The organism is Microbacterium sp. CFBP9034, assembly GCF_034045255.1.
Classification (GTDB): Bacteria; Actinomycetota; Actinomycetes; order Actinomycetales; family Microbacteriaceae; genus Microbacterium.
Genome location: NZ_JAXCWC010000001.1, coordinates 1,906,533 through 1,963,071, shown reverse-complemented (window position 1 = coordinate 1,963,071; position 56,539 = coordinate 1,906,533). Strand labels below are relative to the sequence as shown.

At 70.0% G+C, this 56,539-nt stretch carries 51 protein-coding genes and 2 tRNA genes (2 of these 53 only partly in view); 17 read left to right on the top strand and 36 right to left on the bottom strand.

The window, feature by feature from the left end; translation table 11 throughout:
- The 4 genes in view from ndk to ileS are tightly spaced (at most 1 nt apart) and all read right to left on the bottom strand, a layout consistent with a single transcriptional unit that may run on beyond the window.
- A protein-coding gene (gene ndk, locus SOM19_RS08980; protein ID WP_320486178.1) for a nucleoside-diphosphate kinase crosses the window boundary here: on the bottom strand, nt 1–332 show its 5' portion. Its footprint begins 85 nt before the window's first position; 332 of the gene's 417 nt are visible here — the first part of the coding sequence; its start codon is at nt 330–332; its stop codon lies beyond the left edge, outside the window.
- Nucleotide 333: 1 nt separating this feature from the next.
- Nucleotides 334–759, bottom strand: a complete 426-nt coding sequence (locus SOM19_RS08975) for a DUF4233 domain-containing protein (RefSeq protein ID WP_320486177.1) — start codon at nt 757–759, stop codon at nt 334–336.
- Nucleotides 756–2,114, bottom strand: coding sequence for a bifunctional folylpolyglutamate synthase/dihydrofolate synthase (locus SOM19_RS08970; protein WP_320486176.1), 1,359 nt, complete (start codon nt 2,112–2,114; stop codon nt 756–758). Before SOM19_RS08970 ends, SOM19_RS08975 begins: the two co-directional genes overlap by 4 nt.
- Entirely contained in the window at nt 2,111–5,497 is a 3,387-nt protein-coding gene (gene ileS / locus SOM19_RS08965; RefSeq protein WP_320486175.1) for an isoleucine--tRNA ligase, read from the bottom strand. The genes SOM19_RS08970 and ileS overlap by 4 nt, the downstream gene beginning before the upstream one ends.
- Nucleotides 5,498–5,763: 266 nt before the next feature.
- Between ileS and SOM19_RS08960 the strand changes: the two genes are divergently transcribed.
- The gene (locus tag SOM19_RS08960; protein WP_320486174.1) at nt 5,764–6,423 is read left to right on the top strand and encodes a pentapeptide repeat-containing protein; all 660 of its coding nucleotides are present in this window, start codon (nt 5,764–5,766) and stop codon (nt 6,421–6,423) included.
- On the opposite strand, the gene SOM19_RS08955 is transcribed toward SOM19_RS08960, so the two are convergent.
- Genes SOM19_RS08955 through SOM19_RS08940 form a run of 4 tightly spaced genes read right to left on the bottom strand, consistent with a single transcriptional unit; the run spans nt 6,413 to nt 11,388 of the window.
- Nucleotides 6,413–7,963 (bottom strand): ABC transporter ATP-binding protein, encoded by a 1,551-nt coding sequence (locus SOM19_RS08955; protein ID WP_320486173.1) that lies wholly within the window; start codon nt 7,961–7,963, stop codon nt 6,413–6,415. The genes SOM19_RS08960 and SOM19_RS08955 overlap by 11 nt on opposite strands.
- Entirely contained in the window at nt 7,960–8,772 is an 813-nt protein-coding gene (locus tag SOM19_RS08950) for an ABC transporter permease (RefSeq protein ID WP_320486172.1), read from the bottom strand. Before SOM19_RS08950 ends, SOM19_RS08955 begins: the two co-directional genes overlap by 4 nt.
- Nucleotides 8,769–9,752: an ABC transporter permease gene (locus SOM19_RS08945; RefSeq protein ID WP_320486171.1), complete on the bottom strand. Its 984-nt coding sequence runs from the start codon at nt 9,750–9,752 to the stop codon at nt 8,769–8,771. The genes SOM19_RS08950 and SOM19_RS08945 overlap by 4 nt, the downstream gene beginning before the upstream one ends.
- A 25-nt stretch (nt 9,753–9,777) precedes the next feature.
- Nucleotides 9,778–11,388, bottom strand: coding sequence for an ABC transporter substrate-binding protein (locus SOM19_RS08940; protein WP_320486170.1), 1,611 nt, complete (start codon nt 11,386–11,388; stop codon nt 9,778–9,780).
- A 175-nt stretch (nt 11,389–11,563) separates the two neighbouring features.
- Between SOM19_RS08940 and valS the strand changes: the two genes are divergently transcribed.
- Nucleotides 11,564–14,146, top strand: coding sequence for a valine--tRNA ligase (valS, locus tag SOM19_RS08935; protein ID WP_320486169.1), 2,583 nt, complete (start codon nt 11,564–11,566; stop codon nt 14,144–14,146).
- A 1-nt stretch (nt 14,147) separates the two neighbouring features.
- Complete coding sequence (locus SOM19_RS08930; protein WP_320486168.1) at nt 14,148–14,396, top strand: hypothetical protein; 249 nt, start codon at nt 14,148–14,150, stop codon at nt 14,394–14,396.
- On the opposite strand, the gene SOM19_RS08925 is transcribed toward SOM19_RS08930, so the two are convergent.
- From SOM19_RS08925 to SOM19_RS08910, 4 genes are all read right to left on the bottom strand, one after another.
- Entirely contained in the window at nt 14,393–15,169 is a 777-nt protein-coding gene (locus SOM19_RS08925) for a hypothetical protein (protein WP_320486167.1), read from the bottom strand. The two genes, SOM19_RS08930 and SOM19_RS08925, sit on opposite strands and share 4 nt — an antisense overlap.
- 94 nt (nt 15,170–15,263) lie before the next feature.
- Nucleotides 15,264–16,640, bottom strand: coding sequence for an MFS transporter (locus SOM19_RS08920; protein WP_320486166.1), 1,377 nt, complete (start codon nt 16,638–16,640; stop codon nt 15,264–15,266).
- Nucleotides 16,637–16,846, bottom strand: coding sequence for a hypothetical protein (locus SOM19_RS08915; protein ID WP_320486165.1), 210 nt, complete (start codon nt 16,844–16,846; stop codon nt 16,637–16,639). The genes SOM19_RS08920 and SOM19_RS08915 overlap by 4 nt, the downstream gene beginning before the upstream one ends.
- Entirely contained in the window at nt 16,843–17,481 is a 639-nt protein-coding gene (locus SOM19_RS08910; protein ID WP_320486164.1) for an ArsR/SmtB family transcription factor, read from the bottom strand. The genes SOM19_RS08915 and SOM19_RS08910 overlap by 4 nt, the downstream gene beginning before the upstream one ends.
- A gap of 120 nt (nt 17,482–17,601) precedes the next feature.
- Here SOM19_RS08910 and SOM19_RS08905 point away from each other — a divergent pair, with 120 nt between their 5' ends.
- On the top strand, nt 17,602–19,653 hold the full coding sequence (locus tag SOM19_RS08905) for a M3 family metallopeptidase (protein ID WP_320486163.1): 2,052 nt from the start codon (nt 17,602–17,604) through the stop codon (nt 19,651–19,653).
- A 21-nt stretch (nt 19,654–19,674) separates the two neighbouring features.
- Here SOM19_RS08905 and SOM19_RS08900 read toward each other — a convergent pair whose 3' ends face one another.
- The 7 genes from SOM19_RS08900 to SOM19_RS08870 form a co-directional block, all read right to left on the bottom strand.
- A complete protein-coding gene (locus SOM19_RS08900) occupies nt 19,675–20,790 on the bottom strand; it encodes an epoxide hydrolase family protein (protein WP_320486162.1) in 1,116 nt (371 codons plus the stop codon).
- Nucleotides 20,791–20,829: 39 nt separating this feature from the next.
- Nucleotides 20,830–22,098: an ATP-dependent Clp protease ATP-binding subunit ClpX gene (gene clpX, locus SOM19_RS08895; RefSeq protein ID WP_320486161.1), complete on the bottom strand. Its 1,269-nt coding sequence runs from the start codon at nt 22,096–22,098 to the stop codon at nt 20,830–20,832.
- 175 nt (nt 22,099–22,273) lie between these two features.
- Complete coding sequence (locus SOM19_RS08890) at nt 22,274–22,945, bottom strand: ATP-dependent Clp protease proteolytic subunit (RefSeq protein ID WP_320486160.1); 672 nt, start codon at nt 22,943–22,945, stop codon at nt 22,274–22,276.
- Between the two features lie 32 nt (nt 22,946–22,977).
- Nucleotides 22,978–23,562, bottom strand: coding sequence for an ATP-dependent Clp protease proteolytic subunit (locus tag SOM19_RS08885; RefSeq protein WP_320486159.1), 585 nt, complete (start codon nt 23,560–23,562; stop codon nt 22,978–22,980).
- A 79-nt stretch (nt 23,563–23,641) separates the two neighbouring features.
- Nucleotides 23,642–24,133: a tetratricopeptide repeat protein gene (locus SOM19_RS08880; RefSeq protein WP_320486158.1), complete on the bottom strand. Its 492-nt coding sequence runs from the start codon at nt 24,131–24,133 to the stop codon at nt 23,642–23,644.
- Between the two features lie 70 nt (nt 24,134–24,203).
- Nucleotides 24,204–25,637 carry a trigger factor gene (tig, locus tag SOM19_RS08875; RefSeq protein WP_320486157.1) on the bottom strand — a complete coding sequence of 478 codons (1,434 nt, stop codon included), beginning with the start codon at nt 25,635–25,637 and terminating at the stop codon, nt 24,204–24,206.
- 80 nt (nt 25,638–25,717) lie between these two features.
- A tRNA-Pro gene (locus SOM19_RS08870) sits at nt 25,718–25,791 on the bottom strand.
- Between the two features lie 215 nt (nt 25,792–26,006).
- On the opposite strand from SOM19_RS08870, the gene SOM19_RS08865 reads away from it, so the two are divergent.
- Nucleotides 26,007–26,077: transfer RNA gene (locus tag SOM19_RS08865), tRNA-Gly, on the top strand.
- A gap of 330 nt (nt 26,078–26,407) precedes the next feature.
- On the opposite strand, the gene SOM19_RS08860 is transcribed toward SOM19_RS08865, so the two are convergent.
- Together SOM19_RS08860 and SOM19_RS08855 are read right to left on the bottom strand one after the other, a co-directional pair.
- Nucleotides 26,408–27,055, bottom strand: a complete 648-nt coding sequence (locus SOM19_RS08860; RefSeq protein ID WP_320486156.1) for a DUF4145 domain-containing protein — start codon at nt 27,053–27,055, stop codon at nt 26,408–26,410.
- Between the two features lie 824 nt (nt 27,056–27,879).
- Entirely contained in the window at nt 27,880–28,404 is a 525-nt protein-coding gene (locus SOM19_RS08855; RefSeq protein WP_320486155.1) for a PH domain-containing protein, read from the bottom strand.
- Between the two features lie 282 nt (nt 28,405–28,686).
- Between SOM19_RS08855 and SOM19_RS08850 the strand changes: the two genes are divergently transcribed.
- On the top strand, nt 28,687–28,977 hold the full coding sequence (locus SOM19_RS08850) for a hypothetical protein (protein ID WP_320486154.1): 291 nt from the start codon (nt 28,687–28,689) through the stop codon (nt 28,975–28,977).
- A 255-nt stretch (nt 28,978–29,232) separates the two neighbouring features.
- Nucleotides 29,233–30,150, top strand: coding sequence for an alpha/beta fold hydrolase (locus tag SOM19_RS08845; RefSeq protein WP_320486153.1), 918 nt, complete (start codon nt 29,233–29,235; stop codon nt 30,148–30,150).
- Between the two features lies 1 nt (nt 30,151).
- Here SOM19_RS08845 and SOM19_RS08840 read toward each other — a convergent pair whose 3' ends face one another.
- From SOM19_RS08840 to SOM19_RS08830, 3 genes are read right to left on the bottom strand one after another with little or no spacing between them, the layout of a single operon-like run.
- Nucleotides 30,152–30,520, bottom strand: a complete 369-nt coding sequence (locus SOM19_RS08840) for an A1S_2505 family phage non-structural protein (RefSeq protein WP_320486152.1) — start codon at nt 30,518–30,520, stop codon at nt 30,152–30,154.
- 14 nt (nt 30,521–30,534) lie between these two features.
- Nucleotides 30,535–31,077, bottom strand: a complete 543-nt coding sequence (locus tag SOM19_RS08835) for a gamma carbonic anhydrase family protein (RefSeq protein ID WP_320486151.1) — start codon at nt 31,075–31,077, stop codon at nt 30,535–30,537.
- 22 nt (nt 31,078–31,099) lie between these two features.
- Entirely contained in the window at nt 31,100–33,244 is a 2,145-nt protein-coding gene (locus SOM19_RS08830; protein ID WP_320486150.1) for an acyltransferase family protein, read from the bottom strand.
- 173 nt (nt 33,245–33,417) lie between these two features.
- Between SOM19_RS08830 and SOM19_RS08825 the strand changes: the two genes are divergently transcribed.
- Nucleotides 33,418–33,900, top strand: a complete 483-nt coding sequence (locus tag SOM19_RS08825; RefSeq protein ID WP_320486149.1) for a Dps family protein — start codon at nt 33,418–33,420, stop codon at nt 33,898–33,900.
- 54 nt (nt 33,901–33,954) lie between these two features.
- On the opposite strand, the gene SOM19_RS08820 is transcribed toward SOM19_RS08825, so the two are convergent.
- From SOM19_RS08820 to SOM19_RS08785, 8 genes are all read right to left on the bottom strand, one after another.
- Nucleotides 33,955–34,623, bottom strand: coding sequence for a response regulator transcription factor (locus SOM19_RS08820; RefSeq protein ID WP_320486148.1), 669 nt, complete (start codon nt 34,621–34,623; stop codon nt 33,955–33,957).
- A 20-nt stretch (nt 34,624–34,643) separates the two neighbouring features.
- Nucleotides 34,644–36,023: a sensor histidine kinase gene (locus SOM19_RS08815; protein WP_320486147.1), complete on the bottom strand. Its 1,380-nt coding sequence runs from the start codon at nt 36,021–36,023 to the stop codon at nt 34,644–34,646.
- Entirely contained in the window at nt 36,004–37,557 is a 1,554-nt protein-coding gene (locus SOM19_RS08810; RefSeq protein ID WP_320486146.1) for a multicopper oxidase family protein, read from the bottom strand. Before SOM19_RS08810 ends, SOM19_RS08815 begins: the two co-directional genes overlap by 20 nt.
- A 92-nt stretch (nt 37,558–37,649) precedes the next feature.
- Nucleotides 37,650–39,155, bottom strand: coding sequence for an amidohydrolase (locus SOM19_RS08805; protein WP_320486145.1), 1,506 nt, complete (start codon nt 39,153–39,155; stop codon nt 37,650–37,652).
- A complete protein-coding gene (locus tag SOM19_RS08800; RefSeq protein WP_320486144.1) occupies nt 39,152–39,793 on the bottom strand; it encodes an FMN-binding negative transcriptional regulator in 642 nt (213 codons plus the stop codon). The genes SOM19_RS08805 and SOM19_RS08800 overlap by 4 nt, the downstream gene beginning before the upstream one ends.
- Nucleotides 39,794–39,813: 20 nt before the next feature.
- Nucleotides 39,814–40,818, bottom strand: coding sequence for an Fpg/Nei family DNA glycosylase (locus SOM19_RS08795; RefSeq protein WP_320486143.1), 1,005 nt, complete (start codon nt 40,816–40,818; stop codon nt 39,814–39,816).
- A 7-nt stretch (nt 40,819–40,825) separates the two neighbouring features.
- A complete protein-coding gene (locus SOM19_RS08790) occupies nt 40,826–41,371 on the bottom strand; it encodes a ribose-5-phosphate isomerase (RefSeq protein WP_320486142.1) in 546 nt (181 codons plus the stop codon).
- 54 nt (nt 41,372–41,425) lie between these two features.
- Nucleotides 41,426–42,631: a ferrochelatase gene (locus SOM19_RS08785; RefSeq protein ID WP_320486701.1), complete on the bottom strand. Its 1,206-nt coding sequence runs from the start codon at nt 42,629–42,631 to the stop codon at nt 41,426–41,428.
- Nucleotides 42,632–42,808: 177 nt separating this feature from the next.
- On the opposite strand from SOM19_RS08785, the gene pepN reads away from it, so the two are divergent.
- From pepN to SOM19_RS08745, 8 genes are all read left to right on the top strand, one after another.
- Nucleotides 42,809–45,355, top strand: coding sequence for an aminopeptidase N (gene pepN, locus SOM19_RS08780; RefSeq protein ID WP_320486141.1), 2,547 nt, complete (start codon nt 42,809–42,811; stop codon nt 45,353–45,355).
- Nucleotides 45,356–45,436: 81 nt separating this feature from the next.
- Nucleotides 45,437–46,348 carry an ABC transporter ATP-binding protein gene (locus SOM19_RS08775; RefSeq protein WP_320486140.1) on the top strand — a complete coding sequence of 304 codons (912 nt, stop codon included), beginning with the start codon at nt 45,437–45,439 and terminating at the stop codon, nt 46,346–46,348.
- Complete coding sequence (locus SOM19_RS08770; protein WP_320486139.1) at nt 46,345–47,205, top strand: ABC-2 transporter permease; 861 nt, start codon at nt 46,345–46,347, stop codon at nt 47,203–47,205. The genes SOM19_RS08775 and SOM19_RS08770 overlap by 4 nt, the downstream gene beginning before the upstream one ends.
- Before the next feature lie 10 nt (nt 47,206–47,215).
- Nucleotides 47,216–48,475, top strand: a complete 1,260-nt coding sequence (locus SOM19_RS08765) for a sensor histidine kinase (RefSeq protein WP_320486138.1) — start codon at nt 47,216–47,218, stop codon at nt 48,473–48,475.
- Nucleotides 48,468–49,121, top strand: coding sequence for a response regulator transcription factor (locus SOM19_RS08760; RefSeq protein ID WP_320486137.1), 654 nt, complete (start codon nt 48,468–48,470; stop codon nt 49,119–49,121). Before SOM19_RS08765 ends, SOM19_RS08760 begins: the two co-directional genes overlap by 8 nt.
- A gap of 75 nt (nt 49,122–49,196) precedes the next feature.
- On the top strand, nt 49,197–50,282 hold the full coding sequence (locus tag SOM19_RS08755) for a mechanosensitive ion channel family protein (RefSeq protein ID WP_320486136.1): 1,086 nt from the start codon (nt 49,197–49,199) through the stop codon (nt 50,280–50,282).
- A complete protein-coding gene (locus SOM19_RS08750; protein ID WP_320486135.1) occupies nt 50,279–50,761 on the top strand; it encodes a globin in 483 nt (160 codons plus the stop codon). The genes SOM19_RS08755 and SOM19_RS08750 overlap by 4 nt, the downstream gene beginning before the upstream one ends.
- A gap of 31 nt (nt 50,762–50,792) precedes the next feature.
- A complete protein-coding gene (locus tag SOM19_RS08745; RefSeq protein ID WP_320486134.1) occupies nt 50,793–52,463 on the top strand; it encodes an FAD-binding dehydrogenase in 1,671 nt (556 codons plus the stop codon).
- Between the two features lie 38 nt (nt 52,464–52,501).
- Here SOM19_RS08745 and SOM19_RS08740 read toward each other — a convergent pair whose 3' ends face one another.
- Nucleotides 52,502–53,179, bottom strand: coding sequence for a DUF8185 domain-containing protein (locus SOM19_RS08740; protein ID WP_320486133.1), 678 nt, complete (start codon nt 53,177–53,179; stop codon nt 52,502–52,504).
- Nucleotides 53,180–53,282: 103 nt separating this feature from the next.
- On the opposite strand from SOM19_RS08740, the gene SOM19_RS08735 reads away from it, so the two are divergent.
- The gene (locus tag SOM19_RS08735; RefSeq protein ID WP_320486700.1) at nt 53,283–54,143 is read left to right on the top strand and encodes an acyl-CoA thioesterase; all 861 of its coding nucleotides are present in this window, start codon (nt 53,283–53,285) and stop codon (nt 54,141–54,143) included.
- Between the two features lie 6 nt (nt 54,144–54,149).
- Here the strand turns inward: SOM19_RS08735 and SOM19_RS08730 are convergent, their stop codons facing one another.
- From SOM19_RS08730 to SOM19_RS08720, 3 genes are all read right to left on the bottom strand, one after another.
- Nucleotides 54,150–54,665, bottom strand: a complete 516-nt coding sequence (locus SOM19_RS08730; protein ID WP_320486132.1) for an acyl-CoA thioesterase — start codon at nt 54,663–54,665, stop codon at nt 54,150–54,152.
- A complete protein-coding gene (gene ettA / locus SOM19_RS08725; protein WP_320486131.1) occupies nt 54,658–56,340 on the bottom strand; it encodes an energy-dependent translational throttle protein EttA in 1,683 nt (560 codons plus the stop codon). Before ettA ends, SOM19_RS08730 begins: the two co-directional genes overlap by 8 nt.
- 123 nt (nt 56,341–56,463) lie before the next feature.
- Nucleotides 56,464–56,539, bottom strand: the final stretch of a protein-coding gene (locus SOM19_RS08720; protein WP_414683634.1) for a DUF6993 domain-containing protein. It continues 470 nt past the right edge of the window; 76 of the gene's 546 nt are visible here — the last part of the coding sequence; its start codon lies off the right edge, out of view; it ends in the stop codon at nt 56,464–56,466.

Sequence of the window (56,539 nt, the reverse complement as noted above, 5' to 3'; positions counted from 1 at the left end):
CAGTCGCGGCCGAAGTCGCCGCGGATCGTGCCAGGCGCGGCCGTCGTGGGATCGGTCGTGCCGGCGAGCGAGCGGAAGCCCTCGATCACGCGGTTGCCCGCGAGGCGGATCGCCACCGACGGTCCCGACATCATGAACTCGAGGAGCGGCTCGTAGAACGGCTTGCCCTCGTGCTCGGCGTAGTGGCGCTCGAGGGTGCCGCGATCGGGCTCGACGAGCCGGATGTCGACGAGCGAGTATCCCTTCGCCTCGATGCGGGCGAGGATCGCGCCGGTCAGGCCGCGCGCCACTCCATCGGGCTTCACCAGGACGAGAGTCTCTTCGGTGGCCATATCAGTCTCCGTTCGCCGTTCCGGCTTGCTCGGGGGGATTCGCCGCGAGCTCGGCGTTGCGCCGATCGAGTGCGGCTCCCTTGATCGTCGCATATGCGTACATGCCACCGAAAATGAGCGCGACCAGTGCCAGGCCGGGAACGAGGATCGCGCCCAGCGCGACCACGACCTGGAGCGCCCATCCCAGCGCGATGCCCCAGGGGTAGCGCAGGAAGCGCGTCGTGACGATCATGAGTACGGCGACGACGGTTCCGGCGACGATCCCCCACCAGGGCGCCACGGACTCGGGGAACGGGCGGAGCCCGTAGATGACCAGGCCGCCCAGGAAGGCGATGATCGACTCGAACGCGAGCACGATCGAGGCGAGCGACTCGGCGGCCCCGCGGGGGCGCCGGGTCCGGGGCGCGGGGACCGGTGCGTCGGTCATGCGTCCCATCCGCTCTTCCATTCCTCGGCGTCGGCCAGGGTGAGGGCCTGCCCGGCGAGGATCACCGATCCGGCGATGACGACGGCGCGCCGATCCGACTCGGCGGCCCATGCCCGTGCCGCCTCGGCGGCCTGGCCGAGATCGTGGTGGACCGTGGCCGGCAGCGCGCTCGCCTCCGCCAGGTCGGCGATCCGGTCGGCGGTCTCTGCGCGATCGGACTCCGGCGAGGTCGCGAACACGTGCGCCGCGACAGGGGCCAGAGCATCGACGATCCCGGCGGCGTCCTTGTCGGCGAAGACGCCCAGCACGATCCCCCACTCGTCGAAGTCGAACGACTCCTGCAGCGCGGCGACCAGCGCCCGCGCTCCGTGCGGGTTGTGGGCGGCGTCCACGAGCACCGTCGGGGCGACCCCGACCAGCTGCAGACGACCGGGCGCGGTCGCCTGCGCGAGACCCTCGGTGAGCACGTCGCCCGCGATCCCCCGAGAGGCGCCGCCGATCAGCGCCTCGACCGCGGCGATCGCGAGGGCGGCGTTGAAGCCCTGATGACCGCCGTAGAGGGGCAGGTACTCGTCCTCGTACGTTCCGGCGAGCCCGCGGACGGTGATCAGCTGCCCGCCCACCGCGAGACTCTGCCGGGCGAGCGCGAAGTCCTGGCCCTCGAACGCGATGGTGGCTCCGCGCGCCGCAGCCGCCTCGCGCAGCACCGCCTCGGCCGAGGCATCCTGTCGCGCAGACACGACGGCGGCGCCGTCCTTGATGATCCCGGCCTTCACGGTGGCGATCTCGGCGATGGTGTCACCGAGGCGGTCTGCGTGGTCGATGTCGATGGGCGCGAACACTGCGACGTCGCCGTCCGCGGTGTTGGTCGAGTCCCACGAGCCGCCCATCCCGACCTCGAGCACGAGCACGTCGATCGGGGCATCCGCGAACGCCACGAACGCCAGCACGGTGAGCAGCTCGAAGAAGGTCAGCGGTGCGTCGCCGGCGGCGGCGAGCTCGGCGTCGACGAGTCCGACGAACGGCTCGATCTCCTCCCAGGCATCCGCGACGGCTGCGTCGGCGATCGGCTCGCCGTCCACCATGATGCGCTCGGTGAACCGCTCGAGATGCGGGCTCGTGAACAGGCCGGTGCGCAGGCCGTGCGCGCGCACAAGGCTCTCGATGATCCGGCTGGTCGAGGTCTTGCCGTTCGTCCCGGTCACGTGCACGACGCGGTAGGTCTTCTGCGGGTCGTCGAGGAGCTCGAGCACGCGGCGCGTGCGCTCCACCCGCGGCTGCACCCAGCGCTCACCCTGCCGCTCCAGGAGCGCCGCGTACACGGCGTCCGCGCGGGCGATGTCGCGATCGGTCATGCGGATGCCTCCACCTTCGTCACCGAGACGGTGAACGCACCGCGGTTGGCGTACGTTCCCGCCGCGAACTCCGCCGTGTGGTCGGCGCCGTCGCTCGAGAGACCTCGGACGATCGCCACCTCGTGCTCGACGGCGAGCGTCTCGCCCGCGATGTCGGCGACGGCGAAGGCCGACTCGACGGCCGCGCCATCCTGCGCATCGGCGAACGACAGTCCGAGCCGGATGCGGTCGCTCACGTCGAAGCCCGCCCCCTTGCGCGTGTCCTGCACGGCGCGGATGACGTCGCGCGCCAGACCCTCGGCCTCGAGCTCGGGCGTGGTGGCGGTGTCGAGCAGCACGAAGCCGCCATCCGAGAGCAGCGCGATCGCCGTGCTCTCGTCGACGCCGCCGGCCTCGAGCGTGAGCTCGTACTCGCCGTCCTGCAGCGCGATGCCGTCGACCACGACCACGCCGTCGACCTCTTCCCAGAGCCCGGCCTTCGCGCCGAGGATGACGTGCTGCACCTGCTTGCCCAGGCGCGGACCGGCCGCCCGGGCGTTGATCGTCAGGCGCTTGCTGACGCCGTAGCGCTCCGCGATGTCGCCGTCCAGCTCGACGAGTTCGACGGCCTTCACGTTGAGCTCGTCGCGCAGGATGCCGTCGAACTGCGCGAGGGACGCGGCATCCGGCATCACGACGGTCAGCAGGGCGAGCGGCAGGCGCACGCGCTTGCCCTCCTTCTTGCGGAGCGCGTTGGCGACGCTCGACACCTGACGCACGGCGTCCATCGCCGAGCGGATGTCGTCGGCGGCGGGGAACGCCGAGGCGTCCGGCCAGTCCTCGAGGTGGACGCTGCGACCGCCGGTCAGCCCCTGCCAGATGCGCTCGGACACGAGTGGGATCAGCGGCGCGGCGACCCGGGTCACCGTCTCGAGCACCGTGTACAGGGTGTCGAACGCCTCGCGGCTCTTCGGGTCGTCGGACACCCCGACCCAGAAGCGGTCCCGCGAGCGGCGGATGTACCAGTTCGTGAGGGCCTCGGCGAAGTCGCGCAGTCGCTCGGCCGCCGTCGTCGAGTCGAGACCGTCGAGGTCGCTCGCGACGCCGCGGACGAGGTCGCCCGTGAGCGCGAGGATGTAGCGGTCGAGCACGTCGGTCGAGTCGGTGCGCCAGGTCGCCTCGTACCCGGCCCGCTCTGGACCTCCGGCGGCGTTCGCGTAGGTCGAGAAGAAGTACCACGCGTTCCACAGCGGCAGCATGAACTCCCGCACGCCGGCGCGGATGCCCTCCTCCGTGACGACGAGGTTTCCGCCGCGCAGCACCGAGCTCGCCATGAGGAACCAGCGCATGGCGTCGGAGCCGTCGCGGTCGAAGACCTCGGAGACGTTCGGGTAGTTCCCCAGCGACTTCGACATCTTCTGCCCGTCGCTGCCGAGGACGGTGCCGTGGCACGACACCCCGATGAACGCCGGCCGGTCGAAGAGCGCGGTCGACAGCGCGTGCATCACGTAGAACCAGCCGCGGGTCTGGGGGATGTACTCGACGATGAAGTCGGCGGGCGAGTGCGACTCGAACCAGTCGTGGTTCTCGAACGGATAGTGCACCTGCGCGAACGGCATCGAGCCGGAGTCGAACCACACGTCCAGGACGTCCTCGATGCGGCGCATCGTGGAGCGTCCGGACGGGTCGTCGGGATTCGGGCGCGTCAGGTCGTCGATGTACGGCCGGTGCAGGTCGACCGCGCCCTCGGCGTTGCGGGGCAGGCGGCCGAAGTCGCGCTCCAGGTCCTCGAGCGATCCGTACACGTCGACGCGCGGGAAGTCGGGGTCGTCGCTCTTCCACACCGGGATCGGCGATCCCCAGTACCGGTTGCGGCTGATCGACCAGTCGCGCGCGCCCTCGACCCACTTGCCGAACTGGCCGTGCTTGACGTTCTCGGGCACCCATGTGATCTGCTCGTTGTTCGCGAGCATCCGGTCCTTGAACTCGGTCACGCGCACGAACCAGCTCGACACGGCCTTGTAGATCAGCGGGTTGCGGCAGCGCCAGCAGTGCGGGTAGGAGTGCTCGTAGCTCGCCAGGCGCAGCAGGCGCCCCTCCTGGCGGAGCAGTCGCACGAGCGGCGTGTTCGCGTCCATCCACAGCTCGCCGGCCACATCGCTCACCTGCGGCAGGAAGCGTCCGCCGTCATCGAGGCTCATGATGAGCGGGATGCCGGCGGCCTCGGTGACGCGCTGGTCGTCCTCGCCGTAGGCCGGGGCCTGGTGGACGATGCCGGTGCCGTCACCGGTCGTGACATAGCCGTCCACGAGGATCCGCCACGAGGTGCCGGTCCCCCAGGTCTCGGCATCGGCATAGTAGTCGAACAGGCGGTCGTACGTGACGTCCTCGAGCTCGGCGCCGAGCACCGTCTGGACGACCGCGGCGCGTGCCGCCTCGGCCGACTCGTAGCCGAGGTCCTTGGCGTAGCCGGCGAGAAGCTCCTCGGCCAGCAGGTACCGGTGCGACGAGGCCTCGATCGGGTCGTGGGCGTCGCCGACCGCGCCCGAGCGCGTCGTCGGGTCGTGGTGCACGTCGGCGGCGCCGGCAGGACCCGCCGGGAGCACGGCATAGCGGATGTCGGGGCCGACGGCGAGGGCGAAGTTGGTGGGAAGGGTCCACGGGGTCGTCGTCCACGCCAGGGCGCGCACCGCCGTGAGGCCGAGCGCCTCGGCCTTGGCGCCCGTCAGCGGGAAGGTCACGGTGACCGACGGGTCCTGACGCATCTTGTAGACGTCGTCGTCCATGCGCAGCTCGTGGCTCGACAGCGGCGTCTCGTCGCGCCAGCAGTACGGCAGCACCCGGTGGCCTTCGTACGCGAGCCCCTTGTCGTGCAGCGTCTTGAACGCCCACAGCACCGACTCCATGTACGACGTGTCGAGCGTCTTGTAGCCGCGCTCGAAGTCGACCCAGCGCGCCTGGCGGGTGACGTAGTCCTCCCACTCGTGCGTGTAGGCCAGCACCGACTCGCGCGCCTTCGCGTTGAAGGCGGCGACGCCCATCTGCTCGATCTGGGTCTTCTCTGTGATGCCGAGCTGCTTCATCGCCTCGAGCTCAGCCGGCAGGCCGTGGGTGTCCCACCCGAAGACGCGGTCGACCCGCTTGCCGCGCATCGTCTGGAAGCGCGGGAAGAGATCCTTCGCGTAGCCGGTGAGCAGGTGCCCGTAGTGCGGCAGCCCGTTCGCGAACGGGGGGCCGTCGTAGAAGACCCACTCCTCGGCGCCGTCGCGGTTCGCGATCGACGCGCGGAAGGTGTCGTCGGCCTCCCAGAACGCGAGCGTCTCGCGCTCGATCTCGGGAAAGCGCGGGCTCGGCACGACGGAATCGGCGGCGGGGCCGAAGGCGGAGGGTCGGGGGTAGGTCATCTCAACTCGCAGGTGCTCGTTCGAACGCGTCCTGCCGGGACGACCCTCGCGGACCGCGGTACCACCCTGCATTGCCTCCGCCGGCCTTGCGGCCGGGAGAGACCCCTCTCACTGCGGCTGTGACGGGCCTGCCCCGCTCGGTTCTAGTGAGGACCGGAATCCCGTTCTTCCGAGGACTCCCCGGTGATGGCCGGATCGACGTCTGTGGTCCCAGTCTACCCGGCGCGCGCCGGCGGGGTGTCGGAATCCCGCGCTAGCGTCGCCCTATGGCCCGCCGCCCCGTCCTTCCGCACGCCCCGCGCGTGGCACCGCCCGACCTTCCGAGACTGACCGACACGGTGAGCGGGCTGCGCGCGCAGGAGGAGTACTTCCAGGTGCGCGTCGAAGACCTGGAAGACGTGACGGATGCCGCGCACGCCGTGCTGACGGAGTGCAGCATCACCGGCGCCACCGTGAGTCGGCTCGACCTGGAGGGCGCGACCCTCGTCGACGTGGAGGTCGACGAGCTGCGCGCGGCCGCCGTGGCCGCCCGTGGATCGCGGCTGCGCCGAGTGCGCCTCGCCGGCGGCCGGATCGGCACGCTGGACCTCTCACTCGCCGAGGTCGACGAGGTCGAGCTGCGCGGCATCCGCATCGACTACCTGTCGCTCGCCGGAGGCGCCGTGCAAGACCTGCTGATCACGGACTGCGTCATCACGACGCTCGATCTTCCGCAGGCGAAGCTGTCCCGCGTCCGCTTCGACGCCGCGCGCGCCGACGAGGTCGACACCCGCGGCCTCCGCGCCGACAGCACGGACCTCCGCGGGCTCGAGGCCGGCTCGTACCTCGACGTCGGCTCCCTGCGCGGCGCGACCCTGACCCCGTGGCAGGTGGAGCAGCTCGCGCCGGCGTTCGCGGCCGCGCTCGGCATCGACGTCAGGGACTGAGCGGAGCGACCCCGGGAGCGGGGGCCGCGGGGCGCGCCGCAGCGAGCAGCTCACGGGTGAACGGATGCCGCGGCGCGGCGAACACGGCAGCCGTGGTCCCCTGCTCGACGGCGGCGCCCGCCTGCATCACCAGCACATCGTCGGCCACCGCGGCGACGACATCGAGGTCGTGCGACACGAACACCATGGTGAGGTCGCGATCGCGCTGCAGCCGCAGCAGGAGGGCGAGCACGCGCTCGCGGACGAGAGGATCCAAGGCGGAGACCGGCTCGTCGAGCACGAGCACCTCGGGCGCCGCGGCGAGGGCGCGCGCGATCGCGACGCGCTGCCGCTGCCCGCCGGAGAGCTCGGCCGGACGGCGCCTGCCCAGCGCCTGGTCGAGCTCCACCTCGGCGAGCAGGTCCCGCACGCGCGCCCCGCGCTCCGCTCGGGGAACCTCTCCGGCTTCGAGAGCTTCGCTCAGGGAGCGCTCGACGGTCCAGCGCGGGTCGAGCGCACCCAGCGGGTTCTGATGCACGAGCTGGATACGGCGCTGTGCCTCCGGCGTCGGGGGCGCGCCGTCGAGGAGCACCTCTCCTGCGTCGGGTCGCTCGACCCCGACGAGCATGCGCGCCACGGTCGTCTTGCCCGATCCCGACTCGCCGACGATCCCGAGCGTGCGCCCGCGTCTCACCTCGAAGGAGACATCGGTGACCGCCGGGCGATCGAACGTCTTCGACAGCCCGCGGACCGCCAGGCGCACGGTCTCGTCCGCGGCGATCGGCGGCCGCGGCGCGTGCCCGGTCGCCGCGACGAGCCGCTGCGCGTAGGGGTGCTGCGGGGAGCCGAAGACGGCGGCAACGGTGCCGGACTCGATGACGCGTCCGGACTGCATGACGAGGACGCGGTCGGCGATCCCGCGGACGGCGGCGAAGTCGTGGCTGATGAAGACGACCGCGACGCCCCGGTCGGCGATCTCGCGGAGGAGTCGGAGGATCCGCACCTGCACGGTGGCGTCGAGGGCGGTCGTCGCCTCGTCCGCGACCAGGATCGCGGGGTCGCCGGCCAGGGCCGAGGCGATGAGCGCCCGCTGCCTGAGCCCGCCGGACAGCTCGTGCGGATACTGGTCCGCACGGCGGCCCGGCTCGGGCATCGCAACCCCGGCCAGCAGCTCCTCGACCTTCTCCCGCAGGGCGGGACGCGTCATCCGGCGCCCATGAAGCCGCAGCGGCTCCGCCACCTCCGCGCCGACGCGGCGGAGCGGATCGAGCGACACGAGTGCGTCCTGCGAGACGAGGGCGATCCGCGATCCGCGCAGCGCACGCCATCCGCGGTCGCCCAGCGCTCGCGCGTCGACTCCGTCGACCGAGAGCTCCTCGGCGCGCACGGTCGCCCCGGCCGGGGCGAGGCCGAGCAGTGCGCGCGCCGTGAGCGACTTGCCGGCGCCCGACTCGCCCACGATCGCGACGCACTCGCCCGGAGCGACCTCGAGGTCGAGTCCGTCGACGGCCACCGTGCCGCCGAACGACACCGTCAGTCCTCGGACGCTCAGGCCGGTCATCGCGTTCGTCCGTCCGCGCGCGCCCGGAGCGACCGGCCCAGCACCGTGGCCGCGACGACGGTCAGGGTGATCGCAGCACCGGGGAACACCGAGATCCACCACGCCTGGCCGAGGACGTTGCGGCCGCCGGAGAGCATGAGCCCCCACTCGGGCGTCGGCTCGGTGGGCCCGAGGCCCAGGAAGCTGAGCCCGGCGGCGGCGAGGATGCTCGACCCGATGCCGATCGTCGCCAGCACGCTCAGCGCGCCGATCACCCCCGGCACGACGTGACGTGTGAAGGCGCGCGGCGCGGAGACGCCCAGGATGCGCGCCGCCTCGACATGCTCGGCGAGGCGCAGCGTCCGGGTCTGGGCACGCGCGAGCCGGATGTAGACCGGCACGGCCGCGATCGTCACGGCGATCGCGACGTTGACCGGCCCGGGCCCGAGCACGGCGACCACGACGAGCGCCACGAGGAACTCGGGGAACGCCATCAGGATGTCGGTCGCACGCATCGCGGCGGCATCGACCACTCGCGGCGCGACCCCGGAGAGTGCACCGACGCCCAGGCCGATCGCGAAGGCCAGCGCCGTCGCGAGCAGCCCGATCCCGACCGATCGGCCGGTGCCGTAGACGACGCGCGAGTAGACGTCCCGCCCGCTCTGGTCGGTGCCGAACAGGTGCTCGGGGCTCGGCGGCAGCAGCGCGGCGCGCACGTCGGTCTGCAGCGGGTCGGACGCGGTGAACAGCTGGGGAGCGAGCGCGAGGGCGGCGATGAGGGCGAGCACGGCGATCGCTGCGCCCAGGGCCACCCGCCGCGACGCCGTCACGCGGGGACCCTCTCGCGCACGGTCGCACCGGACGGAGCCCGGCGAAGCCGGGGATCGAGCAGGGGGTACGTCAGCTCCACGACGAGGTTCACGACCACGAACACGAGCGCGCTCAGCAGGATGATCCCCGTGATCACGGGCAGGTCCCGGTCGGTGATCGCCGTGAGGGTGACGCGCCCGAGTCCCGGGCGGGCGAACACCGTCTCGACGAGCACGGCTCCACCGAGGAGCGAGCCGACGAGGTACGCGGCGAGGGTCAGGGCGCCCGTCCCGCCGTGCCGGAGCGTGTGGTGCACGGTGAGCCACGTCGGGCCGGCACCACGCGCCCGGACGGTGGTCGCGAAGGGCTGGCGCTCGGCCGACTCGATGCCGTCGCGCAGCACCTGGCCGAGGAGCGCCGCGACGGGCAGCGCCAGGGTCACGGCGGGCAGCACCAGCGTCGCCGGATTGCGCGAGCCCGAGACGGGGAACCAGCCCAGCCCGAACGCGAAGACGCTCAGCAGCAGCAGCCCGATCCAGAAGACCGGCGACGAGAGGATGACGAGCTCGATGCCGGCGGCGATGGCGCGCGAGGTGCGCCCGCGCGCCAGGAGCGCGACCGAGAACGCGAGCACGACCGCGATCAGGAGAGCCGCCGCCGAGAGCTGCATCGTCGCTGCCAGCTGCCGCCCGATCACCTCGGTCACCGGCATCCGCAGCTGGTACGACTCCCCCAGGTCACCCTGGAGCAGCTGCGCGAGGTAGGCGACGTACTGCTCGAAAGGCGGGCGGTCCAGGCCGAGTTCGGCGCGGATGCCGTCCTTCACCGCCTCGCTGACCTGCGCCTGCGGACCGAGCATGACGTCGACGGGATCCCCGGGGATGATGCGCAGCGCGAGGAACGCCACGGTCGCCGCCCCCCAGAGGACGATGACGACGGATGCCGCGATCCCGGCGCTGCGCGCGAGGACGCGGCGCGTGCCCGCGCTCGGTGTCGTCATCGTCCCTCCACGGAGGGGCGCCGGATCAGCCGAGGCTGACGTCGTAGAACAGCGGGCGCCCGTACAGATCGTAGGTGAGGCCCGACACGTTCTCGCCGACGGCGGTGATCAGCGACGGGCTGTACAGCGGCACGATCGCGACGTGCTCGGCGTTCCACTGCTGGACGGCGGCGTAGATCTCGCCGCGCGCGTCGGCATCCGCGGTGGCAACGCCTTCCTCGAGCAGTTCGTCGAGGTGCGGGTCGCTCACCTGCGAGGCGTTCTGGAAGCCGTCGGTGTGCAGGTGGCTGCGCAGCAGGTCCGGGTCGACGCCGGAGAAGCCCCAGTCGGTGAGGTCGAACGTCTTCGGCCCGTACTGCTCGTTGTACGCACCGGGCTCGAGCACCTCGCGGACGAGGTCGAAGCCGACCGCCTTCAGGTCGGACTGGATGGCGTTGGCGAGAGCGGCTCGGTCATCGGGGACGGGCGTCCAGGCGATCCAGCGCGCCGAGAGGCGCTCGCCGTCCTTCGTGCGGAACCCGTCGGCATCGCGCTCGGTCCAGCCGGCCTCATCCAGGAGCGCATTCGCCTCGTCGGCGTCGAAGGCCCAGGTGCCCTCGAGGGAGTCGTCGTACGTCGGCGTGGTCGAGCCGAGGACCGACCACGCGCGCGGGAACTGGCCGAAGAAGATCTCCTCGACCGCCGAGTCGATGTCGATGGCGCGCGAGAACGCCTGACGGACGCGCTCATCGGCGAAGACGCCGTACTTCTCGTTCAGGTAGAGCGAGTACGGGAGCCCGGGGTACTCGTTCGAGTCGACCACGAGGGCGTCGTCGATGTCGGCGGCCAGGTTCGGCGGCAGCTGGCTGGCGAGGTCCGCCTCGCCGCTCTCGACCACGCCGACGCGGACGGACGCCTCGGGAAGGATGTCCACCCGGAGCGTCTCGAACTGCGCGGCACCGGAGTCGTGGGGCCCCCACGCGTAGTCGTCGTTGCGGGTGTAGACGATCTCCTGGTCGGGCGTGTAGTCGGTGAGCTCGAAGGGCCCGGTGCCGACCGTGATGTCGGGTCCGCCGGCCTTCAGCTGGTCGGCCGAGGACTCGAGCACCGCGGGCGAGTAGAAGCCCAGCAGCGACGTGCTCGCCGCCTGCAGGAAGGGCGAGTAGGGCTGCGTGAACGACACGCGCACCGTGTGCTCGTCGACGACCTCGGTACCGGCGTAGAACTCCCCGCCGAGCATGCTCGCGGCCTGGGCCGATGCCGTCTCGGGGTCGGCGATGCGGTCGAAGTTGGCCTTCACCGCGGCCGCGTCGAACGGCTCGCCGTCGTGGAAGGTGACGTCGTCGCGGAGCGTGAACACGTAGGCCGCGCCATCATCCTCGATCTCCCACTCCGAGGCGAGCCACGGCGTGAAGGTGCCGTCCGGCTCCTGGAAGACCAGGGAGTCGAGCACCGCGCGCTGCACCATGGCCGAGACGTCGAGCTGGCTCGTCTGGGGGTCCATGTGGCCGGCGGAGAGGTTGGCGCCCTCGATGGCCCAGACCACCTCGCCGTCCGATGACTGCGGGGTCGAGCCGCCGGCGCAGGCGCCGAGTGCGAGGGCCCCGACCGCGAGAGCGGCGACGGCGGCGAGACGGCGTACAGGACGAGCGGGCATGCGTGACCTCGGGAGATTCGGATGGGGGATCCAGACAAGCCTATTGGTTTCTGGACGCAGTCGATCAACGCGGGGCTCGGCCCGCCTATTCCCGAGACGCCCTCCGGTAGAATGGCGGGGATCCCACACTCAGGCACGCTCACACAGTGCCGTACATATCGCCTCAGGAGACCCCATGGCCGACGCGCAGATTCCCGACAAGCCCGCCCTCGAAGGTCTCGAGAGCAAGTGGGACACCGCCTGGACCGAGCAGGGAACGTATCTGTTCGACCGTATCCGGGCCGCCGAGGTCGGCCGTGCCGGGGTGTTCTCGATCGACACTCCCCCGCCCACCGCGTCGGGAAGTCTCCACATCGGGCACGTCTTCAGCTACACCCACACCGATGTGAAAGTGCGCTTCGAGCGCATGCGGGGCAAGACCGTCTTCTACCCGATGGGCTGGGACGACAACGGCCTGCCCACCGAGCGCCGGGTGCAGAACTACTACGGCGTTCGCTGCGACCCCACACTGCCCTACGACGCGGAGTTCACTCCCCCGTACGAGGGCGGTGACAACAAGTCGAGCCGTGCCGCCGATCAGGTGCCCGTGAGCCGTCGCAACTTCATCGAGCTCTGCGAGAAGCTCACCGTCGAGGACGAGAAGCACTTCGAGGCACTCTGGCGCGCGCTCGGACTCAGCGTCGACTGGACCCAGACCTACCGCACCATCTCCGACGAGACGATGCGCACGAGCCAGCTCGCCTTCCTCCGCAACCTCGACCGCGGCGAGGCCTACCAGGCCATGGCCCCGACGCTGTGGGACATCGACTTCCGCTCGGCCATCGCCCAGGCCGAGCTGGAGGACCGCGATCAGCCGGCGGCCTATCACCGCATCGCCTTCCACAAGACCGACGGCTCGGGCGATGTCCACATCGAGACGACGCGCCCCGAGCTCCTCCCGGCCTGCGTCGCCCTGGTCGCGCACCCCGACGACGAGCGCTACCAGCCGCTGTTCGGCTCCACCGTCCGCACACCGCTCTTCGACGTCGAGGTGCCGGTGCTGGCCCACCCGCTCGCCCAGAAGGACAAGGGCTCGGGCATCGCCATGATCTGCACCTTCGGCGATGTGACCGACATCATCTGGTGGCGCGAGCTCGACCTGCCCAATCGCACGATCCTCGGGCAGGACGGCCGCGTGCTCGCCGACGCCCCCGACGTGATCGTGACGGATGCCGCGACCGCGGCATACGCCGAGCTCGCGGGCAAGACCGTGTTCAGCGCCAAGAAGCGCGTGGTGGAGCTCCTGCAGGAGTCCGGCGAGCTGGAGGGCGAGCCGAAGCCGTTCACCCACGCGGTCAAGTTCTACGAGAAGGGCGACCGCCCGCTCGAGATCGTCTCCACCCGCCAGTGGTACATCGGCAACGGTGCCCGCGACGAGGCGCTGCGCGACAGGCTCATCGCGCTCGGCCGCGAGATGTCCTGGCACCCCGACTTCATGCGCGTGCGCTTCGAGAACTGGACGAACGGTCTGACGGGCGACTGGCTCGTCTCGCGTCAGCGCTACTTCGGCGTGCCCATCCCGGTCTGGTACGGCCTGGACGAGAACGGCGAACGCGACTACTCCCGCGTCCTCACCCCCGACCACGGCTCGCTGCCGGTCGATCCGACGACGGATGTGCCCGCGGGCTACACCGAGGACCAGCGGGGCGTTGCCGGCGGCTTCGACGGCGAGCAGGACATCTTCGACACCTGGGCCACTTCGTCGCTGACCCCGCAGCTCGCCGCCGGCTGGGAGCGCGATCCGGAGCTGTGGAACCTGGTCGCCCCGTTCGACGTGCGCCCGCAGGGCCAGGACATCATCCGCACCTGGCTGTTCTCGACGATGCTGCGCAGCGCGCTCGAGGACGGCCGCGCACCCTGGTCGGATGCCGCGATCTCAGGCTTCATCGTCGACCCCGACCGCAAGAAGATGTCGAAGTCCAAGGGTAACGTCGTCACGCCGGCCGACATCCTGGCGCAGCACGGCTCCGACGCCGTCCGCTACTGGGCGGCCTCGAGCCGCCTCGGAACCGACGCCGCCTTCGACCCGCAGAACCCGACGCAGATCAAGATCGGCCGCCGCCTCGCGATCAAGGTGCTCAACGCCGCGAAGTTCGTGCTGTCGTTCCCGGTGCCGGAGGGCGCTCAGGTGACGCACGCGCTGGACGCCTCGATGCTCACCACGCTCGACGGCGTGGTCCGCGAGGCGACCAAGGCGCTCGAGTCGTTCGATCACGCGCGAGCGCTCGAACTGACCGAGTCGTTCTTCTGGACCTTCTGCGACGACTACCTCGAGCTCGTCAAGGAGCGTGCCTACAACCAGACCGACGTCGGACAGGCCTCGGCCGCTCTCGCGCTGCGCACGGCCCTGTCGACCCTGCTGCGCCTGTTCGCCCCGGTGATCTCGTTCGCGACCGAGGAGTCGTGGTCGTGGTTCAACGAGGGCTCGGTGCACACCGCCCCCTGGCCCGAGCCACTGGGCATGGAGGGCGACCCGGCAGTCCTGACGGCCGCAAGCGCGGCTCTGATCGGTATCCGTCGCGCGAAGACCGAGGCCAAGGCCTCTCAGAAGACGGCCGTGACGTCGCTGACCCTCCGCGCGGACGACCCGACGATCGCGCGGCTCCGGCTGGCGGCGGGAGATCTCCAGGCCGTCGGCCGCATCGAGCGGCTCGAACTGCTCGACGGCTGGAACGAGCTCGTCATCGACAGCATCGAACTCGCCCCGCAGGAGGTCTGACATGCAGCTCGGAACACGCTGGACGTCGGGAGACGACGCGCCGAAGGCAGTCCCCGACGCGCTGCGGCGCGGCATCCGCTCCGTCGACGACGCGATGCCCGCCGACGAGCTCGGCCAGCCGCGTCCTCGCTGGACGCTGACCTGGCTCGAGGGCAAGCCCATCGCCGAGCTCGACACCGGCGTCATCGTCGAGCTCGACGCTGACGGCGAGGCCGTCGTCCGCCACGACCCGGAGGACGGGTTCGGCTAGGACTCCGGGGCAGGGCTGAGCTGCCGGGCGGGTACGAGACTCGCATCGAGCAGCGTGCGATCGCCGAGGGGTGCAGCCAGCTCGAGAGTGAACGGGGTCTGGGGATTTTCCTGGCAGGTGTGGGCACCGCCTCGGGGCTCCACCCCGAGGATGACCTCCACGGTCGTCCCGGTCTCGACGAGCCGGACCACCTCGATGCGGCCCGCAGCGTCTTCGCCCGAGTTGCACGCCTGCTCCGTGACGAGCAGGGCGACCTCCGTCGAGGCAGCGTCCGCCTCCGCGTCCGGATCGAGTTCGAGCTCTGCCACCCCCAGAGCCCCGATGTCCACACGCAGCGAGCAGGTCGAGCGCGCGATCACGTACCACCCCGGATCAAGATTCGTCGCGTCGCCGATGTAGCCGATCGTGAGCATCTCCCGATCACCGCTCGGATACGTCTCCCCGCCTGAGTCGGCCGGGTCGACGGCTCTCAGCAGGACGATCGTTTCCGCCTCCTCCGACCCTACGAACCACCCCTCGTCCTCGTCGATCTCGAGCGGGTCGATGCCCTCGAAGCTCGCCGAGGCGACCGCATCCTCGCCGGCGGCGCTCAGGCTGTCGAGCGATGGCTCGTTCGCGATGACGCTCGCGGCGATCGGCGTGCCCTGGCAGTCGTAGATCTCGTCCGGGACCGACGGACCGGCACCCGGGGCACCTGAAGTCGCACACGCGCTCAGCGCGGCGCCGAGCCCGACGGCAAGGACCAGCCCGGTCACGCGCATCGATCGTGGCATCGGCACTTCCTCTCGACAGCTCTCACCCGTGGAGTGTCGCGACAAGCCTCATGATCTCGCATCAGGCCGCCATCCGCGCGGACCTGACGCCGGCTCAGTACTCGGGGTCGTTGTGGTTCGAGGCGTCGAGCAGCAGCCGGCAGCCGACGAGAGCCGTCACGAGCGTCACGGCGCCCGCGATGACGAACGGCAGGCGCAGGTCGTAGCGCGCCACCCAGCCGCCGAGAAGCGTCGCGAACGGGAACAGCCCCCACGTGAAGGTGCGGATGATCCCGAGGACACGGCCGAACATGTGGCCCGGCACGATCGCCTGGCGCAGCGCCCCCCACGGCACGTTCCACACCGACACGGCGCACGCCATGAGGCTGTAGGCGAGGACGCCCGTGATCACCTCGGGTGCGGCCCAGACCGCCACGAGGGATGCGGCTGCCACGAAGTTGGCGCCGAGCATCACCGGTCCGCGACCGAAGCGGCTCACCAGCGTCGAGGCGACGAGGGATCCGGCGAGAGCGCCGAGGCCGATGCCCGCCGTCACGACGCCGATCGCCGCCGGCGCGACGGCGAGCTCGTCGAGGAAGTAGAGGATCGTCGGCGCCTGGGCGAAGGAGAACGCCGAGCCCACGATGGAGGTGAAGACCACCATCGAGCGCAGGAAGCGGTGGTTCCAGAGGTAGGAGACCGCTTCGCGTGCCGACGTCGAGCTCTGCGGCGTCGACGCGATCGCGGCGGACTCGGCAGCGGCTTCGGCAGGCGCCTCGCTCGCAGCGAGCGGCTCGCCCGCGGCGACGGCGGCCGCGGGGTCGGGAGCGTCGTGGCGTGGGGCGGCGGGGGCATCGCGCAGCGGGCGGGCCGCGGAGAGCGGGAGCATGATCGCGAGGGCGATGGGGATCAGATAGCCCGCGGCGCCGACCCACAACGGCAGCGCCAGCGACACGGCGAACAGCACCCCGCCGATCGGAGTGGCGATGAAGTTGTCGATCGTGATCTGGGCGGCCTGCAGGAAGCCGTTGGCGCGGTCGAGCGACGGGCGCTTCACGAGCGACGGGATGATCGCGTTCGTCGCGTTGTCGAACAGCGTCTCGCCGAGCCCGAAGACCAGGGTCGCGGCGAACAGCCACCAGATGTCGAGCGAGCCCGTGACGGTGAGCACCGCCAGGCCGACCGCGGCCAGTCCGCGCAGCCCGTTGGCGAACGCCATGATGTAGCGGCGGTCGTAGCGGTCGACGATCATTCCGGCCGGCAGTCCGAACACGAGCCACGGGACGAAGGCGAGCGCCCCCAGCGCGGCGATCGCGAGCGGATCGCGCGTGAGGGTGGTGGCGATCAGCGGCACCGCGACCCGGCCGACGCCGTCGGCGAGATTGCTGAAGGCCGCGGCGGTCCAGAGCTTTCCGAAGTCGCGGCCCAGAGGGGCCCGGCCCTTGCGCCCGGACTCCTCCGTCGCCTCGACGGCGTCGACTGTGTCGGTCATCGCGGGAGGATTCCGACCGAGCCGAGCGCGAGGGCATCGGTGCGGGCGTCGCCGGCCGCGGTGCGTGCACCGACGGCGCCGGATGCCGTGGACCGGCGCTCCAGGCGGGCGGCGACGAACCGGTCGATGCCGACGGCGGCGGTGAGCAGCATCCGCTCGAAGCCGGTGGTGCGGACGGCGGCGCGTGGGGCGGTGAGTGCGGTCATGACTGTCCTCCTAGCGTGGGAAGCGGGAAGACGTCGGCCCGGATGGTCACGGGACGAACGTTCTCGCCGGTCTGGTTGCGGTATTTGTCGACGGCCTCGTCGATCAGGGCCATGATCCCGAGGGTCAGCTCCTTGCTCTGCTCGGGGCTGAGTCGGGCGGTGGCTGTCGAGATGAGCGTGCCCTCCTGCCACATCGCCTCTTCGCCGTCGATGCCTCGGTTGACGAACTCCAGGAGCTGATCGTTGCGATTGCGCAGGAACTCGTTCATCACCACCTGGGTGGCGGCGCGGCCGGCCGGTGTCGCCATCGCCTCGGGGCTGGCGAACGAGACGCCTCCGACGGGCCGCTCCCACCAGCGCTCGCGCCCCGTGCCGCGATCGGCGGCCTCGCGGATCAGGTCGTGCTTGGCGAGAGCCCGCAGGTGGTAGCTGGTCGAGCCGCTCGACTCGTGGAGCCGCTCAGCGAGCGAGCTCGCGGTCTGCGGTCCGTACTGGCTGAGAATGTCGTAGATTCTCACTCGGAGCGGGTGCGCCAGGGCGCGGAGAGCACCCGAGTCGAGGACCCGGTCCTCGTTGTGGCGCTGCTCTGCGCGAGCCCGGGCATCCTGCTCTTCGTTCGCGATGTTCTCGGCCATGCCGTCAGACTAGTGATGCAAAGGTTTCTTTGCAAGTACTTCTTTGCAACGCATGTTTTGCAACGATGCGTTTGCAAAGACACCTCGGCATCGCGAGCGCCCGACACTAGGCTGATCGTCATGGCGAACGACAATCCCCTGCTGTCCCCGGCCCCTCACCCTTACGGGCTTCCCGACTACCCCTCGATCCGCCCGGAGCACTATCTGCCCGCGTTCCGGGAGGCTTTCGCCGAGCACTCGAGCGAGATCTCGAACATCACGCGCGTGCGCTCCATGCCCACGTTCGAGAACACGCTCGTGCCGCTCGAGGAGAGCGGCAAGCTGCTGGGCGACGTCGCCCGCACGTTCTACACGGTCTCGTCCGCCGACGCGACGCCCGAGATCCAGGCGATCGAAGAGGAGCTGGCGCCGCTGATGTCGGCGCATCAGGACTCGATCCAGCTGGACGCCCAGCTGTACTGGCGCATCAAGACGGTCCACGACCAGCTCGACGCATCGGAGCTCGATCCCGAGCAGCGCTACCTCGTCGAGCGCCACTACCGCGAGATGTCGCACGCCGGCGCAGGGCTCGACGACGCCGCGAAGGAGCAGCTCACCGCCCTCAACCAGCGTCTGTCGACGCTCACCACGGCGTTCGAGAAGAACCTCCTGGCGGACACGAACGACCTCGCGATCGTGTTCGACACGGTGGAAGAGCTCGACGGTCTGACCGAGGGCGAGCTCTCCGCCGCCGCGCAGGCCGCTGCAGACCGCGGCCTGGACGGGAAGTGGGTCGTCACGCTCACCCTGTTCACGGGGCATCCGTATCTCTCGTCGCTCACCGACCGGATGAGCCGCAAGCGGATCCTCGACGCCTCGCGCTCCCGTGGGTCGAGGGGCAACGAGCACGACAACCGGGAGGTGCTCCGCGAGATCGTGCGTCTCCGTGCCGAACGCGCTGCGCTCCTCGGCTACGACACCCACGCCGCCTACATCACGTCCGATGAGACGGCCGGCTCGCCCGAGGCCGTGCACGATCTGCTGCGGCGATTGGCCGTGCCCGCCGCCCGCAATGCGGAGCGCGAGCAGGCGGCGCTGCAGGCCATCGTCGATGCGCAGCCGCAGCTCTTCCCCCTCGAGGCGCACGACTGGGCGTTCTACACCGAGAAGGTGCGCGCGGCGGAGTACGACCTCGATCGCAGCGCCCTCCGACCGTGGTTCGAGGCTGAGCGCGTGCTGCAGGACGGCGTCTTCCGCGCCGCGACCGAGCTCTACGGCGTGACGTTCTCGGAGCGCACCGACATCCCGGCCTACCACCCCGACGCCCGCGTGTTCGAGCTGCATAACGCCGACGGATCCGAGCTCGGCCTCTTCATGCTCGACCTGTACACGCGCGACACCAAGCGCGGCGGCGCGTGGATGAACTCGATCGTCTCGCAGTCGGCGCTGCGTGGAACCAGGCCGATCGTGGTGAACAACCTCAACGTGCCCAAGCCCGCTCCCGGCAAGCCCACGCTCCTCACGCTGGACGAGGTGACGACCCTCTTCCACGAGTTCGGCCACGCCCTGCACGGACTGTTCGCGACCGTCACGTACCCCCACTTCGCCGGCACCAACGTGTTCCGCGACTTCGTGGAGTTCCCGAGCCAGGTCAATGAGATGTGGATCTACTGGCCCGAGGTGCTCGCCTCGTACGCCCGCCACGTCGACACCGATGAGCCCCTCCCCGCCGAGGTCGTCGAGAAGCTGCACGCCTCCGAGGCGTTCAATCAGGGGTTCGCGACGAGCGAGTACCTCGCCGCTGCGTGGCTCGACCAGGCCTGGCACTCCCTCACCGCCGAGGAGGCCGCGGCCGACATCGACGTGGCCGAGTTCGAGGCATCCGCTCTCTCGTCGATCGGCCTCGGCAACCCGGCGGTGCCGACCCGGTACTCGTCGACGTACTTCGCCCACGTCTTCTCGGGCGGCTACAGCGCCGGCTACTACTCCTACATCTGGAGCGAGGTGCTCGACGCCGACACCGTGGAGTGGTTCCGCGACAACGGCGGGCTCACGCGGGAGAACGGCGATCGCTTCCGCACGCGCCTCCTCGGCGTCGGAGGGTCGAAGGATCCGCTCGAGGCGTACCGTGACTTCCGTGGACGGGATGCCGACATCCGGCCGCTGCTCGAGCGTCGCGGGCTGCTCGCCTGACGTCCGTCCGCGGGCTGGGCGTCAGAGGACGCCCAGCTCGTGAGCGAACGCGCGGACGCGAGCCGCCATGGCCGCCGGCACCTCCGCCACCGCGAAGTGCCCGCCCTCGTCGAGTCGCTCGAAGGTGCGCAGATCGCGGTAGAACCCCCGCGCGAGCGACTCGGGGTAGTCGGCCTCGTGACGCTGGATGAAGACGACCGACGGCACCTCGACCGGCGGCATCGCGTCGGGCTGGTCGGCTCCCTCGTAGTAGGGGCGGAACGACGTCGCGATGCTCTGGGTGACCCAGTAGATCATCGCCTCGGTGAGGATGCGGTCACGCGAGATCCGCCGCTCGACGTCGCGCGGCTCGCCGGACGGGGTGTCGCTCCACTCGACCAGCTTCTCCGCGAGCCACGCCAGCAGCCCGGCCGGTGAGTCGTTGAGCGCGGCCGCAAGCGTGTCGGGGCGCGTCGCCTGCACGTGCCCGTAGGCGCCGGCCGTGCCGTGGTCGGCCGCGAGCCGTTGGAAGAAGGCGACCTCGTCGGGCGCTGTGAGTGCCTGTCGCTCCTCCTGGCTGGGGAAGTGCGCGTGGCTCACCACGATCCCGAGCACCTGATCGGGATGCTGCGACGCGATGAGATCGTTCACGTTCGCCGACACGTCTTCGCCGTAGGTCAGGTACTCGTCGTACCCGAGCACCTCGGTCATCAGCGCGTGGACGGTGTCGGCGAGGCGCTGCTCCGTCATCAGGCCGTCGGCGTACGGGCTCGAGAAGGCGAACCCGGGGAAGCTCGGCACGACCACGTGGAGGTCCGGCAGCAGGTCGGCGAACTCCAGCTGCAGGGCGAACGTGTGGGGCCAGCCGTGCATCACCACGAGGGCCGGGGCACCGGCCCGCTCGGAGCGGAGGTGGGCGAAGTGAATCGTCGCGTCGCCGATCTCGGCGGTGAACTGCGGGTGCGCGTTGAGCCATCGTTCGCGCTCGCGCCAGTCGAGTTCGCGCCAGGACGACACGAGGTCGGCGAGGTACGACGCGGTGAGGCCCGAGGCCGGTCGATTCGGCGAATCGGGCAGGAGCCTCGTGCGGGCGAGCCGGTCCCTCAGGTCGACCAGGACCTCATCGGCGACGCGGATCTCGAACGGGGTGGCAGCCATTCTCCGACGCTACGGCTGGGCTCGGACACCCGCTCGCGGTCAGGCGCTCTTGCGCTTCTCTCGCAGGACGAGGGTCGGCGTCGCACCTTCTTCGACGGCGGCACGGGTGATGACGACCTTGTCGACCTCGTCGGTCGACGGGATCTCGAACATGATCGGCCCGAGCACGTCTTCGAGGATGGCACGGAGGCCACGGGCGCCGGTCTTGCGCTCCACCGCCAGCTCGGCGATCGCCCCCAGCGCCTCGGTGTCGAACTCCAGCGACACGCCGTCGAGCTCGAACATGCGCTGATACTGCTTGACGAGCGCGTTCTTCGGCTCGGTCAGGATCTCCATCAGCGCCTCGCGGTCGAGCGGCGACACGGACGCGACGACGGGCAGGCGCCCGATGAACTCCGGGATCAGTCCGAACTTGTGGAGGTCCTCGGGCCGCACCTCGCTGAAGAGCGTGAGGTCGTCGCCCTTGTTGTGCAGCGGTGCGCCGAAACCGATGCCGTGCTTGCCGACACGCGACGAGATGATGTCTTCGAGCCCCGCGAAGGCGCCGGCCACGATGAACAGCACGTTCGTGGTGTCGATCTGGATGAACTCCTGGTGCGGGTGCTTGCGTCCGCCCTGGGGCGGCACCGACGCGACCGTGCCCTCGAGGATCTTGAGCAGCGCCTGCTGCACGCCCTCGCCCGACACATCGCGGGTGATCGACGGGTTCTCGGCCTTGCGGGCGATCTTGTCGACCTCGTCGATGTAGATGATGCCGGTCTCGGCGCGCTTCGTGTCGAAGTCGGCCGCCTGCAGGAGCTTGAGGAGGATGTTCTCGACGTCTTCGCCGACGTAGCCCGCCTCGGTCAGGGCCGTGGCGTCGGCCACCGCGAACGGCACGTTCAGCCGCTTGGCGAGGGTCTGAGCGAGGTAGGTCTTGCCGCAGCCGGTGGGGCCGAGGAGCAGGATGTTGCTCTTGGCGATCTCGATCTCGTCGGCGCGCTGCTCGGCGGACTGAATGGTGCCGTGGGCACGCACGCGCTTGTAGTGGTTGTAGACGGCCACCGACAGTGCGCGCTTGGCAGCCTGCTGGCCGACGACGTACTCCTCGAGGAAGCCGAAGATCTCACGAGGCTTGGGGAGGTCGAAGTCGGTCACGACGCCCGAGGTGGACTCGGCCATCCGCTCTTCGATGATCTCGTTGCACAGCTCGACGCACTCGTCGCAGATGTAGACCCCGGGACCGGCGATCAGCTGCTGCACCTGCTTCTGGCTCTTGCCGCAGAAGGAGCACTTGAACAGGTCGGCACTCTCACCGATGCGTGCCATGAGGCTCCTCCTCGTTGCGTCGGGGGGCAGCCCCCCGGCTGTTCTCCGAGCCTAATAGCTCGCGACGACATGCGGCGGGATTGCGACGCGCATTGTGGACGCGTGCCTTTCCGCCCACAGCGAAGCCCCGCCGCCCGGTGATCCGGACGGCGGGGCTTCGAGCGGCGGCGACGTGCTACTTGGTCAGCGCCGCCGGCGTGCGCTTGCGGGTCGTGAGGACCTGGTCGATGAGACCGTAGGTCAGCGACTCCGCCGCGGACAGGATCTTGTCGCGATCGATGTCCTTGTTCACCTCGGCCTGCGTCTTGTTCGAGTGCTTCGCCAGGGTCTCCTCGAGCCACGTGCGCATGCGCATGATCTCGGCGGCCTGGATCTCGATGTCGGACGCCTGACCGTGGCCGGCCTCGCCCACGGCGGGCTGGTGGATCAGGATGCGGGCGTTCGGCAGCGCGAGTCGCTTGCCGGGCGCGCCGGCCGCGAGGAGCACCGCCGCCGCCGATGCCGCCTGGCCGAGCACGACCGTCTGGATCTGCGGCGACACGTACTGCATCGTGTCGTAGATCGCCGTCATGGCCGTGAACGAGCCGCCGGGCGAGTTGATGTACATGATGATGTCGCGGTCGGGATCCTGGCTCTCGAGCACCAGGAGCTGGGCCATGACATCGTCTGCCGAGGCATCGTCGACCTGGACGCCCAGGAAGATGACGCGGTCCTCGAACAGCTTGTTGTACGGGTCCTGACGCTTGTAGCCGTAGGCGGTCCGCTCCTCGAACTGAGGAAGGATGTAGCGGCTGCCGGGCATCTGGAGCCCCTGAGGGGCGGACGGTCCGAAGGTGGGGGTGTGCATTCCGGGTTCTCTCTCTTTCGCCTTCGGTGCCGTCAGCTCGCGGTTCCGCCGCCGCCGACCACGTCGGTCGCGGACTCGCGGATGTGGTCGACGAAGCCGTACTCGAGAGCCTCCTTGGCGCTGAACCAGCGGTCACGGTCGCCGTCGGCGTTGATCTGCTCGACCGGCTTGCCGGTCTGGGCCGCCGTGATCTCGGCGAGACGGCGCTTCATGTCGAGGATGAGCTGGGCCTGCGTCTGGATGTCGCTCGCGGTGCCGCCGAAGCCGCCGTGCGGCTGGTGCAGCAGCACGCGGGCGTTCGGGGTGATGTAGCGCTTGCCCTTGGTGCCGCTGGTGAGCAGCAGCTGGCCCATCGACGCGGCCATGCCGATGCCGACGGTGACGATGTCGTTCGGCACGAACTGCATGGTGTCGTAGATCGCCATGCCGGCCGTGATCGAGCCGCCGGGCGAGTTGATGTAGAGGTAGATGTCCTTCTGCGTGTCCTCGGCGGCGAGAAGGAGGATCTTCGCGCAGATCTCGTTGGCGTTATCGTCGCGCACCTCCGACCCGAGCCAGATGATGCGATCCTTCAACAGCCTGTCGAAGACGCTCGTGGCGACAAGTGGTTCGGCCATGTGTACTCCTGATTCCGTGGTCGTGCATCGAATCTACCGGCGCGGCGCGGGCGACCCGCCCGTGTTCGCCCTGGGCAGATCAGGCCTCCGGATCGACGAGCTCCCGGGCGTATCCGGCGACCGATCGCGTGTACCGCGGCAGGTGCGGAGCGAGTGCCTCGAGAGCGATGGATGCCCCGCGCACCGCGTCGCCGGACGAGACCAGCGCCAGCGCGTAGAAGGCGGCGACGCCATCGTGCAGGGGCTCCGCGTGCCCGTGCTCGTATTCGGTGCGCAGCAGAGCGAGTGCTTCGTCGACCTTGCCGAGGTTGCGGACGGTGCTCGCGAGCTGGATCACCGCCTGCGTGCGCAGCTCGCCGTCGAGGCCGCCGTCGAGCGCAGCACGGTACAGCGGCTCGGCCTCTTCCTCGATCCCGGCGGAGTCGCGCGCGCCCGCGCGCTCGAACAGGGCGCGCGGGTCGTGCGCGGGCCGCTCGGCCGCGATCTCATCTATGGCGCGCACCCGTTCCAGATCGTCGAGGGCGTCGTCGGCCCACACGCGCGCGATGCGGGTGTCCCAGTCGTCGGTCATGCGTCCTCCTCGGACGAAGAAGGGGACGGATGCCGCGGCATCCGTCCCCCCGTCACTGCTGTGCAGCGACTTACTCCTTCTCGGCGGCCGCCTTCTTCTTGGCCGGTGCCTTCTTGGCGGGCTTCTTCGGGGCCTCTTCGGCCTCGATCACGGCGTCGGCGTCGGCCGCGGCATCCGCGATCTCCTGCGCCTCTTCGACGACCTCGTCCTCGGCGTCGGCCTCGTCCTCGACGGCGACGAAGCCGGTGAGGTCGACGGGCTTGCCGTTGGTGTCGACGACGGTGACCTGGCCGAGCACGACAGCGAGCGCCTTGTTGCGGGCGACCTCGCCGATCATGGCGGGGAGCTGGTTGCCCTCCTGCAGTGCGTTCACGAAGTCCTGGGGAGCCATGCCGTACTGGGCGGCGGACTGCACGAGGTACTGGGTGAGCTCGTCCTGCGAGACCTGCACGTTGACCTTCTCGGCGATCGCGTCGAGCAGCATCTGCGTCTTGAACTGCTTCTCGCTCGCCTCGGTCACCTCGGCGCGGTGCACGTCGTCCTCGAGGCGGTTCTCGCCCTCGAGGTGGTTGTGCACCTCGGACTCGATGAGCGCCGGCGGCACCGGGATGTCGACCTGCTCGAGCAGCTGCTCGATGAGCTTGTCGCGCGCGGCGGAGCCCTGGGTGAACACCGATTGCTCGCCGACGCGGTCCTTCAGGCTGTCGCGGAGCTCGGCGATGGTGTCGAACTCGCTGGCGATCTGCGCGAAGTCGTCGTCGGCGTCGGGAAGCTCGCGCTCCTTGACGGCCTTGACGACGACGGAGACCTCGGACTCCTCGCCGGCGTGGTCGCCGCCGACGAGCTTGGAGCGGAACGTGGTGTCCTCGCCGGCCGTGAGCGACTCGATCGCTTCGTCGATGCCCTCGAGCAGCTCGCCGGAGCCGACCTCGTACGACACGCCCTCGGCGCGGTCGATCTCGGCGCCGTCGATCGTGGCGACGAGGTCCAGTTCGACGAAGTCTCCGGTCGCCGCGGGGCGGTCGACGGTGACGAGCGTGCCGAAGCGGCCGCGGAGGCGGTCGAGTTCCTCGTCGATGGCGGACTCGTCGACCTCGATGGCGTCGACCTCGACGGTGGTGCCCTCGAACGCCGGAAGCTCGAACTCGGGGCGGACGTCGACCTCGACCTCGACCTGCAGGTCGCCCGAGAAGTCCTTCTCGTTCGGCCACTCGGTGACCTCGGCGGCGGGACGGCCCAGCACGCGCAGCTCGTTGGCCTCGACGGCCTGGCGGTAGAACGTGTCGAGACCCTCGCTGACGGCGTGCTCGAGCACGGCGCCACGCCCGATGCGCTGGTCGATGATCGGCGCGGGGACCTTGCCCTTGCGGAAGCCGGGGATCTGCACGTCCTGCGCGATGTGCTCGTACGCGTGAGCGATGCTCGGCTTGAGCTCGTCGGGCGTGACCGTGATGTGGAGCTTCACCCGGGTCGGGCTGAGCTTCTCGACGGTGCTGTTCACCATGCCTGTTCGTTCTCCTCTATCGCACCGCGCGCGAATGCGCGGCTGAAGGTCTGGGGTTGGAATTCTGTGAGGCCGTGATGTCGGGGCGACAGGATTTGAACCTGCGGCCTCCCGCTCCCAAAGCGGGCGCTCTACCAAGCTGAGCTACGCCCCGGGCGGGTTCGCACGCATGCGTGCGCCGATCGGCCCCTGGAAGTCTAGCCGACACACCGAGCCATCGCCTGCGCGGGTGCTCCGCGCTGATCCCGACATGAGAGGGGTGTGACGGGAAGGCCCGGAATGGTCCAGTAGACTTGTGGCTGTCGCGGCACGCCGCGGTGATGGACCACAACCGAATAGGCACATCCTGGCGGACACCCGCCGGATTCCGGGGCTGTAGCTTAGTGGTAAAGCCTTAGTCTTCCAAACTAATGATGCGGGTTCGATTCCCGTCAGCCCCTCTGAACAAGAAACCTTCGATAACTCGGGGTTTCTCTCGTTCTCGGCTGGCCAAGGCTCAAGCGCTGATTGCCTCGCTTGCCCGATACGAGCCCGTAGGGTCTGATGCTCCGTGTCGGTCGCACCGCTAAGCCGCACCCATCTGCCAGGTCCGGTGCGGTGCTGGCCCGTCGATACGAGTGCGACGGATGCGGCAGCGACTTCGATGCCCGCAAGTTCACCCTGCGACGAAAGCGGCACGCTCTACTGCGGCGTGCGGTTCCTGCCGGTGGTCATCGCTCGTGCTCGCTCAGCGGTCACGCATCGCCAGGGATCCTGACCGGCCTAGCCGTTTAGAACGGCGTGGCCGCGGCCGCGGCCTGTTCAGCCGCTTCGGCCGCTTTGGCTTCTTCCCGCTCTTGCTTTGCCTGTAGACGGCGCTCCTTCAGTTGAGCGATGCGCACCGGACCGATGAAGACCTCTTGCAGTACCTCATCCATGAATGCGAGCACGTCGGCGACATCTTGCGTGGTCGGTTCGTCAGCGATGTCACCGTGTGCCATGTCGTTGCCAAAGTCGCGAATCTCGTGCGCGGCTTCCTTGGTGTCGGCACGGATCAGGCCGCGCTCGGCCATGGTGTCGATCTTCTTGACGAGCCGACCTTGTGTCACGCCCTTACTCTTGGCGGTTGCCTCGACGACGGTGCGCGCCATCAACACCGCGGCCATTGGCGCACGATGCGCCGCACAGCGGTACGCCTCGCTCGCCGCCTTCGCGATGTGACTCGGTATCCCGTCGCCCGCGACGAATCGCACGTGCTTCGGATACCAGAAGAGGTCTTCGCTGAACTCGAACTGCTTCTTCGGATCGTCGTTGCCGCCCCAAACGTAGTACTCAAACGCGATCGAGGCTTGATAGCAGGCATCGCAGGTGGCTGTCCCCTGCAGAACCTTCTGTTGCGTGTCGGGTTCGATCGTGTATTCAGCCCACACGACTGTCATGTGCGATTTCTCTCCACAATGACCGCAGGTTGTCGATGCCATGGCCCCATGCTGGCAGGCTCGCCGGGTTACGTGATACCGAACTCGGCTGCCGATCCGGTACTACCGCCTCTTCGCCTTCGGCTCCGAGTTCGGTGGGACATAACTTGGTCGTTGTGGATGGGCACGAGGGGTCGAATAGCGTGGTGCCGCGACGTCGATCGGCGGGCCCACCCCGGGGGCTGAAAGTCGGACTTTCTGTGCCCGTTGTGTGCCCCTCCATGCCGCGAACCGAATCGGGCACGGTTCGCGGTCATCGGACGTGCCGAAACCCACGTGAAAACAGGGCTTGTAACGGCTAGCGGCTTAGACCGTAGGTCAGGTATGGAACGACGCCGGCCCGTTCGGCTATATCGACGCCGCCGTTGCCGAGCGCTGGGCACCAATCCTCGACGGGATCGAGTGGACGCCGTTGGTCAGGCTCCGTCGCCGTCACGAGGAAGGTGAAGGGGTGGTGCTCGTCGTCGGTCTTCCTGACCTCCGCGGCGGCGAGTGGCGCGCACGGATGCGATCCGTCGATCCAGAGCCGATCCACCGGCCGAGTAGCCGGATTCGATTCAAGGGGCGGTAGTCCTCAATCGCGACTCAGCGGTGCTCAGACTCCCCGAGCCGCGCTGACCTTCACAGGTCCAGCCCTGCTTTCTAGCGCGTTACCTCAGACCGGCGTCGCCGAGTTTCCGCAGCAAGTTGTGCGCCCAAAACTCGCCTACACAAGAGCTCGCCGACAAGTCAAGCAACACACCCTCGTGGGAGGTTGCGGCGACAGGGTGACGTGCCAGGGATCGCTAGATGCGTCCGAGCAACTCGGTCTTCTTCGCCTCGAACTCTTCGGATGAAACTATCCCTGCGTCACGCAACTCCCCGAGCTGCCTGAGTTGCACCATTACGTCTTGCCCCACGTACGCGCGCGCCTCGGGTTGCGGCGCCGGCGTTGCCTGCGGAGCCACGATGTGCTTGGCATTCATGGCCTCCTTCACGACCGCCAGGAATTCCGCGAAAGCCTCCGGAGGGGTGAGCCACTTGACTGAAACACGATTTCCTGAGGCGTGGAATGCGACATGATGCCCCATCATGGATTTTCCATGCTCGAAGCTCGAAATGTTACCGAACGGGAACGACTCGAGATCGAATCCTCCGAGCTTCTTCGCGTAGAACACCACCCGCCGGTCAGTGGCGATGAGCACTCCGTTCCGCACGGAGTCGTTCCCAAAGACTTTCGCTTCGTACGCACCCATAACGGCAGCCTTCACAAGCTCGCCTGGCTCAAGATGATCTCTAGCTTGCTCCAGCAGCTTGTCCGCCTTTGCCATTTCACTCCCCTATCCAAGTTGGGCGCTCTGACCGTGGGATCACAGTAACGCTCGCGGCATTTCTCTGTAAGTGCGTTCGCGTGAGCGTGCGCCCCGGTCGAAGGTGCTGCAGCTGGGCGGCGCGGCGCCCACAGCGTCGCTGTCACCGCCGTCCTTCGCCTTGCGGCAACGGAACAGGCGCCGCTCTCAGTTGTCATGCTCGCGTTGCGTGGCGACCTCCTCGAGCCAACCTCGAGTGATGCTGACGCCGAACGGTCTGGCGCCGCCCCTATACTCGCTGCCATGTCCGACGCCATCCCAGCCGCATCTCGTCCCCTCCCAGTGAAGAAGCCCGCGGCCGAGGAGCTGACCGCCCTCAACATCAGCGGTGCGCTGCTCCTCATTGCGGGTGTCATCACCATCGTGGTCGCGCAGACCATTGGCAGCGGCTTCCTCTCCGAGTTCGACATCGAAGACCTGGCGCAGAAGATCACTGCCACAGTCATCGGTGCTGGCCTGGCGGTGGCCGGAGCGATTGCGCTGATCGCCTCGCTGCTCCTGAGCGGAATTAGGTCCACGGTCCTGAGCCGCTAGGGCCCATCAGCCGATGCCAGCAATGACCTTCTGGCATGGATGCCGAGTGTACGCAAGGTTGACAAGTGCGGCAGCGTCGTAGACGCAAACACGCGAGGCTGTGCTTGCGCCGGGCGAGATCGTCCGTGTGCGAGAGCCGCCTGATGCCACCGTCTGCCGTATGACGGGGCGTGGCTCTTCCGGGTTATCGCCGCACACGGCAGACTGTCGCCGCGGGAGTCGTCCACGGCGGGCGACGCCGCAGAAGCGACCACCATGAGCAGTCCGACCTCGCCCAGCACCGGCGGCCCGCCCCGAAAGCTGCCCCGCCGCCCGGCGTCGGCGCTCGCCGAGAAGTGGACGCGGATCGACGACGTCGACGTGTTCTACCGCGAGTCCCCGCGGCCCGCGACCGATCCGCGCGTGATGGTCCACGTGCACGGGTTCGGGCTGTCGGGGCGCTATCTCCTGCCCACCGCCGAGCGGCTGGCCGATGAGTTCCACACCTATGTGCCGGACCTGCCGGGGTTCGGCAGAAGCGGCAGGCGCCGCGACATGCTCGACATCCCCGATCTCGCGCATGCCACGGCCGACTTCCTCGACGATCGGGGGGTGGAGAAGGCGACGCTCGTCGGCAACTCGATGGGATGCCCGGTGATCATCGAGTTCGCCCACCACTACCCCGAGCGGATCGACCGGGCCCTGCTGGTCTCGCCCGCCGGCGGCCTCTACAACCAGCCGCTGCGCCGCGCGGTCGGTCAGCTGTCGAAGGACGCCCCACGGGAGCCCACGCGCATGGCCCGTGTCGCCGTACCCGACTACGTGCGGTTCGGCGTTCCCAGCACGATGCGGCTCTTCCGGGCGCTGACGACCTATCCGTCTCTGCAGCGACTGCTCGAGATGCGCATCCCGACGCTCGTGGTCCTGGGCGAACGGGACCCGCTTCTCCCCCACGCCCACCGCGTCGACGAGATCGCCAGCCAGACCGACAGTCACGTCCTCGTCGTGCTGCTCGAGGGTGCCGCCCACGCGATCAACTTCAGCCACCCCGAGCAGCTCGCCCACGCCATCCGGCTTTTCATGGAGGACAAGCCCATCGAGAACGACCCGCAGTGGCCGGGCCACCTGCGCCTCTACGAGGTCCACCGCGGCAAGCACCACCCGCCGAAGAAGTCCGGCGACACCGCGGGCTGAGTCAGCCTCGCCCCGCGTCGATCACTCGCACGAACGAGTCGGGCAGGACCGCGTTCGCGGGGGCGCCGGCGAAGAAACCCGCGACCTGTGACGGCGTGTAGCCGGCGATGCCGCATCCGACCTCGGTCACCAGGAATCGCAGTTCGGGATGCTCTCCGGCAAACGCGAGGAAGCGACGCGCCTGCTCCTCGAAGACGGCGAGTCCCGACATCGTGTCGATCCCGTACGACTGCCCCTGCAGCCCCTCGGATTGTCCCCACACCGCGCCGAAGCGGTCGAGCGCGAACTTCGCCGCTCCCCCGCCGTGGGCGCCCGACCCGTTCGAGCCGAAGACGAACACTTCGTTCGGTGCCAGCGATTCGATGCGCATACGAACTCCTCCGGCTAGCGGTCCACCGGCGTCGCCGCCTCGTGCGAGCCGAGGTGGGCGCGGTACGTCTGAGCGTTGCGGAGGATGCCCTCGCGCTCCTCGTCGGTGAGCTCGCGGCGCACCTTCGCCGGCACACCGGCGACGAGCGAGCCCGGCGGCACGATCGTTCCCTCGAGCACGACGGCCCCGGCCGCGACCAGGCATCCGTCTCCGATCACGGCGCCCGACAGCACGACGCTGCCCATCCCGATCAGCGATCCGTCGCCGATCGTGCAGCCGTGCACCACGGCGTTGTGGCCGACCGAGACGTCGCATCCGATGACGACGGGGTGCGCGGCATCCACGTGGACCGACACGTTGTCCTGCAGGTTGCTGCCGGCGCCCACGGTGATGGTGTCGCTGTCGCCCCGGAGCACGGCGTTGTACCAGACGCTCGAGCCCTCGCTCAGCGTGACCGCGCCGATCACCCGGGCTCCCGACGCGACGAACGCGGTCGGATCGATGTCGGGCGCGCGGCCCGAGACGGCGAGGACGGCGGCGTCGTCGGAGATCGTCATGCCATGACCTTATGCGAGGCGGTTACTCCACGCGCGAGCCCAATCGCTCCTCGATCGCGGCGGTGTACCAGGGAGCCAGCGTGTCGGCGAAGGTCACCGTGAGGTGGTCCTGGTCTCGGTACACGTTCGCGCCGCCCACCACGGGCGCGCACGTCTCGGCGCCGCAGAAGACGTCGGTGAAGTCGAGGAGGGTCACGCTGTCGCGAGCGGATGCCGCGTCCCGCAGCGGGTCGTCGGCCACCAGCACGTCCGACCGCGGGCCGTCGCACTCGGCGGCGTCGCGCGTGCGCAGGCACTTGTTGGGGTCGGTCTCCCACACCGGGTTGTCGACGACCGTGATGACGGGGATGCCGCGGTCGAGGACCTCGTCCCACGCGTCGACGTATCCGGCGACCGCGGCATCGTGCGCCGAGTCGTAGCCGGCCGAGGAGTAGGGCGTATTCGCGATCGCCGCGGTGAAGACCGCGTCGAGGTCGGCATCCGCCAGAGCGGCCTCCACCCGGTCCCGCCACTGCGTGCACGCGTCGCCGAAGGCGCCCGGCGTCGCGAGCGGCGTGGTGTTCCAGGGGCACGCGCCCTTGAACCAGGTGACGAGCTGCCACCCTTCCTCGTCCGCGATCCGCTGGAATGTCGAAAGGAGCTGGTACGCGTGGCTGTCGCCGATGAGCGCGATGCGCGGCGCGTCGGGGTCGTCGGAGCCGAACGTGCAGGAAACCGGGCGCGCGTCGGTGAGCTGCACGAAGCACTGCTCGTCTTCAGGCCGGTCGATCCCCGCGAACCCGGGCGCGGGAAGGATCGTCTCGCCGAAGTCCGTGCCCTCGCACGCCGGATCCAGGACGGATGCGGCGCCGAAGCACGGCGGAGGGCTCTCCTGAAGTTCCTGGATCGCCCGCACTCCGTCGTTGTAGGTCGGTGCGTTGACGATCCACGCCGCGGAGGCGACCGCGGCCACCACCAGCATCGCGCCGAGCGAGGACCACAGCGTCACTCGCGCGGGTCGCGACGTGAGCACCTTCCACCCGCGGGCCGGGTCCTCGACGAAGCGCTTGGTCAGCCAGGCGAGCACGAAGCACAGCAGGAGCAGCGCCACCCGGTGGTAGATCGTGAGGCCCCAGAACGGCACGGACGGCGCGATGATGATCAGCGGCCAGTGCCACAGGTACAGCGAGTACGAGATGTCGCCGACGAACTGCGCGGGCCGGATCGCCAGGATCCGCGTCGGGTACCACCACCGCTCGGTGTTGGAGGCGGCGATGACCGCGGCGGCGCCGAGCGTGGGCAGCAGCGCCATGTACCCCGGGAAGGGCGTCTGGCCGTCGAACTGGAAGATGACGTACAGCAGCACGGCGATCCCGCCCCAGCCGAGCACGAAGCTCCCGATCGCGTGACGCACGCGCAGCATCGGCACGAGGGCGACCATCGCCCCGACCCCGAACTGCCACATGCGTCCGAAGGTCACGAAGTAGGCCGGCGCGGGGTTGGTGATGGTGAAGACGACGCAGAACACGAATGAGAGGACGGAGACGACTGCCAGGGTCGTGATGACCGCCCGGCGCGTCGCCCCGCGGAACCACTTCACGCCGATCCATGCCGCGAGCAGCATGAGCAGCGGCCACATCACGTAGAACTGCTCCTCGAGCGACAGCGACCAATAATGCTGGACCGTCGTCGGGTCGCCGGCGTGGTTGAGATAGTCGGCGGAGTTCAGCGCGAGGTACCAGTTCTCGACGTAGAACGTCGACGCCAGGATCTCGCGCACCTCGTTCGGCAGCGCCGAGGTCGGCGTGAGATACGGCGACATCGCGACCAGCGCGCAGAAGAGCAGGACGAGGAGGGATGCCGGCAGCAGGCGTCGCGCACGGCGGGCCCAGAACTGGCCGAGTCTCACCCCGCCGGTGGCGGTGAGCTCGCGCATGAGGTGCGCGGTGATCAGGAAGCCCGAGATCACGAAGAAGATGTCGACGCCGATGAAGCCGCCGGAGAACCGCGCCGGCCAGAAGTGGTACAGCACGACGGCGAGGACGGCGATGGCGCGCAGACCCTGCACGTGCGGAATGAACCGGGACGGCTCCGCGTGCTCGGGTGATCGATCGCGCGGTTCGCCCGTCACGGTGGTGGCGGGCTGGCGCAGATGCTGCGGTCCGAGGTCGTGATCGGCGGAGGGCACCCATCGACGTTAGCCGCTGCCGCCTGACAATCCGGCACTGACGGGGCCGCCCGGCGCAAGCCGGTTAGCGGAGCCTTGTCTTGCTTGCGGAATGCGCGTTGCTGAGTAGCGTTGCAATCACTGGAGGACGAGGCCCGAGCCGGGCCATCCTCCCGAAGATGGAGGCGAGAGACATGACGAAGACGAACACCACCCCCGCAACCGCTGCCGACCCCACCGTGGCCGCTGCCAGCGCACAGTTCCTCACCCCCGTTGTCCTGGGTCTGCAGGCCCTGGCCGTGAACGGCAAGCAGGCGCACTGGAACGTGCGCGGCGCCAACTTCATCGCGATCCACGAGCTGCTCGACTCGCTCGTCGCCAACGCTCAGGCGGGAGCCGACCAGGCCGCTGAGCGGATCGTCGCCCTCGGACTGCCTGTCGACGCCCGGGTGAGCACGGTTGCCGAGAAGACCTCGACGCTCGTGCCGGCCGGCTTCACGCAGTGGGAAGCGCTCATCCGTGCGGTGATCGCCGACATGGACACCGTGATCTCCGACACGCAGGCCGCGATCGACGGCCTCGACGAGTTCGACCTCACGAGCCAGGACGTCGCGATCAACATCAAGGAGACGCTCGAAAAGGACCGCTGGTTCCTCTTCGCGCACCTCGCCGAGTGACGACGAAGCGCTGAGTTCGACGATGCCCCCGGCTCCGCCGGGGGCATCGTCGTGTCAGGGGCGCTGAAGAAAGGTGAGCACGGCGAGCACCCGGCGGTGCTCGGTGCCGGACTCCTCGAGCCGCAGCTTGGCGAAGATCGCGCTGATGTTCTTCTCGACCGCGCCGACGCCGATGAAGAGGCGCTGGGCGATGTTCGCGTTGCTCCGGCCCTCGGCCATCAGCGTGAGGACGTCCCGTTCGCGGGGAGTGAGGCTCGAGAGCGGGTCGGGGCGGGACGCGAGCAGCTCCTGCACGACCAGCGGGTCGAGAACGGTGCCCCGCTCGCGGACGCGGCGCACGGCATCCGTGAACTCCTCCAAGGACGTGACGCGGTCCTTGAGCAGGTAGCCCACTCCCCCGTCGCCGCTCGCCAGGAGCTCCCGCGCGTACACGCCCTCCACATACTGGCTCAGCACGAGGATGCCGACCTGCGGCAGCGCCGCGCGGAGCGCCACGGCCGCGCGGATGCCCTCGTCCCGGAAGGCGGGCGGGAGGCGCACGTCGAGGATCGCGACATCCGCCTGCGCCCCGCGCACCCGGGCGACGATGTCGTCGGCATCGCCCCAGGCGCCGGCCGTGACGTAGCCGGCCTCGTCGAACAGCCTGACGAGTCCCTCGCGCAGCAGCACCGAGTCCTCGACGAGCACCACGCGCAGGGGCCGGGTGTCGGTCTCGGCTGCCATGCCCTCAGCATAGGGATCCGTCATGACCCGACCGCGGTCAGCGGGATGTGCGCCCCGACCGACGTGGGCCCGCCCGCCGGGCTCTCCACCACGAACATGCCCCGGAGACCGGCGACGCGCTCGCGGAGTCCGTCCAGACCGTGACCTGGCGAGAAGCCCGCCCCGCCGCGGCCGTTGTCGACGACCCACACGTCGAGCATCGTGGCGGCGCCCGGCTCCGACCAGCGCAGCGCCGCCTTGAGCGTCGCCGCCGAGGCGCCGGAGTGCTTCACGGCGTTGGTGAAGAGCTCGGCGACGACGAAGTACACGGTGCGGGCGACCTCGGGACTGACGGCCTGATCGATCGCCGGATCGATCTCGGTGTGCACCGTGAGCGGCGTCCCGGCCGCCACGGCCGCCAGCGCGGCAGCGAGCCCGCGATCCTGAAGCAGGGGCGGGGCGACTCCGCTCGAGAGCGCGCGCAGTTCGTCCAGCGCGGCCTTGGCGTGGCCACGCGCTTCGCGAGCCAGTTCGGCGGCGGCTGCGCCGTCGCCCGCCTCGGCCCTGCGCTCGAGGGCCGCGAGGTCGAGCTGCAGCCGCACGAGGCGCTGCTGCGGACCGTCGTGGATGTCTCGCTCGAGCCGGCGGAGCGAGGCGTCCTCGGCATGGACCGCAGCGCCGCGAGCGGCCGCTTCCGCCCGCACCTCGGCGGCCAGGTCGTCGGAGCTCCAGCGTCCGAGCATGCCCTTGTCCACGCTGTGGTGCGCGAGGGCCAGTCCGCCGAGGACCCACGGCATGGTGAAGGTGAACACGATGCCGGCGAGCAGGTAGAGCGTGACTTCCACGCCCCACGACGGTGTGGCGCCGAACAGCCACGGGAGCGCGTCGGACACGTACTGGCCCCACTCTCCCCCGTCGCCGCGCGGGATGAAGGCACCCCAGAACCAGTAGGTGAGACCGCCGAGCCCGACGCTGATCCACACCGTCGTGAGAGCGAACGAGATCGTGCTGATGATCGGGCTGACGATCATTCCGTGGACGAGATAGAGCCAGTAGTGCGCATTGCGGAGCGGCCGGGTGAGCGTCATCCAGAAGCCGCCGGTGCCCGGCTTGTCGCGGTTCCACTCCGGCTCCGCGATCGCCGGCAGTCCGGTGAGCCCCAGCAGTGCACGGTCGGCCACCCCGAACCCCCGGGCGACGAGCAGCGTGCCGACGACGATCGGAAGTCCCACGACGAGGACGAGCAGCCCGACGCCCGCCCAGAACAGCGAGGCCAGCACGCTGACCGAGACCATCGCGAGCACGAAGACGGCGATGAGATAGACCGCGCTCCCGGGCGTCCGGGCCCAGGCGCGGCCGTACGAGGACCAGAAGCCCGCGGGGGCCTCGGTCGCGACGGCCTCAGTGGTCATGGTTGTCATCGGTGTCTCCTTCGGGACGTCGCAGGTCGGGCTCTTGGCCCTGCTCGACGACCAGGAACTGTCCCATCATGCCCTGGTCCTCGTGCCACAGCAGATGGCAGTGATACATGTACGGAGTAGTCGGGTCGGCGTAGTCCTCGAAGCGCACGAGGATGCGGTAGTCGCGCTCTCCCTCGAGTGCGATCGTGTCCTTCCAGCCGGACAGCCGCGCCGGTGGAGCCTCGCCGTCGACGCTCAGCACGCGGAACTGCGTGTCGTGGACGTGGAAGGAGTGGGGCAGCGGATTCTCGTTGCGGACGGTCCACACCTCGCTCGTGTCCACCGTGGCGACGAAGTCGGCGCGTCCGAGGTCCATCTCCCGGTCGTTGATGTCGTGGCCCGACATGACGAACGAGCGCTCGGCCGCGGCATCCGATTCATCTGCGACAGGCAGATCCGCGAGCGCCGCGGGGATCACGGGCGATGGGACGAGGGATGCCGCGCCCCGCAGCTCGAGCACGTCGAAGGTCGCGCTCCCGGCGTGGAGGGCCGGGTCGGGCGCCTGCGACTGCAGGACGACCCGCTCCCCCGGGGCCATCGCCACGACGATCTCGGCGCGCTCGCCGGGCGAGAGCGGCACGCTCGTCACAGCCGCCGGTGCCCCGAGCAGTCCCCCGTCGGTGCCGATCAGCGCGAACTCCCGCCCGTCGGCGAACGTGAAGTCGTACATCCGCGCACTGGAGCCGTTGAGCAGCCGGAGCCGCACCAGTTCGGTGGTGACCTCGAAGTAGGGCGCGACGGTGCCGTTGACGAGGATGGTGTCGCCCAGGACGCCGTCGAACTGCATCCCGAGTCCGCCTGCGAACGCGCCGTCGGAGCTGAACGAGCGGTCCTGCACGATCACCGGCACGTCGTCGACGCCGTAGTCGCCCGGCAGTTCGAGGGCCGCGGACTCCTCGTCCTGCACCAGGAACAGCCCGGCCAGGCCCGCGTCGACCTGCTCCTGGGTGCGGCCGTGGAGGTGCGGGTGGTACCAGAGGGATGCCGCGGGCTGGTCGATCGTCCACTCCGGGTGCCAGGTCTGGCCGGCGGCGATCGGGGTGTGCGGGCCGCCGTCCATGGCGGCCGGAACGTGCATGCCATGCCAGTGGACCGTCGTGCTCTCGGGGAGGCCGTTGGTCACCTCGACCCGGACGCGCTCGCCACGGGCTGCCACGAGAGTCGGACCGAGATAGGACCCGTTGTACCCCAGCGTGGGCGTGTCACCCTGCGGAACGAACGACGTGGAGCCTTCTCGCGCGTCGAGCTCGAAGACGCGCACCCCGTCCTCCACACGAGAGGGCGCCAGTTCGGGGATGCGCAGCGCCTCGTCGAACGTGACGGCTCCGGCCGCGGGAGGCGTGGCCCGTCCCGCGTTGATGGTGAACCAGAGCCCGCCTCCTGCGACGGCGATCACGACGGGCACGGCGATGAGCGCCGCGACGAGTCCGCGATGCCGCCGCCGACGGGCGACAGGCGGCGGAGGAGGCGGGGGCGAGGGCACGGTGAAGACCATGCCTCCAGCCTCGCGATGGAGGCCGGTCAGGGGCATCCGACCGACACCCCAACCCGGACGGGGGCTGTCCCCCGCGGCGGGCGGTGGCCGCCCTACGCGATGTGCGTGAGTCGCCCCGCGACGATCGTCGCCGCTACCGTCATTCCCCGGAGCTCGGCCTCGGAGGCCGCCAGCGGATCGTGCGCGCACAGCGCGAGGTCGGCCCGCGCCCCCGGCTCGATGCGCGCGGCGTCCGCCGACCCGCCGTGCGTGGACGCCCCCAGGGCCGTCGCCGCATCGACGCTCTGGTGCTCCTGCCACGGCGTGCGACCGCCCCGCGTGCGGTAGACCGCCGCCGCCATCGCGGCCCACGGGTCGAGCGGCGACACCGGAGCGTCGGAGCCGAACAGCAGATTCGCGCCCGAGTCGGCGAGCGAGCGCAGCGGGTAGGGCTGCGCGGTCTGGTCCGCCCAGAGGGAGTCCGTCATGTCCCGGTCGTCGATCGCGTGCTCGGGCTGCACGCTGGCGCCGACCCCGAGCCGTCCGAAGCGTGGGATGTCGGCATGCGCCACGAGCTGAGCATGCTCGATGGTGCCCCACGCGCCGGTGGCGGCGAAGGCGTCGAGGGCGTAGGAGTTCGCCACATCGCCGATCGCGTGGATCGCGGACGCGAGGCCGGCGCCGGTCGCCCGGGTCATCAGGTCGACGAGCGTCGCCAGGTCGACTGTCAGCATCCCGTGGTTGTGCGGGTCGCCGGGGTAGGCGTGGGAGCATGCCGCCGTACGGGTGCCGAGCGAGCCGTCGGTGATGACCTTCAGCGCGCCCACGCGTGCGAGATCCGACCCGCCGCCGCGGGCGGGGTCGCCGGTCTGAAGCCCCTCCGCGATCGCGCGGTCGAGGAACTCGGGGTAGATGCCGAACTCCGCGCGCAGCGCGTCGAATCCGGCTGCGGCCCGCCGCGCCCACGCCTCCTCGTTCCACGCCATGTCGAGGTCGACGAGCCCGACGACGCCGCGGGCGGCGGCATCCTGCGCCATCTGCGCGACGAGCGGATCGGAGATGTCGGGAGCGACGGCGTTCAGCCGGCGCGAGACCTCGAATGCCGGGTCCTCGCGTAGGATTCCGACGCCGTCGGGCTCGAAGCCCTCGCGGCGGAGAGCGGCGGTGTTGAGCCACACGCTGTGCACGTCGGCGTTGATGAGGTACGTCGGCACCTCGCCCGTCGCCTCGTCGAGGATGTCCGAGGTCGGGGCATCCGGCCACAGCGCGTCGCGGAACCCGGTGCCGATGCGCCGGCCGTCGGGCAGCGGTGCCGTGTCGCGCATGATGGCGGCCGCATGAGCCGCCGAGCCGGCCTCACCCAGCGACTGCCGCTGCGCCGCCAGCGCCCACTGGACGACGTGCACGTGGTGGTCCCAGAGCCCCGGGATCAGCCAGGAGCCGTCGCCGTCGAGCACGAGCCCTCGGCGCGGAAGTGCTCGTGCCGGGGCGATGTCGACGATGAAGCCGTCGGCGACGTGCACGTCGACGAGGTCGCTGCCGAACGGATCGGTGCGCTCGGCGCCGGTCAGGCGCACGTCGGCGACGACCGAGGGCGACTCGCTGCGCGCCGGGCTCATCGGGCGGCCCGGCGTGCGTCGAGCGCTCGCTGCATCTCGCCCGCGAGCCGCGCATCGGCGTACGGGCTCGCCCCCGCGCCGAGCTCCGCGATGATCGTCTCGATCACCTCGTCGGGGCGGTTCTGGCTCAGCTTGCGCTTGGCGACGACCTTCGTCGGGGTGAGCCGGAAGCCGACCGTGCCGCGCTCGAGACGGGTGACGAAGTCGGGATCGTTCGGGCGCTCCCACATCAGCCGCGGCTGGGGCATCCCGCTCTCGAAGTGCGCGACGAGCTTGTCGAGCACCCGGAGGTTCTCCTCAGGGGAGAGCACCTCGGGGATGCCGCTCAGGTGCGCCGACACGAAGTTCCACGTCGGCACACTGGGCGTGTCGCCGTACCAGCCGGGCGAGATGTAGCCATGTGGTCCCTGCACGACCACGAGCAGCTCGCGCTCGCCGAGGCCGTGGATGTAGTCGTCCGGCTTGCCCACGTGGCCGACGATCGTCAGGTCGTCGCGTTCGTCGTCGAGGAGCACGGCATAGTGCGACGCGACGAGTCCGTCGTCGGCGGCGCTCACCAGGGTGACCCACGGATTCGCAGCGATGAGGCGGCGCAGCTCGGTGACATCCGTCATCGTGAAGCTCGGGTTCTGACGCATGGGATCAGCCTAGGAGAGGCTCACGCCTGGCAGGACGGGCACCAATAGAGCTTGCGGCCCGCCGCCTCTTCGACCACGATCGCCGTCCCGCAGATCCGGCACGGCAGTCCGGCGCGGTGATAGACCCAGTGCCGGTCGTCCCTGCTCGCCATCGCCTTGCGATAGTCGTCGGGGCCGAGATCGTCCATCGTCATCATCTGACCGGTCTCCACGCCGATCGCCAGCAGCCGCACCCAGTCGCGCCAGAGCTCTCGGACGACCTCGTCGGGCACATCGCGGCCCGGCTGGTGCGGGTTCTGCCGGGCGCGGAAGAGCAGTTCGGCGCGGTAGACGTTGCCGATCCCGCTCACCACGGTCTGATCCATCAGCAGCAGGCCGATCGGCGTCGGCTTGCGTCGCACGACCGCCGCGAAGCGCTCCTCACCCTCGGCGACATCGTCCACGAGCGGGTCGGGTCCGAGCCGGGCGATGGTCGCGGCCACTTCATCGGGCGTCTGCAGCTCGCACGCCGTGGGACCGCGGAGGTCGGCTGCCGTCACCGAGGTGAGCAGTCGCAGCCGCACCTGGCCGACGACCGGCGGCGGCCAGTCCTCGCCGTCGTCGGCGAGACCGGTGGTCTGCTCCGACATGCGGACGTGGACGCGCGTGCGGCGCGGGGCGCCGATCGACGTCAGCGAGTTCTCCCCGGCGTCGTCCAGGATCGGCGCGTCGGGCTCGAGCTCGGTTCCGCGCTGGTTGGTCTGGCCCATCCGCCCGTTCGACGAGGCGATGGTGGCGTCGACCATGATCTCACCGGCGAAGTCCCACGCCCCGTACATCCCCAGGTGCACACGCAGCCACAGTTCGTCGTCGAACTCCAGGAACATCTGCTTTGCCACCGCGCGCACCGCGGTCGCGGTGCGGCCGTCGAGGACCGACGCGCCCTCGGCGAAGCGCCCCTGGGGACTGGACGCCGAGACGACGCGTCCCACGATGTTGCGGTCGAACTGGCGTGCGATCCGGTGGACGGAGTGGCCCTCGGGCATCGGTCGGTCAGCCCGCCTCGGGGTCGAAGGAGCTGTCGTCGGCCGCCAGGACATCGGGCCGGCCGGCCGCCGCGCGCGGGTCGGCCTCGAGCGTGCCGTCCTGCTCGTAGGCCGCCAGCTGCGCGATGCGACGCGCGTGGCGCTCCTCGCCGGAGAAAGGGGTCGCGATGAAGCGGTCGATGAACGTCGCCGCCTCGTCGAAGGTGTGCTGGCGCGCTCCGATGGCGATGACGTTGGCGTCGTTGTGCTCGCGGGCGAGCTCCGCGGTGGCGATGCTCCAGGCGAGGGCCGCGCGGACGCCGACGACCTTGTTCGCCGCGATCTGCTCACCGTTGCCTGAGCCGCCGAAGACGACGCCGAGCGCCTCGACACCGGCCTGCTGATCGCGGACCACGGCCTGTGCGGCCCGGATGCAGAAGGCCGGGTAGTCATCGAGCGGCTCGTATTCCAGCGGGCCGTGGTCGATCACGTCGTGGCCGGCGGCGGCCAGGTGATGCTGCAGCTGAGTGGAGAACTCGAGGCCGGCGTGATCGGTCGCGATGTGGATGCGCATGGGCTCAATCCTAGGGAGCGGAGGCGAAGCGACGGCGTATGATCGCGCTCCCGGTCAGGGCGCGATTCCGGATGCGGCGGGCTTGAAGCCGGCGCGGACGTTCTCGCAGCAGGCCGGGCGGCAGACGTCGAACCACGGGCCGAGCTCCGTCGCGTGGGGACGGTCCGCCGCGGCCGTGCCGCGCAGTCGCTCCTCGACGAGATCGACGAGCCCCGCGACGAACACCGGGTCGACGCCGGGCGTCGGCGTGCGCACGGAGCGGATGCCCGCCTCGGCCGCAGCATCCGTCGCCTCGGTGTCGAGGTCCCACAGCACTTCCATGTGGTCGCTCATGAAGCCGAGCGGGACGATGACGACCGCGGCGATGCCGGCCGCGGGAAGGTCGGCGATCACGTCGTTGACGTCGGGCTCGAGCCACGGCTGGCTGGGCGGGCCCGAACGCGACTGGTAGACGAGCTCCCAGCCGATGCGGGCGGCCGACGGGATCTCGGCCGCGACGGCGGCCATCACCGCCTCCGCGACGGCCAGGTGCTGTGCCGCGTACGCCCCGCCCTCGCCGAACTCGCGGTGGGCGGGGTCTCCGTCGCGCGGACCGGAGCGCTCGCCGTCGGCCGTCGGGATGCTGTGCGTCGAGAAGAGCACGCGCACCGACTCCGGGGCCAGACCGTCGGCAAGGTAGCCGGCGACGGCATCGCGCACGCCGTCGATGAACGGCTGCACGAATCCCGGGTGGTCGAAGAACTGTCGCACCTTGTCGATCGTCACCGTGCCGGCGAGACCGGTGTCGGAGAGGACTCGCGCGAAGTCCTCGCGGTACTGCCGGCAGCTCGAGAACGACGAGTAGGCGCTGGTCGCGAGGGCGAGAAGCGTGCGGTGCCCGGCGGCCGAGGCATCCTGAACCGCCTCCTCGAGGTACGGCGCCCAGTTGCGATTGCCCCAGTACACCGGCAGGTCGATGCCCCGGCCGGCCAGCTCGGCCTCGAGGGCGGCCTTCAGCGCGCGGTTCTGCGCGTTGATGGGGCTGACCCCGCCGAAGTGGCGGTAGTGGTGCGCCACCGCTTCGAGGCGCTCGTCGGGGATCCCGCGGCCGCGCGTCACGTTGCGCAGGAACGGGATGACGTCGTCCTGACCCTCCGGTCCGCCGAAACCGGCGAGCAGCAAGCCGTCATAGGCCACGGGAACCTCGACGTGAGGGGCACCGGATGCCGCGGCCGCCGACGCGAAGGGCACCGTCGCCTGGCCCGGAGAAGTCTCGGACATGTTCTGCGCTCCCGAAGTCACCCCTCCATCCTTTCACCGACGGGCAGGGGGTCGGACCGCGCGCCGTATTCCACAGGGGCGACCGTTGCGGACGCTCTGGAATAGGCTGGGACGGTTGCCGCCGGCGCCAGCAGCGCCTATCTGCGGTACCTCACCCTCACCCACGGGAGCATTGCAGTGCCTGGAGAGAACCTCACCCGCATCGAGGCGCAGCAGCGCCGGGCGATCGTCGACACCCACTCGTACGAGGTCGCGCTGGACCTCACGAAGGGCGCCGAGGTCTTCGCATCGCGCACGGTCGTGCGCTTCTCGGCCACCGCGGGCGCCGAGACCTTCATCGACCTGATCGCACGGGACGTGCGCGAGATCACCCTCAACGGCCGCCCCGTCGACCCGGCCACCGCGTTCGCGGATTCCCGCATCGCGCTCTCCGGCCTCGAGGCCGAGAACGAGCTCGTCATCGACGCCGACTGCCTGTACACCAACACGGGTGAGGGGCTTCACCGCTTCGTCGACCCCGTCGACGGCGAGGTCTACCTCTACTCGCAGTTCGAGGTTCCCGACTCCCGCCGCGTGTTCGGCGTGTTCGAGCAGCCCGACCTCAAGGCCACGTTCCAGTTCACCGTCACGGCGCCGGAGCCGTGGAAGGTCGTCTCGAACTCCCCGACGCCCGAGGCGAAGAAGCACGGCGACGGCACGGCGACCTGGGCCTTCGAGGCCACGCCGCGCATCTCCTCCTACATCACCGCGCTCATCGCCGGCCCCTACGAGGCGACCTTCTCCGAGCTCACCAGCTCGTCGGGCCGCGTCATCCCGCTCGGCGTCTACGGCCGCAAGAGCCTGTGGCAGTTCCTCGACGCCGACTACATCTTCGACAAGACCCGGCAGGGGTTCACGTACTTCGAGGACAAGTTCGACTACGCGTACCCGTTCGCCAAGTACGACCAGCTCTTCGTCCCGGAGTTCAACGCCGGCGCCATGGAGAACGCCGGGGCCGTCACGTTCACCGAGACGTACGTCTTCCGCTCGAAGGTGACGGATGCCGTCAAGGAGCGTCGCGTCGTCACGATCCTGCACGAGCTCGCCCACATGTGGTTCGGCGACCTCGTCACCATGAAGTGGTGGAACGACCTGTGGCTCAACGAGTCGTTCGCCGAGTGGGCGTCGACCATCGCCACGGCCGAAGCCACCGAGTGGACCGAGGCGTGGACCACGTTCAACGCGATGGAGAAGACCTGGGCGTACCGCCAGGACCAGCTTCCCTCGACCCACCCGGTCGTCGCGCAGATCAACGACCTCGAAGACGTCCAGGTCAACTTCGACGGCATCACCTACGCCAAGGGCGGCTCTGTCCTCAAGCAGCTCGCGGCCTGGGTGGGCATCGAGCAGTTCTTCGCGGGAGTGGCCGCCTACTTCAAGAAGCACGAGTGGTCCAACACCGAGCTGAGCGATCTCCTCTCCGAGCTCGAGACCACGAGCGGCCGTGAGCTGTCTACCTGGTCGAAGAAGTGGCTCGAGACGGCCGGCGTCAACACCCTCTCCCCCGAGATCGCCACCGACGTCGACGGGAAGATCACGCGCTTCGCGATCGTCCAGACCGCGCCCGCCGACTACCCGACCATCCGCCCGCACCGCCTCGGCGTCGGCTTCTACAACGTCGAGGGCGACGCGCTCGTGCGCGTGCACAAGATCGAGCTCGACGTGGACGGCGACCTGACCGAGGTGCCCGAGCTCAAGGGACAGCGGCGCCCCGATCTCGTCCTCCTCAACGACGAGGACCTCGCCTACGCGAAGATCCGCCTCGACGACCGCTCCCTGCAGACCGCGATCGGCCACCTCGGCAAGATCAGCGACCCGCTCGCGCGCTCGCTGGTTTGGGGAGCCGCGTGGGACCAGACGCGCGATGCCGAGGCATCCGCGTCGGACTACGTCGATCTCGTGCTCCGCAACATCGGCTCGGAGACCGAGTCGACCACGGTCCGCACGACCCTCGGCCAGCTCCAGCTCGCCGCGAACGCGTACGTCGCCCCCGAGAAGCGTGCGGCGACCCGCGAGAAGATCGCGAAAGCGCTGTGGGAGCTCGCCGAGTCCGCCGAGGCGGGCAGCGACAGCCAGCTGCAGTTCGTCACCGCGTTCGCGAGCGCTGCGGCGACCGGTGCGCAGTGGGAGAAGGTGCGCCAGGTGCGCGACGGCGAGGTCTCCTTCGAGGGTCTCGAGATCGACACCGACCTGTCCTGGCAGCTCCTGGTCGCGCTCGCCGCGGGCGGCGTCGTCACGGTCGCCGAGATCGACGAGGCGCTCGAGGCGGACAACACCGCCAAGGGCGGCGAGTTCGCCGCGCAGGCCAAGGCCGCCCTCCCGACCGCCGAGGCGAAGGCCGCCGCGTGGTCGTCGCTGGTCGACAGCGACGACCTGCCCAACACGATCGTGCGCACGACCGCGCTCGGCTTCGTGCACCCTGCGAGCGTGGACCTGCTCGGCGCGTTCGTGCCGCGCTATTTCGAGATGCTCCTCCCGGTGTGGGAGTCGCGCAGCTACAAGATCGCCGAGTACCTGATCTTCGGGCTGTACCCCGCTCCCCTCGCGAACATCGAGCTGCGCGACGCCACGCGTGCGTGGCTGGAGGCCAACGCCGACGCGGCGCCCGCCCTGCGGCGCCTCGTGGCCGAGAACCTCGCCGGCGTCGAGCGCGCGCTCGCCGTCCAGGAGCGCGACGCCCAGTAGTACCCCGGTACGACTCCTTCGATGCGAAGACCCCCCTCCCGGCCGATGTGCCGGAGGGGGGTCTTTCCTTAGCGTCGAAGCATGATCGTCGCAGAGAACCTCAGCAAGAGCTTCGGAGCCAAACACGCCGTCACGGATGTGAGCTTCACCGTCCGGCCCGGCAAGGTGACCGGATTCCTCGGCCCCAACGGCGCCGGCAAGTCCACCACGATGCGCATGATCGTGGGGCTCGACCGCCCGACCGGCGGCACCGTCACCGTGCACGGCCGTCCCTACGCATCGCTGCGCTCGCCGCTGACCGAGGTCGGCGTGCTCCTCGACGCCAAGGCGGTGCACACCGGACGCACCGCGCGCAACCACCTGCGGGCGATGGCGGCGACCCACGGGATCCCGCTCGGCCGCGTCGACGAGGTCATCGAGATCACCGGGCTGACCTCGGTCGCACGCAAGCGGGCGGGCGGCTTCTCCCTGGGCATGGGCCAGCGCCTGGGCATCGCCGCGGCGCTGCTCGGCGACCCGCACACCCTCATCCTCGACGAGCCGGTGAACGGCCTCGACCCCGAGGGCGTCCTGTGGGTACGCCGCTTCGTCCGGCACGCGGCATCCGAGGGGAAGACGGTCCTCCTCTCCAGCCACCTGATGAGCGAGATGGCCCTGACGGCCGACCACATCATCGTCCTCGGCCGCGGCCGAGTGCTCGCCGACGCCCCGGTCGGCGACATCGTGTCGAAGTGGACGAGCACGACGGTGCGCGTCCGCAGCCCGCACGCCGAGCGCCTCGGCACCCTGTTCGCCCGCGACGGGGTCACCGTCACCCATCTCGAACCGGGGCTGCTGGAGATCGCCGGGATCGAGGCCGCCGAGATCGGCGACACCGCCGCCGCCCAGGGGCTGGCCCTGCACGAGCTCACTCCCGCATCGGGCACCCTCGAGGACGCCTACCTGACCCTCACGGGCGATGACGTCGAGTACAAGACCAAGGAGATCGCATGAGCACCACGACCGCACCCGCCATCACCCGCGCCGGCTCGCCGCAGCCCGGTGAGAACCCGCAGCGACTCAGCTTCCCGCGCCTCGTCCGGAGCGAATGGATCAAGTTCTCGACGCTGCGCTCCCCGTGGTGGTCGATCGGCATCGTCGCCCTCGTGTCGGTGGGCCTGTCGCTCCTCGTCGCGTCGTCGATGTCGGGATTCATCGAAGCGGGGTCGCTCTCCGCAGCGGATGCCTCCGCCCAGGCCGTTCAGGTCGTCCTCGCTCCGACGAGCTTCACGGTGCTGCTGGCGGCCGTGCTCGGCGCGATCTCGATCACCGGCGAGTACTCGACGGGCATGATCCGCTCGACCCTCACCGCCGCCCCCGGGCGCCTCGGCAGCCTGTTCGCGAAGGCGGTCGTCGTCGGCGGCTTCATGTTCGTGTCGAGCCTCGTGATCTTCACCGTCGCCGCCGTCGCCACGGCTCCGCTGCTGTCCGACTCGGGAATCGCGCTCGATCTCGCCGACCCTGAGAACTCGCTCGTGCCCATCCTGTTCGGCTCACTGACCCTCACCGCCATCGCGCTGCTCGGTCTGGCATGCGGCTTCCTCCTGCGCAACGGCCCCGGAGCGATCGCCACCGCGGTCGGCCTGGTGTTCGTGCTGCCCCTCGTCCCGGCGTTCTTCCCGGTCGGAGTCGAGGGCTGGGAGTGGATCCACGACCTCGCACAGTACCTGCCCACCAACGCGGGCCAGTCGCTGATGATCCCCGGCGCCGGGCCCGGCCTCGACACGATCCCAGCCCTGCTCACGCTCGTCGCATGGGTGCTGGCCGGCCTCGCCGGTGCTGCGGCGGTGCTGAAGACACGCGACGCGTAAAGTCGGCCTGATGTCCGATGTGCCTGAGCTCGTCCTCGCTGGGAGCAGCCCTCTCAGCGAGGACGAGCTCTCGCTGCCGCGTCCGCCCGGGGTGATCCGCAGGTTCTGGGCGCGGCATCCGCTCTTCGCCGACATCCTGATCGCGATCCTCGCCCTCGTCTTCACGCTGCCGGGGGCGGCGCTCCGGGCGCCCGCGCCGGAGCCTGTCGCACCCTGGACGGCCTGGATGGCCCTCGGCCTGACGGTCCTCGGGTGCGCGGCGCTCGTCTGGCGACGCCGGTGGCCGGTGCCCGTCTTCGCCCTGGCGCTGCTGCCCAGCCTGGCGGTGGCCGATTCGGACCTGAACGGCGCCGTGAGCGGTCCTGCCGCCCTGATCGCGCTCTACTCCGTGGCGGTCTATCGCGGCGCACGCACCTGCTGGATCGCGTTCGGTGTCGCGGGGGCGATTTCGGTGGCCTTCGGCGCGGCGCGCATGCTCGTCGACCCGGCGGGCTTCGCCGCTCACCTCAGCGTCACGATCAGCACGATCGTCGGCCTGCTCATCGGCGCGCTCATCGGCGTCAACGTCGGGAACCGCAGGCGCTACCTCCTCGCGCTCATCGATCGATCGAGGCAGCTGCTGGTCGAGCGGGATCAGCAGGCCCGGCTCGCGGCGGCGGCCGAACGCAGCCGCATCGCGCGCGAAATGCACGACATCGTGTCGCACTCCCTCACCGTGGTCGTCGCACTCGCCGAGGGGGCGGCAGCCACCCGGGACCCCGAGAGATCGGCGGAGGCGACCAGGGCGATCGCGGACACCGCGCGCGAGGCCCTCGCCGAGATGCGGGTCATGCTCGGGGTGCTGCGCGACGAGGATGCCGATGCGCCGCTGGCACCCGTCGCAGACGCCACGGCGGCGGACGTGGTCGCCGCGGCCCGAGCTGCCGGGGCCCCGGCGACGCTGAGCATCACCGGCGTCCCGGACGCCCCGCCGATCGTGCGCCTCGCCGTTCTCCGCGTCGTCAGAGAGGGCCTCACGAACGCCCTGCGCTACACGCGGGATCCGTCGTACATCCGGGTGGCACTGGTCTACCGGCCCGACGAGATCGAGGTCTCGGTCGAGAACGACGGCGCCCGGGCGGACGCGCCCTCCCAGGGTGCCGGCATGGGCCTGCGCGGGCTCGAGGAGCGCGTCGCCCACCTGAACGGGACGATCTCGGCGGGCATGGTGGCGGACGCGGTCTGGCGGCTGCGTGTCGTCGTGCCGACGAAGGAGCAGCCGGGTGAGTGAGCCGATCCGCGTGCTGACAGTCGACGATCAGCCGCTCATCCGGATGGGGTTCCGGCTGATACTGGAGGCCGAGACGGACCTCGAGGTCGTCGGCGAGGCGGCGAACGGCGAGGAGGCCATCGACCGTGCCGCGGCGCTCGGTCCGGACGTGATCCTGATGGACGTGCGCATGCCGGTGCTGGACGGCATCGCCGCGACTCGCCGCATCCTCGACGCCCGTCCGGGCATCCGCATCCTGGTGCTCACGACCTTCGACCTCGACGAGTACGCGTTCGCCGCGCTCCGGGCGGGGGCGAGCGGGTTCCTGCTCAAGGACGCGCACGCACGCGAGCTCGTCGCGGCGATCCGCGCCGTGCACCAGGGCGATGCCGTCACCTCCCCCCGGATCACCCGGCGAATGCTGGAGATGTTCGGCGACCGTCTCCCCGCCACCGCCTCGGGCGCACCCGACCCGGCGCTCACCGACCGCGAGCGCGATGTGCTCCTGGCGATGGCCTCGGGCCTCAGCAACACCGAGATCGCCGCCCAGCTGTTCGTCACGGAGTCCACCGTCAAGACGCACGTCGGCAGGGTGCTCGCCAAGATCGGCGCTCGGGACCGCGTCCATGCGGTGATCTACGCGTACGAGAACGGGATCGTCCGTTAGCGGCGCGGGCCCGGAGCATCCGACTCCCCTGCCGCGCACAGGGACGCGGGCGCGGGCGCGATTAGTATCGGAACGATGATCAGATTCCCCTCCGGGACCACGGACCCGGCCGAGCCCGGCCTGTGGCAGCTCGTGGGCCAGTGGCTCATCGACGCCGGCCTCGCCCTCGCCTCGGTCGCCGGCATCATCGTCGGCTCGATCCTCGTCGTCTGGATCCTGCGGCTCGTCATCCGGCGGGTCGTGACGCGGATCGTCAACGGCGCCAAGTCCAAGGCGAACGTCGACGACACCCAGGCGCTCGAGCGGTCGCCGCTCGCCTCCGTGCGCCTCGTGCAGCGCACGCGCACCCTCGGCTCGATCCTCCAGAACATCGTGAACGTGACGGTCGTCATCATCGCGATGCTGCTGATCTTCAACATCCTCGCTCCCGAAGCGTTCGGGTCGCTGACGCTGCTCACGGCCGCCATCGGCGCCGGCCTCGGCTTCGGCGCCCAGAACATCGTCAAGGACGTGCTGAACGGCATCTTCATCGTGGCCGAGGACCAGGTCGGCATCGGCGATGTCGTCGACCTCGGACTCGCCTCGGGCATCGTCGAGTACGTCAGCGTGCGCGTGACCCACGTCCGCGACGTCAACGGCACGCTCTGGTACGTCCGCAACGGCGAGATCACCCGGATCGGCAACCTCTCCCAGGGCTGGTCGCGCGTCATCATCGACCTCGCGGTCCCGACGGATGCCGACATCGACGAGGTCGAACGGGTGATGCTCGACACGGCGAAGGGTCTCGCCAAGGACGCGAAGTGGCGCACCCGCATCCTGGAGCAGCCGGAGGTGTGGGGCCTCGAGTCGATCTCGGGTGACGCCCTGGTCATCCGACTGGTCATCAAGACCCGCTCGAACGCGAAGGACGACGTCGCCCGCGAACTGCGCATGCGCCTTAAGAAGGCGATCGACGAGGTCGGGATCACGCTGCCGTCGCTCACGTCCATCATGCCGACGGGGATCGAGGGCGCCCAGCGGGTTCGCGGGGCGAACCCGCCGAAGACCAAGCCGACCGCCGTCACCCCCGCGCCCGAGGCGGCCTCCCGCCCGGTGTGGAAGCCCAAGCGCACCGGCAAGACGCCGCCCGGCACAGAGGACACCACGGGAGGAACACCGTGACCGACGGCTCAGCGCCCCTCAGCTTCTACGACGAGATCGGCGGCCACGACGCCTTCGTCCGGCTCGTGGACGCCTTCTATCGCGGCGTCGCCGAAGACGAGGTCCTCAAGCCCATGTATCCCGAGGAGGACCTCGGCCCCGCCAAGGAGCGCCTGACGCTCTTCCTCGAGCAGTACTGGGGCGGACCGACCACCTACAGCCAGGAGCGGGGGCACCCCCGACTGCGGATGCGCCACTCCCCGTTCCACGTCAACCCCGATGCCCGGGATCGCTGGCTCGCGCACATGCGCGTCGCGGTGGACGAACTCGACCTGGCGCCGCTCCACGAGGCGACGCTGTGGGACTATCTGCTGCGCGCGGCGCATGCGATGGTCAACACCTTCGAGCCGAGCGGCATCGGGCCCACGGCGGGCGGGCGCGACGCGACCTCCTTCCCCGTGACCGCACAGCCGACCGCCCCGCGCGACGACGTTCCCTAGCCCTCAGTCCCGCCTCGACGAAGGAGTCGACATGCCCCCTGCCCTCGCCGCCCATTCCACGGACGTGCTCGTGATCGGATGGGGCCTCGCCGGCCTCGTGGCCGCCGCCGAGGCGGTCGCCGCCGGCAAGCGCGTCACGATCGTCGACCAGGAGCCGCGATCGAACCTCGGCGGACAGGCGTGGTGGTCCTTCGGCGGGCTGTTCTTCGTCGACTCCCCCGAGCAGAAGCGCATGGGCATCAAGGACTCACTGGACCTGGCGCGACAGGACTGGTTCGGCAACGCCGCGTTCGACCGCGATGAGGATGCCTGGCCCCGGCGCTGGGCAGAGGCGTACCTGCAGTTCGCGCACGAGGAGAAGCGCGCGTGGCTGCGCGAGAAGGGCGTCGGCTTCTTCCCCATCGTCGGCTGGGCGGAGCGCGGCGGCTATTCGGCCATCGGCCCGGGAAACTCCGTCCCGCGATTCCACGTGACGTGGGGCACCGGGCCCGGGGTCGTCGCACCGTTCCAGGCCGCGGTGGAGGCCGGCGAGGCGCAAGGACGCCTCACCATCCTCCCGCGCCACCGGGTCACCGGCCTCACCGTCATGGGCGGCACCGTGACGGGCGCCGAAGGCGACATCCTCGCCCCCTCCGGCGCGGCACGCGGAGTCGCCTCGTCGCGCGAGGTCGTCGGGTCGTTCTCGATCGAGGCCGGCGCGACCGTCGTCTCCTCGGGCGGAATCGGCGGCAACCACGACCTCGTCCGCAAGTGGTGGCCCGAACGACTGGGCACAGCGCCGAACACGATGATCACCGGCGTCCCCGCCTACGTCGACGGGTCCATGCAGACGGTGTCGGCCGCCGCGGGTGCGAATCTCATCAACGGAGATCGGATGTGGCACTACGTCGAGGGCATCCAGAACTGGGATCCGGTGTGGCCGGATCACGGCATCCGGATCCTCCCCGGTCCTTCCTCGGTGTGGCTCGACGCGACCGGCACGCGGCTTCCCGTCCCGCTCTTCCCCGGCTTCGACACGCTCGGGACGCTCGCGCACCTGCGCGCGACGGGGCACGACCACTCCTGGTTCGTGCTGTCGCAGCAGATCATCGAGAAGGAGTTCACGCTCTCGGGCAGCGAGCAGAATCCCGACCTCACGGGCAAGGACGTGCGGCTGCTGGCGAAGTCGCGGCTCGGAAAGGGCGCGTCGGGGCCGGTGCAGGCGTTCATGGACAAGGGCGTGGACTTCGTCGTCCGCGACACCCTCGACGATCTCATCGCGGGCATGAAGGCGCTGCCGGGCGGCGACGCGCTCGACGCCGACCGGGTGCGGCTCGAGCTCCAGGCTCGTGACCGCGAGATCGACAACGACTTCACGAAGGACGCCCAGATCGCGATGCTGCGCTCGGCACGGTCCTACCGCGGCGACAGGCTCATCCGGACGGCGACCCCGCACCGCATCCTCGACCCCGCCTCCGGCCCGCTCATCGCGGTCAAGCTGCACATCGTCACGCGCAAGTCCCTCGGCGGGATCGAGACCGACCTCTCCGGCCGCGCCCTGGGTGCGAGCGGCGAGCCGATCCCGGGCCTGTATGCGGCCGGCGAGGCGAGCGGATTCGGCGGCGGCGGAGTGCACGGATACCGCGCGCTCGAGGGCACATTCCTGGGCGGATGCCTCTTCTCCGGCCGCACGGCAGGGCGGGCGGCCGCCGGGGCGGTCTGACTCGCCGACCGGTGCCGACGTCGATGGAGCGGCGCCGGTCAGCGGTCGGTCGCGCCCGTCCGCCGCACCGGGGTCAGCCCCATCACCGCGGGCCCGCGGACGATGACGTGCCCCCGGTCCAGGCTCAGGCGCGTCCAGGGTCCGCTCGTGAACAGCCGCGCGGTCTCAGCCCCGCTGATGAAGCCCATGCTCATCGCGGCGAAGGCGGCTCCGAGTGGAAGTCCGGCCAGCTCGTCGTCGGGAGCGCCCCAGACCGACGCCCGGATCGCTCGCACGACGTCCTCACCGGCATCCGTCGGGACGGCCTCGGCGACCCGCGCGATGCCGCCCTGCGCCTTGGACGCGAGCACCGACGCGTCGATGCCCTCGCGGGCGGTCCAGCCGCTCCGGGGCGGGGCGATGCCGGCCCAGGCGGGCGACAGCGCGGTGTCGGGCAGCTGCACGGCGGTCGCGTCATCCGGGGCCGCGGAGAGAGCGGATGCCTCGACCACGAGGTCGCAGACGAGTTCGGGGTCGGCGGCGAGCGTGCGCATCGCGAGCACGGTCGGCGTGGCGTCGCCGATCCCGCGGGGCGCGAGCGGCGCGGCCGTCATGACGAGGACACCCCCGGATGCCTGGAGCCGGACCGCCTCGTCGGTGAAGCGATCCGCTCTGCCCGCGAAGGTGAGCGCGTCGGCGGCGGAGTCGGCATCGGCGAGGAGAAGGCGGGGAGGCATCGCCCCTAAGCTACCAAGCGGAGCGATGGGTGGCGGTCGGCCCCCGGAAGGGAGACCTGTGGAAGAGGCCGAATGGGAGCCCGACCCCGATCCGGTGGCGTCGATGCTGTCGGTGCTGGACCTCGCCGACTCGGACGCCCGCACGAACGAGGACATCTTCACGGGAGTGTCGCAGTCCATGCCGCTCGGCCGCGTGTACGGCGGCCAGGTGCTCGCTCAGTCCATCGTTGCCGCGGCCCGCACCACGCCCGAGGGGCGGAACGTGCACTCGATGCACGGGTACTTCCTGCGTCCGGGCGATTCGGCCAAGGGCATCACCTTCTCGGTGGACCGCATCCACGACGGCCGATCGTTCTCGACCCGGCGCACGCAGGCCTTCCAGGAGGGCGTTCCGATCTTCTCGATGATCGCGTCGTTCCAGGACGAGGACCCGGGGATCGAGCACCAGACGCCGATGCCCGAGGGTGTACCCGCACCCGACGACCTTCCCGACGTCGAGTCCCACCTCCGCGGACTGCATCCGATGTCGAAGCGGCTCTTCACCGATCGACCCGTCGACCTGAGGCACGTCCCCTCCCCGATCTACCTGTCCGTCGAGGGAGAGCGCGCGCCGAGCCAGGCGGTGTGGATGAAGGTGCGTCGCAGCATCCCCGACTCCCCCGAGATCCATCGGGCGGCGCTCGCCTACCTGAGCGATCTCACCATCCAGGAGTCGATCCTGCGCGCGCACGGCGTGCCCTGGGCCACCCGGGGCCTCAAGGTCGCGAGCCTGGACCACGCGATGTGGTGGCACCGCTTCGGGCGGGTGGACGAGTGGATGCTGTACGTGCAGGAGTCGCCGAGCGCCCGCGGTGGCCGCGGCCTTGCCACCGGCCGGGTCTACTCCCAGGACGGCACCCTGCTGGCCAGTGTCGCGCAGGAGATCATGGTGCGGGTGCCCGAAGCGCCCACCGAACCGGCCTGAGCCCACTCAGCGGCGGTGGGCGTACCGGATCGGCTCGCCCTGGTAGGGCATCCAGGCCGCGCGTTCCTCGGCACTCAGCCGCAGCGGGCGGCCGGACTCGGCATCCGCCTTCACGACCACCGTCGTCGCCCGCGCGTACACGGTCTGCGCGCCGCCGTCCTGCGTCATCTCGAGCGGGCTGCGCACTTCGTAGCAGACCTCGATGCTGGAGCCGCCCAGCTTGCCGAACCACATCTGGACGTCGAGCGGATGCCGCTGATACGGCACCGGAGCGAGGTACTCGATCTCCTGCCGGGCGATGAGCGTCAGCACGCCGCTGAAGATGCTCGAGTCGAGTACGGCCGTGTCGGGCGCGTCCTCTCCCGGGTCGGGCAGCCAGAACGCGCGCACCCGCGCCTCTTCGAGCAGCTTGAGCATCGAGGTGTTGTTGACGTGGTTGAACGCGTCGAGGTCGCCCCAGCGCAGGTGGATGGGGATGTGGAGGCGCCGCCCGGGGGCGGCGCCCACCTCGCCGTCAGTCACGCGTGAGCTTGCGGTACGTGGACCGGTGCGGCTTTGCGGCATCCGGTCCGAGACGCTCGATCTTGTTCTCCTCGTAGGCCTCGAAGTTGCCCTCGAACCAGTACCACGACGCCGGGTTCTCATCGGTGCCCTCGTAGGCGAGGATGTGCGTCGCGATGCGGTCGAGGAACCACCGGTCGTGCGTGATGACCACGGCGCAGCCGGGGAACTCGAGCAGGGCGTTCTCGAGGCTGCCGAGGGTCTCGACGTCCAAGTCGTTCGTGGGCTCGTCGAGGAGCAGGAGGTTGCCGCCCTGCTTGAGCGTGAGCGCCAGGTTGAGACGGTTGCGCTCACCACCGGACAGCACGCCGGCCTTCTTCTGCTGATCGGGCCCCTTGAAGCCGAACTGCGAGACGTAGGCCCGCGAAGGAATCTCGACCTTGCCGACCTGGATCCAGTCGAGGCCGTCGCTGACGACCTCCCACAGGTTCTTGTTCGGGTCGATGCCGCCGCGGCTCTGGTCGACGTACGAGATGTCGACCGTGTCGCCGATCTTGACGTTGCCGCTGTCGACGGGCTCGAGGCCGACGATCGTCTTGAACAGGGTCGTCTTGCCGACGCCGTTGGGGCCGATGATGCCGACGATGCCGTTGCGGGGCAGGGTGAACGAGAGGCCGTCGATGAGGATGCGGTCGCCGAAGCCCTTGGTGAGGTCCTTCGTCTCGAGCACCAGCTGGCCGAGCCGCGGCCCGGGCGGGATCACGATCTCGTCGAAGTCGAGCTTGCGGGTGCGGTCCGCCTCGGCGGCCATCTCCTCGTAGCGCGCGAGGCGGGACTTGGACTTGGTCTGGCGGCCCTTGGCGTTGCTGCGCACCCACTCGAGTTCGCTGGCGAGGCGCTTCGCGAGCTTGGCATCCTTCTTGCCCTGGACCTGCAGGCGCTCCTGCTTCTTCTCGAGGTAGGTGGAGTAGTTGCCCTCGTACGGGTAGAGCCGGCCGCGGTCGACCTCGCAGATCCACTCCGCGACGTGATCGAGGAAGTACCGGTCGTGCGTGACGGCCAGCACCGCACCGGGGTACTTCGCCAGGTGCTGCTCGAGCCACTGCACGCTCTCGGCGTCGAGGTGGTTCGTCGGCTCATCGAGGAGCAGCAGGTCGGGCTTCTGCAGCAGGAGCTTGCAGAGGGCGACGCGGCGCTTCTCACCACCGGACAGGTTGGCGACGATCGCCTCGGACGGCGGCGTGCGGAGGGCGTCCATCGCCTGCTCGAGCTGGGAGTCGAGGTCCCACGCGTCGGCGGCGTCGATGTCTTCCTGCAGCGTGCCCATCTCGGCGAGCAGCGCATCGAAATCCGCGTCCGGCTCGGCCATCAGCAGCGAGATCTCGTTGAAGCGGTCGAGCTTCTGCTTGATGGGTCCGACGCCCTGCTGCACGTTCTCGAGGACGGTCAGCTCCTCGTCGAGCTCGGGCTCCTGCATCAGGATGCCGACGCTGTAGCCGGGGCTCAGCTTGGCCTCGCCGTTGCTGGGGGTGTCGATGCCGGCCATGATCTTGAGGATCGTGGACTTGCCGGCGCCGTTGGGTCCGACGACCCCGATCTTGGCCCCGGGAAGGAACGCCATCGTGACGTCGTCCAGGATCACCTTGTCGCCCACGGCCTTGCGCGCGCGGACCATCGAGTAGATGTATTCAGCCATGTTGTGTGAACGGTCTCCTAAGCGTGACGACGTCAGCGTCCCAGCCTACCGGCCGCACGATCGGGAAGCGGCGGTGCCGTCCCTGGCTCGCCCCGCGCACTCGACGTGTCGGCGAGGCGCCGGTCACCAGTCGATCGGACGCGTCTCGCCGACCAGGCACGTGCCTTCGGCGAGGGCGGGCAGCACGGCGGTGACCGGC

Excerpts from the sequence above, each read along its gene's own strand:
- SOM19_RS08810 (WP_320486146.1), bottom strand. The coding sequence starts at position 37,557 with ATGGTCTTCACCGTGCCCTCGCCCCCGCCTCCTCCGCCGCCTGTCGCC.
- SOM19_RS08880 (WP_320486158.1), bottom strand. The coding sequence starts at position 24,133 with ATGACCGACGACTGGGACACCCGCATCGCGCGCGTGTGGGCCGACGAC.
- SOM19_RS08765 (WP_320486138.1), top strand. The coding sequence starts at position 47,216 with ATGTCCGATGTGCCTGAGCTCGTCCTCGCTGGGAGCAGCCCTCTCAGC.
- SOM19_RS08940 (WP_320486170.1), bottom strand. The coding sequence starts at position 11,388 with ATGCCCGCTCGTCCTGTACGCCGTCTCGCCGCCGTCGCCGCTCTCGCG.
- SOM19_RS08785 (WP_320486701.1), bottom strand. The coding sequence starts at position 42,631 with ATGTCCGAGACTTCTCCGGGCCAGGCGACGGTGCCCTTCGCGTCGGCG.
- ileS (WP_320486175.1), bottom strand. The coding sequence starts at position 5,497 with ATGACCTACCCCCGACCCTCCGCCTTCGGCCCCGCCGCCGATTCCGTC.
- SOM19_RS08905 (WP_320486163.1), top strand. The coding sequence starts at position 17,602 with ATGGCGAACGACAATCCCCTGCTGTCCCCGGCCCCTCACCCTTACGGG.
- SOM19_RS08740 (WP_320486133.1), bottom strand. The coding sequence starts at position 53,179 with ATGCCTCCCCGCCTTCTCCTCGCCGATGCCGACTCCGCCGCCGACGCG.
- SOM19_RS08845 (WP_320486153.1), top strand. The coding sequence starts at position 29,233 with ATGAGCAGTCCGACCTCGCCCAGCACCGGCGGCCCGCCCCGAAAGCTG.
- SOM19_RS08800 (WP_320486144.1), bottom strand. The coding sequence starts at position 39,793 with ATGCGTCAGAACCCGAGCTTCACGATGACGGATGTCACCGAGCTGCGC.
- clpX (WP_320486161.1), bottom strand. The coding sequence starts at position 22,098 with ATGGCACGCATCGGTGAGAGTGCCGACCTGTTCAAGTGCTCCTTCTGC.
- SOM19_RS08795 (WP_320486143.1), bottom strand. The coding sequence starts at position 40,818 with ATGCCCGAGGGCCACTCCGTCCACCGGATCGCACGCCAGTTCGACCGC.
- SOM19_RS08850 (WP_320486154.1), top strand. The coding sequence starts at position 28,687 with ATGTCCGACGCCATCCCAGCCGCATCTCGTCCCCTCCCAGTGAAGAAG.
- SOM19_RS08745 (WP_320486134.1), top strand. The coding sequence starts at position 50,793 with ATGCCCCCTGCCCTCGCCGCCCATTCCACGGACGTGCTCGTGATCGGA.
- SOM19_RS08815 (WP_320486147.1), bottom strand. The coding sequence starts at position 36,023 with ATGACAACCATGACCACTGAGGCCGTCGCGACCGAGGCCCCCGCGGGC.
- SOM19_RS08755 (WP_320486136.1), top strand. The coding sequence starts at position 49,197 with ATGATCAGATTCCCCTCCGGGACCACGGACCCGGCCGAGCCCGGCCTG.
- SOM19_RS08930 (WP_320486168.1), top strand. The coding sequence starts at position 14,148 with ATGCAGCTCGGAACACGCTGGACGTCGGGAGACGACGCGCCGAAGGCA.
- valS (WP_320486169.1), top strand. The coding sequence starts at position 11,564 with ATGGCCGACGCGCAGATTCCCGACAAGCCCGCCCTCGAAGGTCTCGAG.
- tig (WP_320486157.1), bottom strand. The coding sequence starts at position 25,637 with ATGGTGAACAGCACCGTCGAGAAGCTCAGCCCGACCCGGGTGAAGCTC.
- SOM19_RS08955 (WP_320486173.1), bottom strand. The coding sequence starts at position 7,963 with ATGACCGGCCTGAGCGTCCGAGGACTGACGGTGTCGTTCGGCGGCACG.
- SOM19_RS08735 (WP_320486700.1), top strand. The coding sequence starts at position 53,283 with ATGCTGTCGGTGCTGGACCTCGCCGACTCGGACGCCCGCACGAACGAG.
- SOM19_RS08860 (WP_320486156.1), bottom strand. The coding sequence starts at position 27,055 with ATGACAGTCGTGTGGGCTGAATACACGATCGAACCCGACACGCAACAG.
- SOM19_RS08915 (WP_320486165.1), bottom strand. The coding sequence starts at position 16,846 with ATGACCGCACTCACCGCCCCACGCGCCGCCGTCCGCACCACCGGCTTC.
- SOM19_RS08890 (WP_320486160.1), bottom strand. The coding sequence starts at position 22,945 with ATGCACACCCCCACCTTCGGACCGTCCGCCCCTCAGGGGCTCCAGATG.
- SOM19_RS08840 (WP_320486152.1), bottom strand. The coding sequence starts at position 30,520 with ATGCGCATCGAATCGCTGGCACCGAACGAAGTGTTCGTCTTCGGCTCG.
- SOM19_RS08925 (WP_320486167.1), bottom strand. The coding sequence starts at position 15,169 with ATGCCACGATCGATGCGCGTGACCGGGCTGGTCCTTGCCGTCGGGCTC.
- SOM19_RS08970 (WP_320486176.1), bottom strand. The coding sequence starts at position 2,114 with ATGACCGATCGCGACATCGCCCGCGCGGACGCCGTGTACGCGGCGCTC.
- SOM19_RS08820 (WP_320486148.1), bottom strand. The coding sequence starts at position 34,623 with ATGGCAGCCGAGACCGACACCCGGCCCCTGCGCGTGGTGCTCGTCGAG.
- SOM19_RS08960 (WP_320486174.1), top strand. The coding sequence starts at position 5,764 with ATGGCCCGCCGCCCCGTCCTTCCGCACGCCCCGCGCGTGGCACCGCCC.
- ettA (WP_320486131.1), bottom strand. The coding sequence starts at position 56,340 with ATGGCTGAATACATCTACTCGATGGTCCGCGCGCGCAAGGCCGTGGGC.
- SOM19_RS08910 (WP_320486164.1), bottom strand. The coding sequence starts at position 17,481 with ATGGCCGAGAACATCGCGAACGAAGAGCAGGATGCCCGGGCTCGCGCA.
- SOM19_RS08975 (WP_320486177.1), bottom strand. The coding sequence starts at position 759 with ATGACCGACGCACCGGTCCCCGCGCCCCGGACCCGGCGCCCCCGCGGG.
- SOM19_RS08900 (WP_320486162.1), bottom strand. The coding sequence starts at position 20,790 with ATGGCTGCCACCCCGTTCGAGATCCGCGTCGCCGATGAGGTCCTGGTC.
- SOM19_RS08885 (WP_320486159.1), bottom strand. The coding sequence starts at position 23,562 with ATGGCCGAACCACTTGTCGCCACGAGCGTCTTCGACAGGCTGTTGAAG.
- SOM19_RS08920 (WP_320486166.1), bottom strand. The coding sequence starts at position 16,640 with ATGACCGACACAGTCGACGCCGTCGAGGCGACGGAGGAGTCCGGGCGC.
- SOM19_RS08945 (WP_320486171.1), bottom strand. The coding sequence starts at position 9,752 with ATGACGACACCGAGCGCGGGCACGCGCCGCGTCCTCGCGCGCAGCGCC.
- SOM19_RS08805 (WP_320486145.1), bottom strand. The coding sequence starts at position 39,155 with ATGAGCCCGGCGCGCAGCGAGTCGCCCTCGGTCGTCGCCGACGTGCGC.
- SOM19_RS08770 (WP_320486139.1), top strand. The coding sequence starts at position 46,345 with ATGAGCACCACGACCGCACCCGCCATCACCCGCGCCGGCTCGCCGCAG.
- SOM19_RS08855 (WP_320486155.1), bottom strand. The coding sequence starts at position 28,404 with ATGGCAAAGGCGGACAAGCTGCTGGAGCAAGCTAGAGATCATCTTGAG.
- SOM19_RS08825 (WP_320486149.1), top strand. The coding sequence starts at position 33,418 with ATGACGAAGACGAACACCACCCCCGCAACCGCTGCCGACCCCACCGTG.
- SOM19_RS08835 (WP_320486151.1), bottom strand. The coding sequence starts at position 31,077 with ATGACGATCTCCGACGACGCCGCCGTCCTCGCCGTCTCGGGCCGCGCG.
- SOM19_RS08775 (WP_320486140.1), top strand. The coding sequence starts at position 45,437 with ATGATCGTCGCAGAGAACCTCAGCAAGAGCTTCGGAGCCAAACACGCC.
- SOM19_RS08790 (WP_320486142.1), bottom strand. The coding sequence starts at position 41,371 with ATGCGCATCCACATCGCGACCGATCACGCCGGCCTCGAGTTCTCCACT.